At 63.6% G+C, this 55,891-nt stretch carries 59 protein-coding genes (1 of these 59 only partly in view); 24 read left to right on the forward strand and 35 right to left on the reverse strand.

What is annotated here, in order from left to right; translation table 11 throughout:
* A protein-coding gene (locus tag C7G61_RS27110) for an inner membrane-spanning protein YciB (protein ID WP_108519744.1) crosses the window boundary here: on the forward strand, positions 1-323 show its 3' portion. It extends 235 nt beyond the left edge of the window; the window shows 323 of its 558 coding nt (coding positions 236-558); its start codon lies off the left edge, out of view; it ends in the stop codon at positions 321-323.
* 130 nt (positions 324-453) lie between these two features.
* Positions 454-750: a hypothetical protein gene (locus C7G61_RS27115; protein ID WP_108519745.1), complete on the forward strand. Its 297-nt coding sequence runs from the start codon at positions 454-456 to the stop codon at positions 748-750.
* 78 nt (positions 751-828) lie between these two features.
* Here the strand turns inward: C7G61_RS27115 and C7G61_RS27120 are convergent, their stop codons facing one another.
* The 10 genes from C7G61_RS27120 to C7G61_RS46170 all read right to left on the reverse strand — a co-directional run bounded on the left by C7G61_RS27120 (position 829) and on the right by C7G61_RS46170 (position 10,798).
* A complete protein-coding gene (locus tag C7G61_RS27120) occupies positions 829-1,761 on the reverse strand; it encodes a sugar-binding protein (protein WP_108519746.1) in 933 nt (310 codons plus the stop codon).
* A gap of 25 nt (positions 1,762-1,786) precedes the next feature.
* On the reverse strand, positions 1,787-2,923 hold the full coding sequence (locus C7G61_RS27125; protein WP_244608484.1) for an ABC transporter permease: 1,137 nt from the start codon (positions 2,921-2,923) through the stop codon (positions 1,787-1,789).
* The gene (locus C7G61_RS27130) at positions 2,923-3,687 is read right to left on the reverse strand and encodes an ATP-binding cassette domain-containing protein (RefSeq protein ID WP_108519747.1); all 765 of its coding nucleotides are present in this window, start codon (positions 3,685-3,687) and stop codon (positions 2,923-2,925) included. Before C7G61_RS27130 ends, C7G61_RS27125 begins: the two co-directional genes overlap by 1 nt.
* A gap of 12 nt (positions 3,688-3,699) precedes the next feature.
* Entirely contained in the window at positions 3,700-5,022 is a 1,323-nt protein-coding gene (gene xylA / locus C7G61_RS27135) for a xylose isomerase (protein WP_108519748.1), read from the reverse strand.
* The gene (gene xylB / locus C7G61_RS27140; RefSeq protein WP_108519749.1) at positions 5,023-6,477 is read right to left on the reverse strand and encodes a xylulokinase; all 1,455 of its coding nucleotides are present in this window, start codon (positions 6,475-6,477) and stop codon (positions 5,023-5,025) included.
* Between the two features lie 99 nt (positions 6,478-6,576).
* Positions 6,577-7,620, reverse strand: a complete 1,044-nt coding sequence (locus C7G61_RS27145) for a LacI family DNA-binding transcriptional regulator (RefSeq protein ID WP_108519750.1) — start codon at positions 7,618-7,620, stop codon at positions 6,577-6,579.
* A gap of 77 nt (positions 7,621-7,697) precedes the next feature.
* Positions 7,698-8,372, reverse strand: a complete 675-nt coding sequence (locus C7G61_RS27150; protein ID WP_108519751.1) for a DUF429 domain-containing protein — start codon at positions 8,370-8,372, stop codon at positions 7,698-7,700.
* Positions 8,369-10,021, reverse strand: a complete 1,653-nt coding sequence (locus tag C7G61_RS27155) for a fumarate hydratase (RefSeq protein WP_108519752.1) — start codon at positions 10,019-10,021, stop codon at positions 8,369-8,371. The genes C7G61_RS27150 and C7G61_RS27155 overlap by 4 nt, the downstream gene beginning before the upstream one ends.
* Before the next feature lie 134 nt (positions 10,022-10,155).
* A complete protein-coding gene (locus C7G61_RS47525) occupies positions 10,156-10,443 on the reverse strand; it encodes a type II toxin-antitoxin system RelE/ParE family toxin (RefSeq protein ID WP_108519753.1) in 288 nt (95 codons plus the stop codon).
* Complete coding sequence (locus C7G61_RS46170) at positions 10,436-10,798, reverse strand: hypothetical protein (RefSeq protein WP_244608485.1); 363 nt, start codon at positions 10,796-10,798, stop codon at positions 10,436-10,438. The genes C7G61_RS47525 and C7G61_RS46170 overlap by 8 nt, the downstream gene beginning before the upstream one ends.
* 42 nt (positions 10,799-10,840) lie before the next feature.
* Between C7G61_RS46170 and C7G61_RS27170 the strand changes: the two genes are divergently transcribed.
* The 5 genes from C7G61_RS27170 (at position 10,841) to C7G61_RS27190 (ending at position 13,410) form a co-directional block, all read left to right on the forward strand.
* On the forward strand, positions 10,841-11,371 hold the full coding sequence (locus C7G61_RS27170; RefSeq protein WP_108519845.1) for a hypothetical protein: 531 nt from the start codon (positions 10,841-10,843) through the stop codon (positions 11,369-11,371).
* A gap of 77 nt (positions 11,372-11,448) precedes the next feature.
* Positions 11,449-11,925: a hypothetical protein gene (locus tag C7G61_RS27175; RefSeq protein WP_108519755.1), complete on the forward strand. Its 477-nt coding sequence runs from the start codon at positions 11,449-11,451 to the stop codon at positions 11,923-11,925.
* A gap of 153 nt (positions 11,926-12,078) precedes the next feature.
* The gene (locus C7G61_RS27180) at positions 12,079-12,264 is read left to right on the forward strand and encodes a hypothetical protein (RefSeq protein ID WP_108519756.1); all 186 of its coding nucleotides are present in this window, start codon (positions 12,079-12,081) and stop codon (positions 12,262-12,264) included.
* Between the two features lie 90 nt (positions 12,265-12,354).
* Positions 12,355-13,029, forward strand: a complete 675-nt coding sequence (locus C7G61_RS27185; protein ID WP_108519757.1) for a methyltransferase family protein — start codon at positions 12,355-12,357, stop codon at positions 13,027-13,029.
* Between the two features lie 21 nt (positions 13,030-13,050).
* Entirely contained in the window at positions 13,051-13,410 is a 360-nt protein-coding gene (locus tag C7G61_RS27190) for a GFA family protein (protein WP_108519758.1), read from the forward strand.
* Positions 13,411-13,462: 52 nt separating this feature from the next.
* On the opposite strand, the gene C7G61_RS27195 is transcribed toward C7G61_RS27190, so the two are convergent.
* Positions 13,463-14,170, reverse strand: coding sequence for a glutathione S-transferase (locus tag C7G61_RS27195; RefSeq protein ID WP_108519846.1), 708 nt, complete (start codon positions 14,168-14,170; stop codon positions 13,463-13,465).
* A 207-nt stretch (positions 14,171-14,377) separates the two neighbouring features.
* Here C7G61_RS27195 and C7G61_RS27200 point away from each other — a divergent pair, with 207 nt between their 5' ends.
* Positions 14,378-14,797, forward strand: coding sequence for a DUF3606 domain-containing protein (locus C7G61_RS27200; protein ID WP_108519759.1), 420 nt, complete (start codon positions 14,378-14,380; stop codon positions 14,795-14,797).
* A gap of 129 nt (positions 14,798-14,926) precedes the next feature.
* Here C7G61_RS27200 and C7G61_RS27205 read toward each other — a convergent pair whose 3' ends face one another.
* The 9 genes from C7G61_RS27205 to flgB all read right to left on the reverse strand — a co-directional run bounded on the left by C7G61_RS27205 (position 14,927) and on the right by flgB (position 23,259).
* Entirely contained in the window at positions 14,927-15,607 is a 681-nt protein-coding gene (locus tag C7G61_RS27205) for a lectin (protein ID WP_108519760.1), read from the reverse strand.
* Positions 15,608-15,751: 144 nt separating this feature from the next.
* The gene (locus C7G61_RS27210) at positions 15,752-16,765 is read right to left on the reverse strand and encodes a Tim44 domain-containing protein (protein WP_108519761.1); all 1,014 of its coding nucleotides are present in this window, start codon (positions 16,763-16,765) and stop codon (positions 15,752-15,754) included.
* A gap of 238 nt (positions 16,766-17,003) precedes the next feature.
* A complete protein-coding gene (gene cckA, locus C7G61_RS27215; protein ID WP_108519762.1) occupies positions 17,004-19,568 on the reverse strand; it encodes a cell cycle histidine kinase CckA in 2,565 nt (854 codons plus the stop codon).
* Positions 19,569-19,749: 181 nt separating this feature from the next.
* Positions 19,750-20,823: a flagellar biosynthesis protein FlhB gene (gene flhB / locus C7G61_RS27220; RefSeq protein WP_108519763.1), complete on the reverse strand. Its 1,074-nt coding sequence runs from the start codon at positions 20,821-20,823 to the stop codon at positions 19,750-19,752.
* A 72-nt stretch (positions 20,824-20,895) separates the two neighbouring features.
* Positions 20,896-21,666 carry a flagellar biosynthetic protein FliR gene (gene fliR / locus C7G61_RS27225; RefSeq protein ID WP_108519764.1) on the reverse strand — a complete coding sequence of 257 codons (771 nt, stop codon included), beginning with the start codon at positions 21,664-21,666 and terminating at the stop codon, positions 20,896-20,898.
* Between the two features lie 14 nt (positions 21,667-21,680).
* Positions 21,681-21,944, reverse strand: a complete 264-nt coding sequence (gene fliQ, locus C7G61_RS27230) for a flagellar biosynthesis protein FliQ (RefSeq protein ID WP_025588824.1) — start codon at positions 21,942-21,944, stop codon at positions 21,681-21,683.
* A gap of 124 nt (positions 21,945-22,068) precedes the next feature.
* Complete coding sequence (gene fliE / locus C7G61_RS27235; protein ID WP_108519765.1) at positions 22,069-22,380, reverse strand: flagellar hook-basal body complex protein FliE; 312 nt, start codon at positions 22,378-22,380, stop codon at positions 22,069-22,071.
* Between the two features lie 16 nt (positions 22,381-22,396).
* Positions 22,397-22,822: a flagellar basal body rod protein FlgC gene (gene flgC / locus C7G61_RS27240; protein WP_108519766.1), complete on the reverse strand. Its 426-nt coding sequence runs from the start codon at positions 22,820-22,822 to the stop codon at positions 22,397-22,399.
* A gap of 26 nt (positions 22,823-22,848) precedes the next feature.
* Positions 22,849-23,259, reverse strand: coding sequence for a flagellar basal body rod protein FlgB (gene flgB / locus C7G61_RS27245; RefSeq protein WP_108519767.1), 411 nt, complete (start codon positions 23,257-23,259; stop codon positions 22,849-22,851).
* 436 nt (positions 23,260-23,695) lie between these two features.
* Here flgB and C7G61_RS27250 point away from each other — a divergent pair, with 436 nt between their 5' ends.
* The 4 genes from C7G61_RS27250 (at position 23,696) to C7G61_RS27265 (ending at position 27,203) form a co-directional block, all read left to right on the forward strand.
* The gene (locus C7G61_RS27250; protein WP_108519768.1) at positions 23,696-24,778 is read left to right on the forward strand and encodes a flagellar biosynthetic protein FliO; all 1,083 of its coding nucleotides are present in this window, start codon (positions 23,696-23,698) and stop codon (positions 24,776-24,778) included.
* Positions 24,775-25,530: a flagellar type III secretion system pore protein FliP gene (gene fliP, locus C7G61_RS27255; RefSeq protein WP_108519769.1), complete on the forward strand. Its 756-nt coding sequence runs from the start codon at positions 24,775-24,777 to the stop codon at positions 25,528-25,530. Before C7G61_RS27250 ends, fliP begins: the two co-directional genes overlap by 4 nt.
* Positions 25,531-25,759: 229 nt before the next feature.
* Positions 25,760-26,743: a GGDEF domain-containing protein gene (locus C7G61_RS27260; RefSeq protein WP_108519847.1), complete on the forward strand. Its 984-nt coding sequence runs from the start codon at positions 25,760-25,762 to the stop codon at positions 26,741-26,743.
* A 136-nt stretch (positions 26,744-26,879) separates the two neighbouring features.
* Positions 26,880-27,203 (forward strand): copper-binding protein, encoded by a 324-nt coding sequence (locus C7G61_RS27265; protein ID WP_108519770.1) that lies wholly within the window; start codon positions 26,880-26,882, stop codon positions 27,201-27,203.
* A 256-nt stretch (positions 27,204-27,459) separates the two neighbouring features.
* Here the strand turns inward: C7G61_RS27265 and C7G61_RS27270 are convergent, their stop codons facing one another.
* Positions 27,460-27,681, reverse strand: coding sequence for a hypothetical protein (locus C7G61_RS27270; RefSeq protein WP_108519771.1), 222 nt, complete (start codon positions 27,679-27,681; stop codon positions 27,460-27,462).
* Positions 27,682-27,938: 257 nt separating this feature from the next.
* On the opposite strand from C7G61_RS27270, the gene C7G61_RS27275 reads away from it, so the two are divergent.
* On the forward strand, positions 27,939-28,148 hold the full coding sequence (locus C7G61_RS27275; RefSeq protein ID WP_108519772.1) for a hypothetical protein: 210 nt from the start codon (positions 27,939-27,941) through the stop codon (positions 28,146-28,148).
* A 115-nt stretch (positions 28,149-28,263) separates the two neighbouring features.
* Positions 28,264-29,658 (forward strand): FAD-binding oxidoreductase, encoded by a 1,395-nt coding sequence (locus C7G61_RS27280; protein WP_108519773.1) that lies wholly within the window; start codon positions 28,264-28,266, stop codon positions 29,656-29,658.
* A 46-nt stretch (positions 29,659-29,704) separates the two neighbouring features.
* Here the strand turns inward: C7G61_RS27280 and C7G61_RS27285 are convergent, their stop codons facing one another.
* From C7G61_RS27285 to C7G61_RS27295, 3 genes are all read right to left on the reverse strand, one after another.
* The gene (locus C7G61_RS27285) at positions 29,705-29,941 is read right to left on the reverse strand and encodes a hypothetical protein (protein WP_108519774.1); all 237 of its coding nucleotides are present in this window, start codon (positions 29,939-29,941) and stop codon (positions 29,705-29,707) included.
* A 153-nt stretch (positions 29,942-30,094) separates the two neighbouring features.
* Positions 30,095-30,478, reverse strand: coding sequence for a DUF1488 family protein (locus tag C7G61_RS27290; RefSeq protein WP_108519775.1), 384 nt, complete (start codon positions 30,476-30,478; stop codon positions 30,095-30,097).
* Positions 30,479-30,596: 118 nt separating this feature from the next.
* Positions 30,597-34,385, reverse strand: a complete 3,789-nt coding sequence (locus tag C7G61_RS27295) for a hypothetical protein (RefSeq protein ID WP_108519776.1) — start codon at positions 34,383-34,385, stop codon at positions 30,597-30,599.
* Between the two features lie 398 nt (positions 34,386-34,783).
* Between C7G61_RS27295 and C7G61_RS27300 the strand changes: the two genes are divergently transcribed.
* Positions 34,784-35,005: a hypothetical protein gene (locus C7G61_RS27300; RefSeq protein WP_108519777.1), complete on the forward strand. Its 222-nt coding sequence runs from the start codon at positions 34,784-34,786 to the stop codon at positions 35,003-35,005.
* A 5-nt stretch (positions 35,006-35,010) separates the two neighbouring features.
* Positions 35,011-35,454: a hypothetical protein gene (locus tag C7G61_RS27305; protein WP_244608487.1), complete on the forward strand. Its 444-nt coding sequence runs from the start codon at positions 35,011-35,013 to the stop codon at positions 35,452-35,454.
* A 49-nt stretch (positions 35,455-35,503) separates the two neighbouring features.
* Here C7G61_RS27305 and C7G61_RS27310 read toward each other — a convergent pair whose 3' ends face one another.
* Genes C7G61_RS27310 through fliL form a run of 4 tightly spaced genes read right to left on the reverse strand, consistent with a single transcriptional unit; the run spans position 35,504 to position 38,429 of the window.
* Positions 35,504-36,286, reverse strand: a complete 783-nt coding sequence (locus tag C7G61_RS27310; RefSeq protein ID WP_108519778.1) for a MotE family protein — start codon at positions 36,284-36,286, stop codon at positions 35,504-35,506.
* Positions 36,283-36,720 carry a DUF6468 domain-containing protein gene (locus C7G61_RS27315; protein ID WP_108519779.1) on the reverse strand — a complete coding sequence of 146 codons (438 nt, stop codon included), beginning with the start codon at positions 36,718-36,720 and terminating at the stop codon, positions 36,283-36,285. The genes C7G61_RS27310 and C7G61_RS27315 overlap by 4 nt, the downstream gene beginning before the upstream one ends.
* Positions 36,717-37,919, reverse strand: coding sequence for a flagellar motor switch protein FliM (gene fliM, locus C7G61_RS27320; protein ID WP_108519780.1), 1,203 nt, complete (start codon positions 37,917-37,919; stop codon positions 36,717-36,719). Before fliM ends, C7G61_RS27315 begins: the two co-directional genes overlap by 4 nt.
* A gap of 18 nt (positions 37,920-37,937) precedes the next feature.
* A complete protein-coding gene (gene fliL, locus C7G61_RS27325) occupies positions 37,938-38,429 on the reverse strand; it encodes a flagellar basal body-associated protein FliL (protein WP_108519781.1) in 492 nt (163 codons plus the stop codon).
* 386 nt (positions 38,430-38,815) lie between these two features.
* On the opposite strand from fliL, the gene flgF reads away from it, so the two are divergent.
* Genes flgF through flgH form a run of 4 tightly spaced genes read left to right on the forward strand, consistent with a single transcriptional unit; the run spans position 38,816 to position 42,240 of the window.
* Positions 38,816-39,580, forward strand: coding sequence for a flagellar basal-body rod protein FlgF (gene flgF / locus C7G61_RS27330; protein ID WP_108519782.1), 765 nt, complete (start codon positions 38,816-38,818; stop codon positions 39,578-39,580).
* Positions 39,581-39,597: 17 nt separating this feature from the next.
* Complete coding sequence (gene flgG / locus C7G61_RS27335; protein ID WP_108519783.1) at positions 39,598-40,386, forward strand: flagellar basal-body rod protein FlgG; 789 nt, start codon at positions 39,598-39,600, stop codon at positions 40,384-40,386.
* A 10-nt stretch (positions 40,387-40,396) separates the two neighbouring features.
* The gene (gene flgA, locus C7G61_RS27340) at positions 40,397-41,482 is read left to right on the forward strand and encodes a flagellar basal body P-ring formation chaperone FlgA (protein ID WP_108519784.1); all 1,086 of its coding nucleotides are present in this window, start codon (positions 40,397-40,399) and stop codon (positions 41,480-41,482) included.
* Positions 41,483-41,487: 5 nt separating this feature from the next.
* A complete protein-coding gene (flgH, locus tag C7G61_RS27345; protein WP_108519785.1) occupies positions 41,488-42,240 on the forward strand; it encodes a flagellar basal body L-ring protein FlgH in 753 nt (250 codons plus the stop codon).
* A gap of 253 nt (positions 42,241-42,493) precedes the next feature.
* Here the strand turns inward: flgH and alkB are convergent, their stop codons facing one another.
* The 4 genes from alkB to C7G61_RS27365 form a co-directional block, all read right to left on the reverse strand.
* The gene (gene alkB / locus C7G61_RS27350) at positions 42,494-43,147 is read right to left on the reverse strand and encodes a DNA oxidative demethylase AlkB (RefSeq protein ID WP_108519786.1); all 654 of its coding nucleotides are present in this window, start codon (positions 43,145-43,147) and stop codon (positions 42,494-42,496) included.
* A gap of 12 nt (positions 43,148-43,159) precedes the next feature.
* Complete coding sequence (locus tag C7G61_RS27355; protein WP_108519787.1) at positions 43,160-43,900, reverse strand: 2OG-Fe(II) oxygenase; 741 nt, start codon at positions 43,898-43,900, stop codon at positions 43,160-43,162.
* A 151-nt stretch (positions 43,901-44,051) separates the two neighbouring features.
* Entirely contained in the window at positions 44,052-44,738 is a 687-nt protein-coding gene (locus C7G61_RS27360; RefSeq protein ID WP_108519788.1) for a DUF2848 domain-containing protein, read from the reverse strand.
* Entirely contained in the window at positions 44,731-46,080 is a 1,350-nt protein-coding gene (locus C7G61_RS27365; protein ID WP_108519789.1) for an amidase, read from the reverse strand. Before C7G61_RS27365 ends, C7G61_RS27360 begins: the two co-directional genes overlap by 8 nt.
* A 200-nt stretch (positions 46,081-46,280) precedes the next feature.
* Between C7G61_RS27365 and C7G61_RS27370 the strand changes: the two genes are divergently transcribed.
* The 4 genes from C7G61_RS27370 (at position 46,281) to C7G61_RS27385 (ending at position 50,164) form a co-directional block, all read left to right on the forward strand.
* Complete coding sequence (locus C7G61_RS27370) at positions 46,281-46,694, forward strand: Zn-ribbon domain-containing OB-fold protein (protein WP_108519790.1); 414 nt, start codon at positions 46,281-46,283, stop codon at positions 46,692-46,694.
* A gap of 5 nt (positions 46,695-46,699) precedes the next feature.
* Entirely contained in the window at positions 46,700-47,839 is a 1,140-nt protein-coding gene (locus C7G61_RS27375) for a thiolase C-terminal domain-containing protein (RefSeq protein WP_108519791.1), read from the forward strand.
* Positions 47,840-47,948: 109 nt separating this feature from the next.
* Complete coding sequence (locus tag C7G61_RS27380) at positions 47,949-48,863, forward strand: SDR family oxidoreductase (protein WP_108519792.1); 915 nt, start codon at positions 47,949-47,951, stop codon at positions 48,861-48,863.
* 365 nt (positions 48,864-49,228) lie between these two features.
* Positions 49,229-50,164 (forward strand): SMP-30/gluconolactonase/LRE family protein, encoded by a 936-nt coding sequence (locus C7G61_RS27385; protein WP_202975801.1) that lies wholly within the window; start codon positions 49,229-49,231, stop codon positions 50,162-50,164.
* Between the two features lie 135 nt (positions 50,165-50,299).
* Here C7G61_RS27385 and ppc read toward each other — a convergent pair whose 3' ends face one another.
* The 3 genes from ppc to C7G61_RS27400 form a co-directional block, all read right to left on the reverse strand.
* A complete protein-coding gene (ppc, locus tag C7G61_RS27390) occupies positions 50,300-53,092 on the reverse strand; it encodes a phosphoenolpyruvate carboxylase (protein WP_108519793.1) in 2,793 nt (930 codons plus the stop codon).
* 225 nt (positions 53,093-53,317) lie between these two features.
* Positions 53,318-54,856, reverse strand: coding sequence for an acyl-CoA synthetase (locus C7G61_RS27395; RefSeq protein ID WP_190242005.1), 1,539 nt, complete (start codon positions 54,854-54,856; stop codon positions 53,318-53,320).
* Positions 54,857-55,008: 152 nt separating this feature from the next.
* The gene (locus C7G61_RS27400) at positions 55,009-55,824 is read right to left on the reverse strand and encodes a crotonase/enoyl-CoA hydratase family protein (protein ID WP_108519795.1); all 816 of its coding nucleotides are present in this window, start codon (positions 55,822-55,824) and stop codon (positions 55,009-55,011) included.
* Positions 55,825-55,891: the final 67 nt, after the last annotated feature.

Genomic DNA, 55,891 nt, shown 5'->3' on the forward strand with positions numbered 1-55,891 from the left:
TCGTGCTGGCGAAGCCCGCGATCGGGCATTTTGCGATCGGCGTCATCATGCTCAAGCGCGGCTGGATGCTGCGCTATATGCCGCCGATCGTGGCACAGACCATTCCCGAATATGTCACCTTCGCGGGCTATGCTTGGGCCGCACTGTGCTTCGTGCTCGCCGCCGGCACCATCGGCGTCGCCATGACCGGCGACATGAAGCTGTGGACGTTCTACGTGACCGTCGTACTGGTCGGCGCCAAGATTGCCGCCTTCGCAATTCAATACATCGCGTTTCGTGTCTTGGTCGGCAGCCGGCTTCGCGCTGCCGCCCAGCGCGCCTGAAGAAATACGCGTCAAAAGGACGCTTGAGACGGTTGGGCTTGTATGGCGAGATAGGCTATACCGCCGGTCGAGTTGGCGGGATCTTGCAAACCATTCCGGTTTGCCGGGAAGAAATGTCGGGGAGACAAAGATGGCCGTGGACGGAAACTGGAACATCACCATGAGCACGCCGATGGGCGAGCGCAATGCAACGCTGTCGCTGACGAGCGCGGGTGGTACGCTGACCGGCACCCAGGGCGCCGACGGCAATTCCGGCGAAATATTTGACGGCACCGTCAACGGCGACGACGTCGCCTGGAAGATCTCCATCACCAACCCGATGCCGCTGACGCTTGCCTTCACCGGCAAGGTTTCCGGAGACAGCATGTCCGGCGAAATGGGCATCGGCCCGATGGGCAGCTTCCCCTTCACGGGATCGCGGGCGTAAGAGCCTCCATCGATCGCGATCAGATCGGAACTGACGGTCCGGGGCCAGCCCCGGACCGTTTCCGCGTTCACGCTGGACCTATTTCAGCATCTGCGCGACGTTGTCCTTGGTGACGAGATCGAGGCCGGTATGGACGATCTCCGGCACCTTCCCGCCCTTCTTGATCGCGAGCAGGATATCCATCGACTTCTCGCCCATCTCGAACGGCCGCTGCCCCGTCAGCGCGTTGGCATAGCCGTCACGCAACAGCTCGAGCTGCATCTTCAGCGTATCTGCAACGACGAGGGTGAACTTGCCGGAATCGATGTCCTTCTTGTTCTTGCTGGCGAAGGCCTTGAAGCCTTCCGGCGCGAACATCGGCCAGCCGCCGACCGGCACGATCGCGGCTAGGTCGGGCGTTGCGGTCCGCAGGTCCGTCATCTGCTGAACGGCGAGCGCGGGATCGTCGTTGCAGAACGTCGGTGAGCCACCGACCTCGACCCATTTCGATCCCTTCAGCGCCTCACGGACGCCATCGACGCGCTCGGCGAGGTTCTTGGCGCCTGGCCCGCCCGAGACCATGGCGTATTTGCCGCCCTCGGGGCGGAGCTGCAGCAATTGCTTGCCAAGCGCGACACCGAACTCCTTGTTGTTGGTGCCGATATAGGCGATGCGCTTGGACCCCGGCGCATCCGCATCGAAGGTGATGACGGGAATGCCGGCAGCACTCGCCGCCTCGATCGACTTGGTCATGGCCGCGACGTCGGCGACCGAGATCGCGAGGCCATCGACCTTCTGCGTGACGAAGTCCTGGATGATCTGCGCCTGCGTTGCCGGCTCGTGCTCGACCGGCCCCCTGTAGATGCATTCGATGTTGCCGAGTTCCTTGGCGCGCTTCTGGCAGCCGTCGCGCGCGAAATCGAAGAACGGATTGTTCATCGCCTTGGGCACGATGACGAAGCGGTAGGTCTGGGCGAGCGCCGGCGTCACCATCATCGCGATCGCCATGCCGGCAAGCAGAACTTTCCTCATTGGTTCCCTCCACACGTTTGATTGCCTATCCTGAATTGCCTGATCCGGGAGCGGATAGACGAGGCCTTATTGTCTCCCGGCCAGTGTCCCTCACAGCATCCCGGTCGACCAGCACCGCCAGGATGATGATCACGCCCACCAATGTCTGCTGCCAGTAGGAGCTGATCTGTGCGAGCACGAGGCCATTGCGAATCACCTCGAGCAGCACGCAGCCGACGATGGCGCCGAGCGGCCCACCGATGCCGCCGGCAAGGTTGGCGCCGCCAATCACCGCGGCCGCGATCACGGTGAGCTCATAGGAGGTCGCCATGTTCGCCGGCGCCGAGCCGAGCCAGCCGCAGATGATGATCCCCTGCAGGCCGGCGGCGAGCGCGCAGATCACATAGACCTCGATCTTGACCCGCACTACCGAGATGCCGGTGAGTTCGGCCGCCTTCTCATTGCCGCCGAGCGCGAAGACGTGACGGCCGAACGTCGTATGGTGCAGCGCGACCGCCATGAGCAACGCGAGGATCACGAGATAGATGAAGGGCATGGGCACGCCGAGCACGTCCCCTGAGGTCAGCGCATAGAAATAGTCGGCATCCGGTCCGCCCGGAAAACTGCCGCGGCCGTTCGAGACGACATAGCCGAGGCCGCGCACGATCGAGAGCATGCCGAGCGTGGTCACGAACGGCGACAGCCCGAGTACGGCGATGCAGAAGCCGTTGACGAGGCCGACGATCAGCGCCACGCCGAGCCCCGCAAGCACCGAGACGACGAGGATGAGACCGGGCACGTTGGCGACCACGGTCTTGCCGTCGGCGGCGAAATGCACGAACAGCGACGCCCCCGGCATGCCCGGCGTCGACAGGCCAGTCATCACCATCGAGGTGATCATGGCCGAGAAGCACATCATCGAGCCGACCGAAAGATCGATGCCGCCGGTAATGATGACGAAGGTAACGCCGAGGGCGGCGATGGCGATGAACGAAAAGTTCTTCGCCACGTTCTGCATGTTGCCTTGGGTGAAGAAGAAGGGGCTCGCGAAATGCATCACGATCAGCAGCACGACCAGCGCGAGCGTGACATAGCCGGTTTGCGACGCGAACACGCCGCGCTGCCACCACCTGGACTGGCCGACATTGGTGAAGGAGATCGGGGATTCCATCGGCAGAGCCATCAGGCCGCCTCCTTCGCGCCGGTGATGAGGGCCGTCACCTCTTCGGGGCTGGTATCGGCGATCGACTTGTCCGCCCGCTTCTCGCCCCGCCGCATCACGACGACGCGGTCGCAGACCGCGAAGACGTCAGGCATCCGGTGCGAGATCAGCATGACGGCCACGCCCTGCTCCTTCAGGCGATGGATCAGGCTCAAGACCTGCTCGACCTGACGGACCGAGATCGCGGCGGTCGGCTCGTCCATCATCACGAGCTTGGCGTTGGACAGCCGCGTCCGCGCGATCGCGACCGCCTGGCGCTGGCCGCCCGACATCTGCTTGACGAGATCATGCGGCCGGGTCTCCGAACGCAGCTCGCCGAACAGTTCGAGCGCCCGCGCGGCCATCGCCCCGTGATCGAGGAAGGCGAACGGGCCGATCTTGCGCTTCAGCTCGCGGCCGAGGAAGACATTGGCCGCAGCCGTCAGATTGTCAGCGAGCGCAAGATCCTGGTACACGACCTCGATCCCAACGGCGCGGGCGTCAACCGGGCGATAGAAATGCACGACGTTGCCGTCGAAGCGCACCTCGCCATGACTCGGCGGAAAATTGCCGGCGATGATCTTGACCAGCGTCGACTTGCCGGCGCCGTTGTCGCCCATCAGGCCGACGACCTCGCCGGGATAGACCTTCATGTCGACGTCATGCAGCGCGCGGATCGCGCCGAACTCCTTGCCAATGCCGGTCAGCTCCAAAACCGGTTGCGCTGTTGCATGAGGACTTGCCATGAACGGCCTCGCTCAAACGTACCGGTTAACCAGAGATTCCAGATATTCCTGACGGCCCGAGCGCGGCTGCGGATCGAACCCGGACCCCATCGCGCGATCGGCGAGATCGGCCAGCGAATGCTGGCCCGCGAGGATCGCGCGCCCCTCGGCGCCGGCCCATCCTTTATAGCGCTCGGCGAGCGGCGCAGTGAGCACGCCCGCATCGAGCATGTCGGCCGCGGCCAGGAAGGCGCGTGCGCAGGCATCCATCGAGCCGACATGGGCATGAATCAGATCGTCGGGATCGATCGACTGGCGCCTGATCTTGGCATCGAAATTGAGCCCGCCTGACGTGAAGCCACCGCGGTTCAGTATCTCGTGGAACACCAGAACCAGCTCCGGCACGTTCATCGCGAACTGATCGGTGTCCCAGCCCAGCAAATCGTCGCCGCGATTGATGTCGAGCGAGCCGAACACTCCGAGCGCTTCCGCAAGGGCCACCTCGTGCTGGAACGAATGGCCGGCCAGGATGGCGTGGTTCTGCTCGATATTGAGCTTGACGTCTTTCAAGAGGTCATAGCGCTGCAGGAAGCCGTAGCAGGTCGCGACGTCGAAGTCGTATTGATGCTTGGTGGGCTCCTTCGGCTTCGGCTCGATCAGGATCGGGCCCTTGAAACCGATCTTGTGCTTGTGCTCGACGACAAGCGATACGAAGCGGCCGAGCTGGTCGAGCTCGCGACCGATGTCGGTGTTGAGCAGCGTCTCGTAGCCCTCGCGCCCGCCCCACAGCACATAGTTCTGGCCGCCGAGCCGATGCGTCACTTCGAGCGCGGCGCGCACCTGCCCCGCGGCATAGGTGAAAATCTCCGGATCCGGATTGGTCGCAGCACCCGCCATGTAGCGGCGATGCGAGAACAAGTTGGCCGTGCCCCAGAGCAGACGGACCTTGGCTGTCGCCATCCTCTGTTCGAAGACATCAGCGATGGCGTTCAGGTTGGCAACGGACTCGGCAAGCGTCCGCCCCTCGGGAGCTGCATCTGCGTCGTGAAAGGCGAAGAAGGGAATGTCGAGCAGGTGGAACAGTTCGAAGGCGACATCGGCCTTGGCGCGCGCCTGTGCCATTGCATCGGAGCCATGGTGCCAGGGTCGCAGAAAAGTCTCGCCGCCGAACGGATCGAGCCCGGGCCAGCAGAACGAATGCCAGTAACAGACCGCAAAGCGCAGATGATCTTCGAGCCGTCGCCCGCGCACGACGCGGTCCTTGTCGTACCAGCGGAAGGCGAGCGGAGTTGAGGCCTGCGCGCCGCCATAGGCGATCGGCGTGCGGATGGTGAAGAATTCGGATGCCGCGTTCACTTAAGTACACTCCTTCAGCGCAGGATAGAGCTTTCGCCATTGATGATAGGCGTCGTCATAGGCCGCGACCGCCGACGGGCGCGGCATGAACGTCGAAAGCCGCCGCGGACGCGTGCAGACATCCAGAGGCTCTTCGCCGGTCGCGGCGAGCCGGCCGAGCCGCGCCGCGCCGAGCGCAGCCCCTACCTCGCCCTCCTCGACGCGATGGACGGGAATGCCGAGCACGTCGGCGCAGATCTGCGCCCACAGCGCCGAGCGCGATCCGCCGCCAACGAAATCGACCTCTGTAATATTCGAACTGGCGCTTCCCAGCGCATTGAGATTATCGCGCGCCGCAAACGCCACGCCTTCGAGCACGGCCTGCACCATCTCGTTACGCCCGCTCGCGCTGCGAAGCCCGACGAACGTGCCGCTCGCCGCCGCATCATTGTGCGGCGTGCGCTCGCCATCAAGGTAAGGCAGGAATTTTACGGGGCTCGGCCGGTCTACGACGTCGCCCAACGGCGCGAGCAGCGCCGGTGCCGGCGTGGCCATCACATCCGACAACCAGGCCAGCGACGCCGCCGCCGCCAGCATCACGCCCATCTGGTGCCAGCGGCCGGGCAACGCATGGCAGAAGGCATGCACGGCTGACGCCGCTGCCGGCGCAAACCGGTCGGTGACGCGGAACAAAACGCCCGATGTTCCCAGCGACAGGAAGGCGTCGCCCGGCGCGATGGCGCCAAGCCCGATCGCGCTCGCGGCGCAATCACCGGCGCCACCGGCAACCACGACGCTTTGTGTCATGCCCCAGCGCTGCGCGAGTTCAGGTGAAAGCATCGCGCTTGCCTGGCTGCCCTCGACGAGGCGCGGCATGTGGCTGATGTCGAGACCGGTGGCCTGCAGCAGTTCTTCGGACCAACGGCGCCGGCCGACATCGAGCCATAGCGTTCCCGCCGCGTCCGACATGTCCTCGACGATCTCGCCGGTCAGGCGATAGCGGACATAGGCCTTGGGTAGCAGCACCTTGGCCAGTTTCCTGAACGTCTCGGGCTCGTGCCGCGCCACCCACAACAGCTTTGGCGCGGTGAAGCCGGGCATCGCGAGGTTGCCCGCGATTGCGTGCAATGCGGGACATTGTCGCTCCAGTTCGGCGCATTCGGCATGCGAACGGCCATCGTTCCAGAGGATGGCCGGACGCAAGGGACGGCCAGCGGCGTCGAGCAGTGTCGCGCCGTGCATCTGGCCGGACAGTCCGATGCCGCAGACAGCAGCCGCTTCGCGCGGATGCGCGGCCGCGAGATCATCGACGGCGCCGATCGCGCCATAGACCCAGGCATCGGGATCCTGCTCGGACCACAGCGGCGCGGGATGCGACAGCGCAAGCTCGCGCGCGGCAGTGGCGATAACGGCGCCAGCCTCGTTCACGAGTACCGCCTTCACACCGGACGTGCCGATGTCCATTCCGAGATACACGAACCATCCTCCCTTCCGGCTCTGCGCGGCGTGCGAACTGCGTCGCCTTTTCCGCACGAGAGCCGTCTTGCAACGTCGCCTGCCGTCCGGCCGTTCCGATTACGGCAGATTGTCCCGCATCACGATGTCGATCCGGATCTTCTCCTGTTCACTCAAGATCGGCTCGCCGCGCGCAAGCGCCAGCAGCACCCGCACGGCGGCGCGCGCTTCATGTCCCGGGTTCTGCGAGATCGCGGCATCCATCACGCCCTGCAGCAGCAGCTTGCGTGTCAGCACTGTGACGTCGTGGCCGACGAATACGACCTGCTTGTCGCGTCCGGACCCGATCAGCGCCTTGGCGACACCCGGCGTCCCGGCGCCGACATTGTAGAGGCCGACCATGTCCGGATGATCGCGCAGCAGGCGTGCGGTCAGCTCTTCCGAGCGCGCATCGTCGTCGCGGCCTTCGAGCACCGGCAGCACATCGAGGCCTGCGAATTCGGACGCCATCACCTGGTTGAAGCCGAAGATGCGTTCGGCGTGGTCGCGCAGGCCTTGCGAGCCCGCGATGATCGCGACCTTGCCCTGTCGCGCGCACACCAGGCGGCCAACCAGCGCGCCCGCGGTGCGGCCGGCCGCGATATTGTCGATGCCAACATAGTGGTGCCGCCGCGAGGACGGCACGTCCGATACCAACGTCACGATTTCGGTACCGCTATCGACGAGATCATTGATCGCTGCCCGCACGCTCGGATGATCGAGCGCGACTACCGCCACGCCATCGAAATCGCCGGCGAGCTGCTCAAGGCAGCCGGTCAGCACCATCGGATCGAACACGTCGGTTGCGATTATCTCGACCGAAAGACGGCGCGCCGAAAGCCAACCCGACATCTCGCCGAGATAGGCCTCGATCTGCTGCATGAAGAGGTTCGGGCCTGACGGCATCACGAAGGCAAAGCGCCGCGCACGGCCGCGGGCGAGTTCGGCCGCCGCGACATGCGGCTGGAAGGCGTTACGCTCGATCGCCTCCTTCACGCGCCGCACGGTGTCCGGCCGCACGCCGGGGCGGTTGTGCAGCACGCGGTCGACGGTGGCGAGGCTGACGCCGGCCTGGCGGGCGATGTCCCTCAGCGTCAGCGGCGCGCTCGCGACCTCTTCCTTCATGGCGGTAACCTAGCAGAGGGCTTTTGAGGTACGCAACTCATTTTGAGGCGTAATTTTTACTACCTGCGGAAATATCCCTAGAACCAGATCTGCATCGGTAGGCCGTGCACGTCCAATGGCGGCGTCCCCTCCGGAACGCAGCCCTGCGGCTCCCGTGCTGCAATCGCAACCGCGCAGGCGTCCAGCACATCGTCGCGCTTGGCGCCGGTGCCGATGCGTGCCTCGCTCAGCCACTCGTCGATCTCGCGAAAGCCAAAGCGCTTGAGCAGCCTGCGGCGGAGCGCATCGCCCTCCTCCGACTTCTTCGGCGGAAGCGGCTCGCAGCCGTTCATCCGCAGGAAGACAAGTTCAGGATGGACCTCGCGGATATCGCGTGCGGGATGCGCGCGAACGAAGGCGTCGACCTCCGAAATCTTCGGGCCGAGATGCCAGAGCTGCCGCGACACACGTTTCTGGCCGCGGCCTAGCGCGTCCTTGTTGGCCTCGTCCGGATCATCGAACTCCTGCCAAAGCCAGCGCCGCGCGCCCGTGAAGACGCGCGACGTATGCGGGCGGAGTCTTTCACGCGCGAGTCGGTCACAATCACGCTCGCCGTCATCGGTCATGCCGACCGGGATATCGATGCCGGCACGGTCGAACGGGCGCGCCAGCGCGTCCACAATATCAGCGTGGAAGGAGATTGTTTGCCGGTCGCCATCGAGGCATACGGCGACCCACCCCTTGCTGAACCCGTCGAGGCCCAGCGCCCTCACCCCAGATTCAATTCCTTGAAGAAGTCGTTGCCCTTGTCGTCGATGATGATGAAGGCCGGGAAATCCTCGACCTCGATGCGCCAGATCGCTTCCATGCCGAGTTCGGGATATTCGACGACCTCGACCTTCTTGATGCAGTGCTCGGCGAGGTTTGCCGCAGCACCTCCGATCGAGCCGAGATAGAAGCCGCCGTGCTTCTTGCAGGCCTCGCGCACCGCGACCGCGCGGTTGCCCTTGGCGACCATCACCATCGATCCGCCAGCCGCCTGGAACTGGTCGACGAAGGAATCCATCCGACCTGCGGTGGTCGGACCGAACGCGCCGGAGGCGTAGCCGTCGGGCGTCTTGGCGGGACCGGCGTAATACACCGGATGGTTCTTGAAGTAATCCGGCAGCGGCTCGCCCTTCTCCAGCCGCTCGCGCAGTTTGGCGTGCGCGGAATCGCGGGCCACGATCATAGTGCCAGTCATCGATACGCGCGTCTTGATCGGATATTGCGACAGCGTCGCCAGAATCTCCTTCATCGGTTTGTTGAGATCGATCTTGACGACCTCGCCGCCGAGCGACTGTTCGACGGCCGGCAGATATTGCGCCGGATTGTGCTCGAGCTCCTCAAGATAGACGCCGTCTTTTGTAATTTTGCCGAGCACCTGGCGATCCGCCGAGCAGGACACGCCGAGCCCGATCGGCAGCGACGCGCCATGGCGAGGCATCCGGATCACGCGCACGTCGTGGCAGAAATACTTGCCGCCGAACTGCGCGCCGACGCCGAGCGACTGCGTCATCTTCAGAATCTCTTGCTCCATCTCCAGATCGCGGAACGCGTTGCCATCTGCCGAGCCTTGGGTGGGCAGCGCGTCGAGATAACGCGCGGATGCAAGTTTTACGGTCTTCATGCAGAGCTCGGCGGAAGTGCCCCCGATCACGATCGCAAGGTGATACGGCGGGCACGCCGCGGTGCCGAGCGTGAGCACCTTCTCTTTCAGGAACGCCAGCAGGCGATCCTTGGTCAGAACGGATGGAGTCGCCTGGAACAGAAAACTCTTGTTGGCGGAGCCGCCGCCCTTGGCCATGAACATGAACTTGTAGGCGTCATCTCCCTCGGCGTAGATCTCGCACTGCGCCGGCATGTTGTTGGCGGTGTTCTTTTCCTCATACATCGACAAGGGCGCCACCTGCGAGTAGCGCAGGTTACGGCGCAAGTAAGCGTCGCGCGCGCCTTCCGAGAGCGCGGCCTCATCGTCGCCGTCGGTGATGACGTTGCAGCCCTTCTTGCCCATGATGATCGCGGTGCCGGTATCCTGGCACATCGGCAGCACGCCGCCGGCTGCGATGTTGGCGTTCTTCAGGAAATCGAACGCAACGAACTTGTCGTTGTCGCTGGCTTCCTTGTCTTCCAGGATCGAGCGCAACTGCTTCAGATGCCCGGGCCGCAGGTAATGATTGATATCGCCGAAGGCAGCTTCCGAGAGCGCCCGCAGCGCCTCGCGCGACACAACGAGCATGTCCTTGCCGAGCACCTTCTCGACCCGCACGCCCTCGGCCGTGACCTTCTTGTAGGGGGTGGTGTCCGGTCCCAGCGGAAACAGCGGCGTATGCTTGTAGGGCGGAACGGGCTTCTGGTCGGGAAAGGCAGTCGGGGCGTTCATGGCTGGCTCGTCTGTTCGAAAGGCCGGAGACGTCCCGGGGGGACTTCGGGCCGGCGATAGAGCCGTTCTAAGCACTTTTTGGATAAAGGGAAGGTTTTGCGGAGCTTCCAGACCAGCGGTTTCCGCATCGCCCATCAGGCCTGCCGATCCCGCGCGCCATGCACAATGGCAATCACCTCAATCGCGCCGGCGGCCTCATCCACCGAGTAGACTATAATATAGGGCGTTTCCAACAATTCGCGCGTTCCATCGACCAGACCCGGCCTCCCCATATGCGAAAGGCCGGCGACAGCGAGCCGATTGATGCGAAGCTGGATGCGCCGAACCAGTTCGGCGGCTGCGCTCGGGCTATCTTTGAAATCCAGTCGAATATCCCGTCGAGATCGCGGGCGGCTGACTCGTGAACGACAATCTTCATTCACCGAGACGCCGGCGAAGCCGCTCGTTGAACTCTTCCAACGTCAATTTCCGGGCGTTCGGATCGGCGCGCCGACGCCGGACTTCCTCGACCTGTTCATCGGTCAGCCGGTAGACGCTTTCGTTCTGCGATTCCATTAGCATCAAGACCTTGGCAGCGTCCTCTTGACGCTCGCTCGGCCAAGTCAACACGCGATCCAGGACAGCTTTCACCTGCTCTTTCGTCATGGCGCCACCATAGCACGGTTCAGGATAGCTGTAACCCCTCGCTGACAATCTTCGCGGAATGACTTCACTTCGTACAATTTTTGGATGCGGCCTCAGATCGCCATTGAACCGTTCCGGGCGCTCTTCAGACAAACCGGAGATTTCCAATGGTCCCTGAAACCGATTGCGATTGAAATGAGCTCCGCCACGACAGTGCCTGATGCAGCCCCTGTCCCGATCCGTGCCCCGCGGCTACTCGGGCTTTATCTGCTTCTGATCATCATTGCCGCCATCGAAGCCTTCGACGGGCTGTCGCATGCGCCGATCCTGTTCGACGACATGTCGAAAATTCCCGGCCCCGGTGTCGGCGGCGCGATCATCAAGGCGTATATCGCAAGCCACCCGTCGCTGGCGCTGGCGGCGCTGGCGTTCGCCACCGTCGGCCGGCTGCGTTATGCGATCATCACGCTTGGAGCGCTCGTGCTCATGGCGTGGCTGAACTTCATGCCCTCGGTGGCGCGGCACGGGTTCGATTTCCGTGGAGTCTCCGCCTTCGAGACGCCGGTCCGGATCATCGCGTTCCCGTTAATGGCCGGCTGCGCCATCGCACTTGCCGCACGCGGCCAGCGGCTCGGGCTTGCCACCGTGCTGGTCAGTATTCCCACGCTGTACAGCGTGTTCGCCGTGATCGCCTTTGGGATCGGCATCATCCTCTACGGTTTCTGACAAGCAAGTTGACTTCCGCGCGCGGCCCTTGCAGGAAATCCGCGCGCGGGGTTCAATGGCGCAAAGGGGCATTCACCATGGCTTTAGGACTACAATTTCACCGACCAACCTTGCTTGCCGCCACGCTGGCGCTGGTTGCTGTGGTCGGCGCATCGCCGGCGCAGGCCGACCGCTGCGACGATATCGCCAAGGAATTGAAGAACCAGATCGACGGCCTCAAGATCAGCGTCAATACCGGCAACATGATCTATCTGACGCATCCGGCGGCGAAGGAGCTGTCGCTCGGCTGCCGCGGCCGCAACTATTCCAACGAGCTCTACGCCAAGGCGGACCGCAAGCCGAAGCCGCAATTCTTCGAACTGATCGCCTCGGCCGGCGCCATCATTTTCACGATTCCGAAGCCCGACGTTGCGACCGGCTCCTCGCGCTGCATCAAGCGCATGGGCATCCTGCGCGGCGACAAGGTCTCCATGCGCTTCCGCCGGCTCAACATGGAATGCACGCGCACCAAGACCGAGGCTTCGATCGTGGTGACCCGCGGCAAGGACGAGTAGCCGCTCCCGATCCGTCGCATTCTAACGATTTCGCGAGTCGCCCGTTCACCATCGGCCGGGATTGACGGCGTCGGCGCGAAATTGCCGCGCGGAATTCACCAATCGTTCGCTTCAAGCCGGCCAGTGTCGGAGGCAACCAAAAGGACGCCTCCGATGAATGTCTCTGCTGTCCCCGCAACGGTGGTGGTCAAACCGCCTGAAGTCCCCGTGTTCAAGGCTCCCGACAAGACCCCCGACGTGCAGAACGGCGCTGCCGCCGACGGCACCCGCACGCCGAAGCCGACGCAGATCGCTCCCCTGCCGCCAGGTCAGGGAACGCGGGTCGACCAGTTGGCGTAACGGTTCGCGTTCCGGCCAGGACGAAACCAACGCCGCAAGTTTGCCGGAAAATCGCGCGATCATGCTGTCACGGGCGAATGGAACCCGAACGTGATCGCAAAGCTTCTGTTGCAAAACACCATCGTCGTCATTGCCATGGGCGCGCTATTGTTCGCCGCGGCGGGTTCGCTGGACTGGCCGGCGGCGTGGGTAATGCTGATCGTCAGCGCGATCCTTGGTCCCGCCTGCGGATTGTGGCTAGCCAGGACCGATCCGGCGCTGCTCGCCGAGCGCATGCGGCCGACATTTCAGGCCAACCAGCCTGCCGCCGACAAGATATTCATGCTGATCTTCTTCCTGGCGCTGTTGCTATGGCTTGTTGCGATCGGCCTCGACCGGCGCGCGAACGCCTCCGACGTTCCGCTGCTGCTGCAGGCGCTCGGGCTTGCGATGTATCTGCTCTCGATCGCCTTCATCATGTGGGTGTTCCGCGAGAATTCGTTCGCCGCACCGGTCGTCAAGGTGCAGGCCGCGCGCCACCAACGCGTGATCTCGAGCGGGCCCTACGCCTTCGTCCGTCATCCCATGTATAGCGGCGTCATGCTGTACTTCCTTGGAATACCGCTGCTGCTGGGATCATGGTGGGGCGTGGCGATTGCGCCAGTGTTCGCCGTCCTGTTCGCCATTCGCGCCCGCATCGAGGAGCGCGCGCTGGTCGAGGGATTGCCTGATTATGCTGACTACGCCGCACGCGTGCGCTATCGTCTGGTGCCCGGACTTTGGTGAAAAAGGGGATGGCGAAGCGGAATGCCCGATAGCAAAACCTATACCGGCGGCTGCCATTGCGGCCAGGTACGTTTCGAATGCACCACGGATCTCGCGATGGTCACTGCCTGCAACTGTTCGATCTGCACCAAGAAGGGGCTGCATTTCACCTTCCTCGACCCGAAGAGTTTTCAGCTCCGCGCCGGCGAGGAGAATTTGAAGGAATATCTCTTCAACACGCACGCGATCCACCACCAGCTCTGCGTCGATTGCGGCGTCGACGTCTTCGCGCGCGGCAAGAAGCCCGATGGCAGCGATGTGGTGGCGCTGAATGTGAGCTGCATCGACGGCATCGAACTGTCGAAGCTGAATATGACGCCGGTGGATGGACGGAGCATGTGACGGCAACGCCGTCATTCCGGGGGCGCGCAAAGCGCGAACCCGGAATGACGAACTACCCATCCAGCACCTTGTACCTCCGAAAGATCCCGTCCTCGTTGAACGCAATCCTCCGGTCGCTCGCCAGATAGGTCTTGATGTTCGGGCGCGCAGCGACGCGGTCGTGCAGTTCGACCAGGCCGGGAATTTCCTTCTCGAACTTCTTCATTCGTTTCGGAAAGGCGTAGCGAAGACCTTCCACGATCTGGAACAGCGAGAGGTCGACGTAAGTCAGGCGGCGGCCGGTGATGTAGGTGCCGCCATTGGCCGCCAGCAGGTCCTCGAAGTAACCCAGATATTTCGGCACGCGCGCCTTCCAGAACTCGTCGGTGCGTTTCTTCGCCGGCGCTTTCTGCTCTTCGTAGTAAAGCGAGGGGCCGAGCGGGTGGTGGGTGTCGTGAACTTCCAGCACCAGATCGGCGATCGTGAGCTGCAACTGATGCACCCAGAGTTTGCCGGCCTCCGACTTCGGCGCCAAGCCGTGCCGTGATCCCAGATAGAGCAGGATATTGGCGGTCTGCCCGATCACGAGCTTGCCGTCTTTGAGGAACGGGGGTGCGAAGGGCGGCGCTCCCTTCCGCGCTTCCATCATTCGCATCATGGCGGCCATGCCGTTGCCGCGGCGCGCGACGTCGGCGTAGCGGGCGCCCGCCTCTTCCAGCGCGAGGCGGACGTATTCGCCACGGCCCTGAATGCTCGGCCAGTAATAGAGCTCATAACGCATCGATGATACCTCCGCTGCCGGTTTGACCGACATAACAAATCATCTTGCGGTTCGTTCGTCACGCCAAACGCGGCGTCCGCGCGACCGTCGCGGCATGAACGCGGCGCCCAGATCTCCACAGCTCCGAATCTGTCCGAATGCGAGCGGGCGTGATAGGTTGCCTCGCGTTTGAAGCGTCGATTTTCTCAACACGACAGGAGAATGCGGATGGCGGACAACACGAAGAAGCGCGGCGGGGCCGATCGCGGGCTGATCGCGTTGAGCGAGCCTTACGAGGTCGCTTACTGGTCGAAGAAATTCAAGATCACGCCGGCCAGGCTGAAAGCTGCCGTCAAGAAAGTGGGGCACTCCGCCAAGGACGTGGATGCCTATATCAAGCTGCAGAAGCACAAGGCCTCCGACCGGGCACGGATCGCGGTGAGCCAGCCCTACGAAGTCAGCTACTGGTCGAAGAAGTTCAAGGTCACCCCCGCCAGATTGAAGGCCGCCGTCGCCGCCGTCGGGCATTCGTCGAAGGCAGTCGGCGCCCATCTCGCCAAGCGCAAGGCTGCGAAGAAGGCGAAGAAGAGCGCCAGAAAAACTCCCGGTAAAACGACAAAGAAGCGCGCAAAGAAAAAGGCCGCCTAGCGGCGGCCTTTAACGCAAGGCGCGGCTTGCAGGGATTCGTAGCCCGGGTGGAGCGCAGCGCAACCCGGGATTCTCCTTGCGGGAGTGACCCCGGGTTGCGCTGCGCTCCACCCGGGCTACGGCGTGAGCTCAGTTCGCCGCGAAGCAATAGAACAGTCCGTCACCGCCGGTGCTCTTGAGGTCGGCCTGCGAGCAACCACCATCCGGACCGCGCGAGGGGTGCGAGGAGTTCCAGGACTTCGAGGCGTCGTCGTCGCGCATGCCCATGCGGTCGGAATGGCCGACCATCGCCGCGCCTTGCGTCGAGCTCGTCCAGTTCTTGCAGGTGCGATCCTCGCCAGCCGCAAACGCCGACCCGTCCGCCTGCGATCCCGTCAGCACGTCGTGACGATTGGGCGTATCGCCGCGGCCGTTGATGACCTCGCCCTTCTCACTGAGCGCGCTCTGCTTGGTGAGGCCGTTGGCGCCGTGCAACTCGGCGACGTCCTTGGCGACCATCGCGCCCTTGGCATTCTTCCACGGCCCCTTGCCGATGCGCTCACGCGCATTGACGGCAGGCTGACCGTCGGCGGCTTGCGTCGAGAGATAGGCGCGCCAGGTCTTGCCGCCCGCTCCAGCCGCCTGCGCCAATGTCTGGCAGTGATTGTCGGCGCCGGCGAGCCCGCCGAGATTGCCGCCGTTACCGATGCCGTTGCTGGTCAGGAAGAAACTGGTATCGGCCGATTGCGCCTGCGCGGGCGCGCTGGCGAGGGCCGATAGGGCGGCAAGTGCAAAGCATGCCGTCGAGATGATTCTGGCGAAGCTCTTCATCTGGTTTCTCCCTGTTATTTTTGGTTCGTTGCCATCAACACATCACGGCGACCGTTATTCCGGAGCGAAATGAAGCGGGAATTCCGGCAAAGAAAAAGGCGCCGCGGAACGAACCGCAGCGCCTTCCTCGTTACATTGTGGCGATCAGCTGGTCTGCTGGATCGCCGAGAGTTCCCAATCGGCGCCGCGTCGACGGGCGAAGGTCCACACTTCGGTGGCTTCGATCGGCGTTTCGCTGCCCGAGACCAGGCGGCCGGTGGTGCGCTCCAGGGTCTTGTCGACCAGCGAGAACCGCATCGCCACGCTGGCGAAATCGGTTTCGCCTTCGCGCCAGGCTTCGGCGAGGTCGCCCTGCAGCAGCTTGACGTCGGTCACCTTGTTGACGTCGTTGCGGGCCTTGTTCTCCTCGAGATCCTTGGAGAAGTAGGACACCATCTCGGGCGTCGCCAGCGTATGCAGTTTGGCGACATCCTCGTTCGACCACGCGGCCTGGACCTCGCCGAGCAGACGCTCGAACGCTTCATAGTCGGCCGGCTGGATTTCCAGCTGCGGCTGGCTCGATCCCAACCCAAAGCCGCCGAGGCCAGAGCGGAAGCTGCTCTGGGCGCCGGGGCCTTCAGCGGCAGGAGCAGGTCCCGTCGCGTAGGCGGAGGCCGGCGTATGGCGGCGCTGCCACCACGACATCGCCAGCCGCACCACGATAACGATCAGGGCGATCTGCAGCAGCAGGCCGATGATCGAGGACAGGCCGCCGAGGCCGGAGAACAGGCCGCCGCCGGTCAGCATGCCGAACAGGCCTGCGCCAAGGAAGCCCATGGCGAGACCGCCAAGCATGCCCCCCATCATTCCGGGCCGGTTGAAGAAGCCGCCCTTGGCGGCCGCGCCGGCAGCCGCCGGTGCGCCCACGCCAGGAGTACCCGGCTGGGTGAAGGTACGGTTCATGGGCTGCGCCGTGCCCGGCGCGGTGGTGGTGCTCGGGGGCGCCGAATAGGTCTTCGATCCCCGCGAACCGGAGCTGCCGCCACCGCCAACGCGGGCGTCAGCCGCCGAAATCGAGATCGCCAACGGAACCGCCACCGACATCACGATCGCGATGGTCCGTATAATTCCGCGCGCAGTCAGCGTGAAATTCATGTCTTTTTCCTCATTCCCCGACATTGGAGAAGTGCCCCTAAGATGGGCAGGACCACCCAAAAGTGAAGCCGCCATAGGGACGCATGGCTGCGGCCCTCGGTCGCGGGGATGTGACGATTTAGCTGTGAACCAGCATTAATCAATGGTTTAGGGCCGGCAATGTCAGCTCGCGCAGGATGCGCAGCCGAGAGAACTCGCCGTCGAATGGCGGTTCCTCCGGCGTGCTGAAGCATTTCATACGGGCGGATTTGACAGGCGGATCTCAAGAAGCCGTCATCGTCTCCTTCACCTTCTCGACCAGAGCGCTCAGCGCGAACGGCTTCGGCAGGAAGGCGAATTGCTCGTTTTCCGGCAGGCTCTTGTCGAAAGCTTCTTCAGCATAACCTGAGACGAAGATGATCTTGAGGCTAGGATTGCGCTTGCGCATCTCGCGCAACAGCGTCGGGCCGTCCATTTCCGGCATCACGACGTCGGAGACGACAAGATCGACCGCGCCGTCCTTTTCGTCCAGCGCTTCCATCGCCTCGATGCCGTTGGCGGCTTCGATTACGCTGTAGCCGCGCGAACGAAGGCCGCGCGCATTCAGGGAGCGCAGGCCATCCTCGTCTTCCACCAGCAGGATGGTGCCCTGCCCGGTCAGGTCGGGCCGCGGCTTCGGCGGCTCGGTTCCGGCTTCCTTTGCCGTCCCGTTCGTGGCCTGCGCTTCGGGCTGGGTCTCCAGTTCGGCACGATGGCGCGGCAGGAAGATGCGGAACGTGGTGCCCTCGCCCGGCGTGGAATCGACGTAAACAAAGCCGCCGGTCTGCTTGACGATGCCGTACACCGTCGAGAGACCAAGCCCGGTGCCCTTGCCGACCTCCTTGGTCGAGAAGAACGGTTCGAAAATCTTGTCGACGATGTCGGCCGGAATTCCGGTGCCGGTATCGGAAATTTCGATCCGCACGTAGTCGGCGGCCGGCATGCCCTTGTGGGTGAGCTGGGCTGCTTCATCCACCGTCACATTGGCGGTCCGCACCGTCAGCTTGCCGCCATCGGGCATGGCATCACGCGCATTGACCGCGAGATTGACGACCACCTGCTCGAACTGCGAGACGTCGACCTTGACCGGCCAGAGGTCGCGGCCATGCACGAGGTCGAGCTTGACCTTCTCCCCGATCAGCCGCCGCAGCAGCATGGTGAGGTCGGACAAGGCGTCGCCGAGGTCGAGCACCTGCGGCCGCAGCGTCTGGCGGCGCGAGAATGCGAGCAGTTGCCGCACCAGCGTCGCGGCGCGGGTCGCGTTCTGCTTGATCTGCATGATGTCCTGGAACGACGGATCGGTCGGCTTGTGCGCGTTCAGCAGGAAGTCGTTGGCCATCATGATGGCAGACAGCACGTTGTTGAAGTCGTGCGCGATGCCGCCGGCGAGCTGGCCGACCATGTCCATCTTCTGCGACTGATTGATCTGGTTTTCCAGCGTGCGCCGCTCGGTAGTCTCCAGCAGATAGACGATGGCGGCTTCGGTGTCGCGCTCGTCCTCCTCGACCGCGGTGACGAAGAACTGCCCCCAGCGCTCCTTGGCGCCGTCGAGCATGGCCTCGACGGGGGCAATGTCGCCCTGCCCTTCCGCCGCCTGGTTGATCGCCGCAATCAGAAGGCCGCGGTCGCGCGCGTTCACGGTGCGGAAGATCGACTTGTTCGCTGCGCCGTCTGGGCTGAGGTTCTGCGCCAGCTTGGCGAAGCGGGCGTTGGCACGGACGACAGCGCCGCCGCGGTCCACCGTCGCAATCGCCATCGGCGTATGGTCGAAGAACCGCATGAAGCGGACTTCGGCGGCGCGTTCGGGGTCGGAATGCTCGTCGCGCGTGCGGCTGATCACGAGCGTGCGCGAGGAACCCGGCGAGCCGTCGGCGCCGAAAGCCAGCTTGTGGTAGAGCCGCACCGGCATGGTCCTGCCGCCGCGCATGCGCAGGTCGATGTCGAACACCTCGGTCTTGACCTCGCCGGGCACCGCCACGATCGAAGTCAATAGCGCAGCGCCATCGCCGGAGACGATATCGGTGAGCTTCAGCCCACCCGACCCGATCTCGGCGAGATCGTAATCGAGCCAGTTCGCCAGCGTGGCGTTGACATAGATGACGTCAGCGGCCGGACTGACCGAGAAGAATCCGCATGGCGCGTGGTCGAGATATTCGATCGCGTGCTGCAGCTCCCGGAACACATCTTCCTGGCGCTCGCGGTCCCGCGTGATGTCGGCGATCGACCACACCGCGTATTTTGCTTCGCGCTTGCTCTGACCGAGCGGACGAACCCGCATCCGCAGCCAGCGTCCCTGCGCACCGTCAGAGCCGGCGATGCGGACCTCCTCCTGCTGCCGCTTGCCTTCGCGGGCGGCCTTGAGCAGGCGGAACACGGCTTCGGAGACGTCCGGGTTGCCGATGAAGACGCGTTCGATGGGGCGCACGTCCTGCGGGCTCGCGGCGCCCGTCAGCGCCAGATAGGCGGCGTTCGAATAGACGACATGGCCCTTCGGGTCAGTCACAGCCAAACCGTCATGGGCGTGATCGGCGATGCGGCCCATCACGGGGTCGTCGGCAGCGCGGTCGGTGAAGCGGATGATCCCGGCGGCAAAGGCGAACAGATTGAACAGGCCGACCATGGCGAGCAGCGCCAGCACGCCGAGGATATAGGGCTGGGCCTGGGCGCGACCGATGGTCATGAGCGCCACCGCCACCGCCACGATGCCGGCAGCCACCAGCAGCACCAGCACGATGCTACCGCCCCGCCGCGCCGGTTCGTGGGCCGCAAGGGGCCCGGTCGACGGATGGCTGTCAGTTTCGACGGTCATAGGAAGCGGCGTTGCCCTTCGGCAAGGAGTCACGCGCCGGTCAGGATGGCCGGCCGCAGGTAACCCCGCGTTCGGCTGGCGCACCTCTCCTGAGTGCCTGAATCGGCCCCGCAAGCGCAAGCCCATCAGGCAGCTATTTGGCAGATTGAAGGCATTTCAAGGCGTTTTCCAGCGGTTCCTCTCACATTCTCCGGGCGGCAAGCCCGTTCTTCAGGCCCATGACGTAGCCGATGATCTCGGCGACCGCCTGATAGTGCTCGACCGGAATCTCCTCGTCGATATCGACGGTGGCATAAAGCGCCCGCGCCAGCGGCACATTCTCCACGATCGGAATGTCGTGTTTCTTCGCGACCTCCCTGATCTTGAGCGCGATGTTGTCGGCGCCCTTGGCGACGCAGACCGGCGCCGACATGCCGCGATCGTAGGACAGCGCCACCGAATAGTGGGTCGGGTTGGTGATGATCACGCTGGCCTTGGGAACGGCGGCCATCATGCGCTTCTTCATCTGCTGCACCCGCAACTGCCGGATCCGGCCCTTGATGTGGGGGTCGCCTTCGGACTGCTTGTATTCGTCCTTGATCTCCTGCAGCGACATCTTCTGCCGGTCGTACCACTGCCGGTACTGGAAGAAGTAGTCGGCGATCGCGACCGCCGCCAGCATCGCCACCACCGCGCCCATCAATTGCAATGTCAGATTGGTAGTGACGCCGAGGATCGCCGAAGGATCGAACCGCAGGAACGACTCCAGACGATGGCGCTCGGGCCACAGCACCGCCATCATGACGGCGCCGAGCGCGATCAGCTTGAACAGACCCTTGGCGAAATTCGCCACCGCCTGCTTGCCGAAGATGCGTTTCAGTCCGGCACCGGGAGATACCTTGCTGAATTTCGGTGTCAGCGATTCCGACGACCATACCAGCCGGTGCTGGATCATGTTGCCGGCGATCGCGGCGAGCATGAGCATCAACAGCGGCACGCCGATGGCGCCGAGCACGGCATAGGCCAGCGTGTTGCCGAGCGCGAGCAATGCCGCGCCGTCGGCACGAAGCTGACCCGCGTTGGCGATCAGGCTGCGCAGCGGCGTCAGAATGCCGCCGCCGATCGATCCCGAAAAGGTCGACAATATCAGCGTGGCGCCCGCGATGATGAACCAGGTGTTGACCTCCTGGCTCTTGACGACGTCCCCCTTGGCAAGCGCATCATCGAGACGTTTTTGCGTAGGGTCTTCTGTCTTGTCGTCGGTATCGTCGGCCATCGCGGCGTCCTAGCATTTTGTTGAGCATGACCTTCGCGCAAACGCGGAACGCGTTTGCGCGGGGATCATGCTCTATTTCAGCGGCGTCAGCTCGTGCATCACGCCGATGAAGTAGTTGAGATAGGTCGCCATCATTCCGGTGAGGACGAGGGCGAGGATCAGGAAGCCAATCATGATCGACAGCGGCACGCCGACGAAATAGACCTGCATCGCCGGCATCAGCCGCGCCAGCACGCCAAGGCCGATATTGAAGACGAGGCCGAACACCAGAAATGGCGCCGAAAGCTGCATGCCGATCTTGAAGGCCGTGGCAAACGCACGCGTGGCGAGCGCCGCGACGTCGCCGCTCGGCAGCAATTCGCCCGGCGAGAAAATCCGGTAGCTCTCGTTCAGCGCCGCGATCACGAGATGGTGGCTGTCGGTGGCAAACAGCAGCGTCACGCCTAGGAGGGTCAGGAAGTTGCCGATCAGCAGGCCCTGTTGCCCTTGGGTCGGATCGACGGAGGTGACAAAGCCTAAACCGAGTTGCTGGGCGATCACCGAACCCGCGACCGAGAGCGCCGACAGCGTGACGCGCGCGGTGGCGCCGAGCACGATGCCGATGACGATCTCGTGCACCATCAGCACGCCCAGCGAGTTCATCGAGGTCAGGTCGACCTGGTAGGCGGCGCGGTGCAGCGGCAGGATGATCAGCGTCAGCAGAAGCGCTATCCCAAGCTTGATGCGCACCGGGATGTTGCTCTCGCCAAATCCCGGCATCAGCATCACCATGGCGCCCACGCGGGCGAACACCAGCATGAAGGTGGCGGCAAGGGCCGGCAGCAGGGATATGTCGACGCGCATTCATTCACAATGCATCAACCGCCTATGATTCGCGACGATATCCGCATCATGTGACTGTGCAGCGAATCCGCCATGAACGGCAACGCCAGCAATAATGTCACGAAGATCGCGAGAATCTTCGGCACGAAGATCAGCGTCTGCTCCTGGATCTGGGTCAGCGCCTGGAATAGCGAGACCACGACGCCGACCACGAGCCCGATCACCATCAAGGGCGACGACACCACCACGATGGTCCAGATCGCATCGCGCGCCACGTCGAGGGTTTCAGCACCGGTCATTGTTGTTTCTCGCTTGTTTTTCACTTGCACCGTCATTCCGGGATGGTCCGAAGGACCAGACCCGGAATCTCGAGATCCCGGGTTCGATGCTGGCGCATCGCCCCGGGATGACGTCCAAGGGACGTCAGATCGGCATCTTCATGATGTCTTCGTAGGACTGGATCACCCGGTCGCGCACCGACACCAGCGTCGAGACCGCGACGTCGGTCTCCGCGACCGCCGTCACCACGTCCATGACGTTGGCCTTGCCCGAACTCATCGCCATGGTCTGGGCGTCGGATTTCTTGCCGGCATCCAGCACGCTGCCCACCGCGTCCTTGAGCAGCGCGCTGAAGGACGGGCCGCCGGCGGTTTGGCCACCCTTCTCGGCGCCGCCGGATTCCATGATGCGCGAAAGTGCGGCGTAGGCATTTGCTGCAACGGTGGGTGAAGCCATTTTCTATGGTTCCTGTTCAGGCCTTGAGGATGTCGAGCGTGCGTTGGATCATGCGGCGCGTGGCGCTGATGATGTTGAGGTTGGCTTCATAGGACCGCTGCGCCTCGCGCATGTCGGTCATTTCGACCAGCGGATTGACGTTCGGATATTTGACGTTGCCGGCCGCGTCCGCCGCCGGATTGCTCGGCTCATGCTTGACGCGAAACGCCGACTGGTCGGTCCGGACCTTGCCGAGCGTCACGACCCTGGCATCCAGCGTGCGGTCGAGCGCCGACGAAAATGTCGGCACCTTGCGGCGGTACGGATTGCCGCCGGCAGTCGGCGCGGTGGACTCGGCGTTGGCGATGTTTTCCGAGATCACCCGCAACCGCCCCGCCTGCGCGCGCAACCCGGAGGTCGCGATGCTCATCGAGCGGGCGAAATCGCTTCCATCATCTGCCATGATCCGGTTCTCCTAATCGCGGCGCATCAGCGTTTTCCGATGGCGGTTTTGAGCAGGCCGAGGCTGCGGGTGTAGAGCGAAGTGGCGGCCGCATAGTCCATCTGGTTGGCCGAGACCTTCAGCATCTGGTCTTCGAGATTGACCGAATTGCCGGCAGGCTTGGTCAGGAAGCCGCTCCTGCCGCCATCGCCCCTGAAACTCTGCCCGCCGCCGGAGACGCTGATATGGGTGGCGCTGGTGCGCATCATGCCAAGCGAGCCCATCCCGCCGCCGACATTCGCGCCCTTGTTGTCGAACTTCGGCTCCACCAGGTCGCTCGGCCGGAAATTCGGGGTGTTGGCGTTGGACACGTTTTCGGCGAGCACGCGCTGGCGTTCCTGGTGCCACTGCATCTTGGTGCGCAGCGCCGACAGGATCGGAAGATCGTTGATGGCCATCGAGCCGGTTCCCCATTAACCTCTGGCAGACGCCGCGAGGTAGGCAGAATTTGCCCGGTGTATGGTTAACGGCTGGTTAAAATTACGCTCGAGCGCCGTCGACATCCACCAATACCCGCTGACAGCACCAAAACGAGCGCATTTTCGCCACGAAAACTGCGTTAACCAGCACCAGCCGACCCGACTTGGGGCGCTCAGAAGTCGTTTTGGCTCAAGCGATTCTTGGTCTATTAATTAACCGGACGGCGGCGTTCGCCGCGGGGAATTAAGGAATAAGGCTGATCTCGGGCGTGATTCGCCGTCTCGCGGATCGCTTCGGAGCATGGTCAGGATGCCGGGAACCGTGTTCCCGGAGAACATGCTCGGACAGCAAGACCTAAGACCGCACTCGACGAAGCCAGCATCAAGAGAACGGCCCGTGGCCGGGGACTAAAGAATGCAATCACCTCTGACATTCCTCTTCGCATTCATCGCCGTTCTGGCGCTGATCGGCTTGGCCGCGTGGCTGGTCCGCCGTTTCGCCAATAACCGCATCGGCGCCAACACCCAGCGTGGACGGATGCCGCGGCTCGCCGTGATCGACGCCGCCGCCGTGGACGGCCGCCGGCGCCTGGTGCTGGTACGGCGCGACAATGTCGAGCATCTCCTGATGATCGGCGGCCCGAGCGACATCGTGGTCGAACCCAATATCGTGCGTGCGATGCCAAACCGCGATCAAATGGCGCCACGCCCGGCGGTCGGCGAGCAGCCGCCGCGCATCGCGCCGCTGCCCGATGCCGCCTGGAACGACGAGGCGGCAAGAGAGGCGGCAAGATCCGACTCGCGATCGACCGAGGCCTTCGATCATCCCGAACCGCAAATGCCGGAGCCGCCGCCGCGCCCCGCACGGCCCTCTTTCGCCGACGAAATCCGCCGCCCCGCGGCGCCGCCGATGCCGGAACGTCGCGGTGATCCGTTGACGGGCTTTGCGCCGGAATCGATCAGCGGCCGCCCGGAATCGGGCCCGCCGCGCCTCGGCCGCAACGAGCCGCTGATGCCACGGCCGCAGCGCGAGTTGCCCAAGGCACCGCCCATCCGTGAGGCACCGCCAGTCCGTGAGGCGCCGCCAGTCCGCGAGGCACAGCAAATCCGCGAGGCATCGCCAAGCCGCGAGACACCGTCAGGCCGCGAGACACCGTCCATCCGAGAGGCGCTGGCTGCCCGTGACGCTCCGGCGGTTCGTGAGACGCCGGTCCGGGCGCCTGAACGCGCCGCGGGGCCGCCGCCTCCGCCTCCATCCCCTCCGGCCCCCGCGCCGTCGAGCGCCGACCAGAATCTGGCCGAAATGGCGCAGCGGCTGGAAGCCGCCCTGCGCCGGCCGGCCGAACCGGTGGCGCCGCCGGTAGCGCCGGAAACGCCGCCCGCCCGGACCTCCCGCAACGAGCCTCCCGCGCCCACCCCCGCTCCGCAGAAGAGCGGCTTCGAAAATCTCGAAGACGAGATGGCGTCCTTGCTGGGTCGTCCGAAGAACCCTTCGTGAGGCCGGCGACTTCTCCGCGTAGAGTTTTATTTTTCTTAATCCTGACCGCCACCGGATCGCTTGCCGATCCGGCGCTGGCGCAGGACATCAGCATCAATCTCGGCCAGGGCGGCGGCGGGGTCACCGAGCGCGCGATCCAGTTGATCGCGCTGTTGACGGTGCTGTCGATCGCGCCATCGATCCTGATCATGATGACGTCGTTCACGCGGATCGTCGTCGTGCTGTCGCTGCTGCGCACCGCATTGGGTACCGCGACCGCCCCGCCCAACTCGGTGATCATTGCGCTCGCGATGTTCCTGACCGCGTTCGTGATGGGCCCCGTCTTGCAGAAGTCCTATGACGACGGCATCAAGCCCCTGGTCGCCAACCAGATCGGGGTCGAGGAAGCGCTGCAAAAGGCTTCGGTGCCGCTGCGCGGCTTCATGCAGAAGAACGTTCGCGAAAAGGATCTGAAGCTGTTCGTCGATCTCTCCGGTGAGCCGCCACCGGCGACGCCGGAGGATCTGTCGCTGCGAATTCTGGTCCCGGCCTTCATGATCTCGGAGTTGAAGCGCGCCTTCGAGATCGGTTTCCTGCTGTTCCTCCCCTTCCTGATCATCGATCTTGTCGTCGCATCGGTGCTGATGTCGATGGGTATGATGATGCTGCCCCCCGTCGTGGTGTCGCTCCCGTTCAAGTTGATCTTTTTCGTGCTGGTCGACGGCTGGTCGCTGGTGGCGGGGAGCCTGGTGCAGAGCTACGGCGGCAACTAGCGGCCGATTCCCAAGAGTTCCACAACCCAATAGGTCAATATTGATTACGTATTTGCTGCGGAGTTTCCTGGCGAATTTAAGGTCAGATTAGTTCCTTCGTGCACAATGGAGGGCTTAGGGCACCGAATTTCGTACAAACGCATCACCGGATCAAACGATGGTAGGCCAGTCGATCGGCGAGATGGACGTCGAATACGCCACGACGATTGCCGACCGGGCTATGCGGTTGATGGCGCAGCAGTCAGTTCCTGCCACCCCGACCAATTTTGCGGTCTGGTTCGAATATTCCCTGGGCAATTCGCTGGCGCTGCGAAAGACCATCGACATCCTGATTGCCGGCAAGCGCAAATTCGACCCGGCGGTCAACCACGAACTCTACATTACCTACGTGACGCCGCAGTCCAGCCCCGACCCGCTCGGTGACCTTCCCGAGCAGTTGAGCGGCCTGATCGCCACCGCCCAGCAATTCCTGAACACCGCCGTCACCGACAACCAGACCCACATCAAGGCGCTCGGCGAGGTGTCGTCCGAAGCCGCTGGCGCCGCAGATCCCCGGACGATCATTGCGAAACTGGTTGATGAATTGTCAAAGGCGACGTCGCGGGCCGCGACGCTGGAAGCAAATTTCGCCGCCACCTCGGAGGAACTGGACAGCATCCGCGATTCGCTGAAGGCGGCCGAGCAACGCTCCAACACCGATGCGCTGACCGGCCTCGCCAACCGGCACTCGATGGATGAGTTCCTCCGCCTCGCCCAGATCGCAGCGATGGAAAAGGACGAGGCGCTCAGCGTCTTCCTGATCGACATCGATCATTTTAAGAAATTCAACGACGATTATGGCCATCAGGTCGGCGATCAGGTGCTGCGGCTGGTGGCCAAGGTCCTGCAGGAAGGCGTTCGCGAAGTCGATCTCGCAGCCCGTTACGGCGGAGAGGAATTGATCGCGGTGCTTCCGGGAGCCGATCTCGAGGCCTGTACGTCGGTCGCCGAGCGTATTCGCCGCCGCATCGCCGAAGCGCGTCTGACGCGCCGTGCGACGGGCAAGGAAATCGGCAGCATCACGGTTTCGATCGGCGTGGCGCAATTCCGCCTCGCCGAATCCGCGGACGCCATGATCGAGCGCTGCGACCGCGGGCTTTATCAAGCCAAGCGGCTCGGCCGTAACCGCACGGTGACGGAAACCGAACTCGAGCCCGAGGCCGGCGCGGCCTAGCGGGATCGCTCCAGCGTCAACGCACCTCCAGCTCTGCCTTGTTTGAAGCGTGAAGAAATTGCCGCACCGCGCTCCGGTGCGGAACTAATGCCGCAATTCCGGCTTATCGTGGACGCCCTACAGCCGGGAGTATTTCATGAAAATCGCAGGGATGATTATGGCTGCTACTGCGGCCCTCAGCATCGTCGGTACGTCGGCGCTTGCCCAGCAAACGCGTACGGGAATGGTGACCAGAATAGACCGGATCAGCGGCACCATCTCGATCAAGGATATGCCTGATGGCACCACCGGTGCGAACGCCGGCGCCGCGACCGAAGAATTCAAGGTCCAGGACGGCGCGCGGCTGAACGTCCTGCACGCCGGCGACAGGGTCACGTTTGCCGTGAGCGACACGGCGGGGACCAAGACCGTTACGAAGATCGACAAGACGGACGCGGTCACGAAGATCGACAAGAAGTGAGACGTTGCCGAAGCGAGATCCAGTCTCGTGATGTCTCGCTTCGCCCGAAAGAGCGAGGCCCGGAGCTCCCCGAGCAAGATGACGTTTCTTCGAAACGTTGCTCGGGGAGTCCGGGCATCGTGTCCTGAACTGCCCCTCCCGGATGGAGCCGCTCGGTACGGAATGCAATGTAGGCAATCCGGCCAGCGTGCCTTGATCTGCCGCAAACGCTCGCCCGACTTCATTCCCGGAGAACCCGGCACGGGCTTCTTACGGACTAGCGTGGCGGCGCACGCTCGAGCGAAGCGCGAATTTCGGCGACTGTCTCGTCGCAATATTCGTTCAGTTTCTGGAATTGTTGCTGCAGCGCCCGAAGTTTTCCGGCGCGTTTGGCCGGCCCTTCCCGATCGATATTGAATCTGTCGGCGGGCGATGGACGGGACGCCGCGGCCGCCAGCGCCGCTTGCATCGATGTGTCGTGACCGTTGCTGGAAGACATCTCTGCACGCCTCACAAATTGGAATCCGGCCGGAAAAGGTCCGGTAGAATTTCCGTGTGATCGCGCGCTGGCGTTGCGAGTTTGCACCCGACAGTGTGTTGTTTGGATGCCCGGCCGGGGTCGATTTGGTGGCAAAAGATGGATGGTGGTGGCAACCCTCGTATTCTTACGGACCTGTTTTTCCACGAATAAGATACAATCGGCAGCCAATTTCGCCGATGCTTTCCATTGTTTTTTGTTGCTCAGCGATAGTTGATATGTCCGTACCGCATTCAGAAACCGCCCTGCCGCCGCGCTGCGAAATTTGCGGGATCGGCACGGTCAGGATCGGGAAGCTGCCCCGAATCGGATTGCGCCCGCTCGTCTACGTCTACAAGTGTGACGCCTGCAACCAGATCACGTCGGTCGAGCCGGAGCGGCAGGAAGAAGCGATCCGTCGCCGCCCGGTGCGACGGCCGCGGCGCTAGCCAGTCAAGATAGACCGCACTTAAAAACGCGGATCCCCACGCCGGGCCGGGTTTCTTCCTGGCCATGCCGCATGTAAAGCTTCGGCCAAACTTCTCGTAAAGAAGAGGCAGGGGCATGTCCGAGGACTTCATCGACGAACTGCGCAACGTGCTCGACAAGGGCACGGTGCTGGCAGGCGGCGACATCGACGCGCGCTATCATCACGATCTCGCCGGCAATCCGGCGCCGAAACCGCGCGCGGTCGTCCGCCCGAGAACGACGGAGGATGTCTCCGTGTTGCTGCGGCTCTGTCATCGCGAAGGCGTGCCTGTGACGACGCAAGGCGGCATGACCGGGCTGGTGCGCGGCGCGCTGCCGAACGCGAACGAAATCGTGCTGTCGATGGAGCGCATGAACACCGTTGAAGAGGTCGATGCCTCCGCTGGTGTCGCCATCGCGCAAGCCGGCACGCCGCTGCAAAAGCTCCAGGAGCGGGTCGAGCAGGACGGCCTGATGTTTCCGCTCGACCTCGGCTCGCGCGGCAGCTGCACCATCGGCGGCAACATCTCGACCAATGCCGGCGGCAACCGCGTCATCCGTTACGGCATGACGCGTGACCTGATCCTCGGCCTCGAAGTCGTCACCGCCGACGGGACCGTGCTCAAGGGCCTGCGCAAATACATCAAGAACAATACCGGCATCGACTTGAAGCAGCTTTTCATTGGCAGCGAAGGCATCCTCGGCGTGGTGACGCGCGCCGCGCTGCGCGTCTTTCCCGCGCCGGCGGAGCGGCAGGTGGCGCTGTGCGCCCTGCCCTCGTTCGGACAGGTCACGGCATTCCTGAGGATGGCGCGGGAAAGTCTTGGCGGCGAACTGACCGCCTTCGAGGTGATGTGGAATTCCTACTACCGCCTTGTCGTCGAGCGCGTGAAGGGCGTGGCCGGCCCGCTGCCGACCCATCACCCGTTCTACGTCCTGCTGGAGGCTTCCGGCAGCGACCCCGGGCGTATCCATACCGATCTCGAGAAACTGCTCGAAACCACGATGGACGACAACCTGATCCTCGACGCCACGCTCTCGACCTCGAATGCATCGGCCGCCGCGATCTGGCGCATCCGCGATTCCAGCGTCGAGCTTGGCCGCACTTTCCCTTACGCCGCGCGTATGGGCTTCGACGTCAGTCTCGCCATCGACAGGATGGAGGAATATGCGGATACGCTTGATGCACGAGTCAAGGCGATCGATCCACAAGCCTTCACCATCGTGATGGGACACGTCGGCGACGGCAATTTGCATCCCAGCGTGTATCACGAACATACGCCCGAGAAGCACGATGAATTCGAAAAGCTCGTCTACGACATTACCGGCGAATTCGGCGGCTCGATCTCGGCCGAACACGGCATCGGCATCCTGAAGCGGCCCTATCTGAAAATGAGCCGCACCGAAGAGGAAATCGAAACCATGCGCACGCTCAAGCGCGCCCTCGACCCCAAGAACATTTTGAACCCGGGGCGAATTTTTACGGTGTGAAGACGTTTTTGGCGGTCAAGCCGGGCCGGACGCTGGCAACTGCCCGTCACTCCTTAAAATTGTACTGCTTGCAGAGGTGGTCGCCGATCTGGACCAGCATGGCGACGCATTCGGGATAACCCGGCTTGGCGATCGTGGCGTCGTCGGCCTCGGCGCGGAATTCCCAGCTATCGCCGTCGGGGATCACCGAGATCGCAATACCCTCGGGACATTCGAGATGGGCCTTCAACTCGGCTCGCGCCATCGCAATGAGTTCGGCTTCGGTTTTGGCGGGCTTGCTCATCGTGATGGCGTCCTCCGGCAGGTTGTTTGCCTGCAGGTTGCCGCTTTGACGCGGATCTGTCGAGGGGTGACGGAACGACGCGCCATCTCGTCGCGCTCACCCTGCCCGCCATCGCGATTGCAGCCGCTGTCAGCGCGACCGCAGCGCGGTGCGTTATTGCGCCGCGCTTGCCGGCCTCGTTTCGGCGATGACCCGCAGCGAAGCGGTTTTGTTCGTGTCCAGCTCCGAGCCGGTCTCGATCGGGTCGGCCGGCGACGACGGTAACTTCTGAATGTGCTTGGTGAATATCCTGATGACCCGGCCTTTGATCACAGGCACCCTGTCGAACATATCGGATGCGATGCCCTCGACGGCATCCCGCAGCGCCAAAAACTGCGCCTGCCTGGCGATGCTCTCCGTGCCCTTCACACCGCCGAGTTCGTCCAATGCGGCATCACTGATCTGACACTCGACCGTATCGGCTTCGTTCCGCATGGTGAACCTGAACGCCAGGCGTTCATTGTCGTGTCCAATAATTCGGTCCCGGGTCAGCGGCATCGGACGGCCAGTTTTGGACGGCTAGTGAGAGACGATAACAGGCAGCACCAGGGCGGCGCTGACGTCCTGCCTAATGCGTCAACTCGTCAAAAATTGGCCGAACCTGCGGCCAAATCCGCTACTTCGCCGGCCTCTTCAGATCAATCCGCCTGATGCCTGATATCGCGGGCAAGGAGCCGGTGTGGACCGGCTCGGCCCCGGACATTTCCGGCGACAGCGGCGCGCGGGCGGTGGCATCCGGGAAGCGGATCTTCATTTCGCGGATGAAGCCGTCGAGCGTGTCGACACTGGCGGCCATCTTGGCGATCAGGGCGAATTCGGCGCTGTTGGAGGCGGCCGGCTTGCTCGCGGTATCGAATGCAGACCGGTCGGCCTCGCCGGTCATCAGGGGCGCGTATTTCTCGCGGAAACGCGCCAGGCCGATCGCGTCCCCGGCTAGCGCATAGCCGACCACGGCGCGGATCACGTCGCTCTTCTCGGCGGCGTTGAGCGGCCTGAAGTCGCGCCAGCGGTCGGCGTAATACAGTTCGATCTGTTCGGAAGCCTCTCGCCACTGCCGCGACGCCCAATAAATGTCGGAGCGCAGCCGGATCGCTTCGCGGCCGGCGATGTTGGAGATGATATCGAGCGCCAGATCATGCCGACCGATGTCGCTCTGGGCCCGCGACTCCAGTAGCAGCCGCTGCTGCCGCAGTTCGCCGGAGAGATCGGCGATCCGGGTCAGGCGCAGCGCCGCGATCGCCCTATCCGGCTTGCGGTTGGTCAGGTAGACCATGGCAAGGCGTGCCGCCACCTGCGCGCGCGCGGCTCCCTCCAGCCGCTTGTCGACCTGATACTGCAGCAGTTCGGCCGCCTGGTCGAGCAGGTCGACCGTAGCCAGCCGGTCCGCGAGGCGCCGGATCATCTCGTCGCCGCGCCGGCCGATCGGCGTCAATTCGCGAAACTCATAGAACATGGCGAGTGCGTCGACCGGCTTCATGTCGTCGCCCTTCGAGCCGACATAGATCTCCGCGAACAAGGCGGACGCCGCATCCTGGCCCTGCCGCGACAGTTCGGAATTGGGCTGCAGCTTCGTCGCGGTCTTGGCGGCTCCGAGCGAGTCGGCATAGCGGCCGGTTTCGGCGTAGATCTGGGCCATCTTGTTCAACGCCCTCAACTCGATCGCGTCGCCGCGCCAGGTGACCGACAACGTCTCCAGCTCGCGCAGCAACTCGGCCTGGCCGAGTTCGCCGCGTTTGTGCCGCAGCAAGGCCTCCAGCAGCCTCGCCTCCGCCGACGCTTGCCGGTCGCGGGACTGCGCCGCGTACCTGTAGGCGTCGAGCGCGTCCTTGTCGTGCCCCAGCGCCTCGGCGAGCCGCCCGCGCAGCACCGCGATCGCGGGCTTCATCTCGTTGGGAATACCGATCACCTCGAGTTCGCTGCGCCGCCGCGAGGCCCCGGCATAGTCCTTCACCTCGAGCGAGGCCCGCATCGCGTCCACGGCGACGATGCGCTGCAGTTCCGGCGGCAGCGCGGCGATCGCGAACTCGGCGTTCTTGAACTTTTCGCGCGCGTCCGCCCATTTTTCCTGACGGGCGAATGCGAACCCTTTCCACAATTGGGAATCGTAGCCGTTGCCGATCGCAGGACTTGCAAGATCCTTCAGCGCCCGCTCGGGATGGCCGATCAGGACGCTGGCGACCGCATGCACCATCAGCACAGCGGCATCTTCGTTCCCCTGGTTGGTCTCGGAGAGGATGAGGTTGGTCACCCCCCTCGCCTCCTGATACATCCCGCGCGACATGTAGAAATTGGCAAGCTCGAGGCGGGCTTGCGCTTTTAGCTCAGGCCTCGCGGCGGCGGCAGCCTTGATCAACGCATCCAGTTTGGGGAGAAATTTCTCTTCCCGGTTCTTGCGCCATTCGTTGGCGTCGAACAGCGGCCGCACCGCCGCGGTGGCGCGTTCGGCGGCGACGTCGGCGGACGACAGCGTCAACCCGCCGGGCCGTCCAAGCATCACCTTGTCGGCGCCGACCTCGGCGTTGATGTCGTCGGAGTTCGGATGCACGACCACGCCGTGCACGGATTCCAGCAGCGATAGTTCGACGAAATCCTGCCGCTTGATGAGGCCGCGGGTCGGCGGCGGCGCGGTGACGACCAGCAGTGTATCGCCGGCGTCGGGATCGACCAGCCGGTGCATCGCACCGGGATTGGCCAGCGGCACGGTGACATTGGCGAGCGCGGGATCAGTAATGTTCCGCAGCACCATCAGCGGCAGCGGCGACGCCTGGCCGCGGTCGGCAAAGGTCAGCGTCCACTCGGCGCCGTTGGCGCGGCCTTCGCTTTCGAGCGAAGGGATCTGCGGCCGGTTAAGGCGGATGCGGATGGCCTGGCCCTTTTCCAGCGGCAGCCGGCTGACATCGCCGATGATGGCGCCGCCCTTGGCGCGGATCGGTTCGATATCGATCGGTTTGGCATGGTCGAACACCAGCCACAGCGTATCGGCACGGCGGAACAGCGCGGCCGGGGTCGGCGTGGCAAAGGAGAACGTCACGCGCAGGCCGTCGCTGTCGCGCCTCGCCTCGACGGTGGCGGCCTTGTCCTTGACGCCGCTTTCCAGCGGCGGGCTGGATGCCGCCGGCGCTGGCTGCTTCGGCAACTCCGCGGGAGGTGGAGCCTGGCTGGGCGCCACGGCCTTCGGCGCTTCCGCAGCAGCGGCCTGGACCTGTTCGGCAGGCTGCGCCGCTTTCGCGGCTTCCGCTGGCGGCGATGTTTTTTCCGCAGCCGCCATCTTCTCGGCCGCTGGAGCCGCGTTGTCATTGGCCGGCGTCACTTTTTCGACGGCAGGCGTTTTGACCTCGGCCACGGCCGGCGCTTCGGTCGCCTGCCCCGGCTTGATCTCGATCCTGGCCTGCTCGGCAATCATCTCCGAGGTGACGGGCGGAATTTCCGCCGGCTGCTGCAGTGGCGGCGATTCCTTCAGGGCCTTGTCGCGCGAAACCCGCGAGGCAGGGCCCGGTTTGGCCGGTACGGCCGGCTTGGCCTCGGCATGCGGCGCGGCCAAAGCGGGCTTTTCCGCCTGCTGGAAGGCGACATCGATCACATAGTTCTTTTCCTCACGGAAGGAATGCACGTCGACCTCGCCGATCAGAACGATGTCGACCGCGGAAGAGTCGACGTCGGCCCGCTGGTTGATCGAGGCAATGTTCGGTGGCGCCGCCACCTTCGCATCCGCCAGGTCGAAATTGAGCACGCTGTTGAACTGCAGCGTTAGCTTCTGATCGTTCAGCACCGACGACACGTTGACGCCATCGGGCATCTCGAACACGAAGCGGACGAAGGTCGGCTGCACCGAGGCCCGGACACGCACCGGCGGCCTCTTCTTTGCGGCATTGACCGCCATCTGCGCGCGAAGCGCGCGCTCGGCGGCCCGCGCCCGGGCCGCCAGTTCGCGAATGACTTCAGCAGGAAGCGGGGGCGGCGGACCGGTCCAGCTATCGGGCAGGAAGTCGACGAATATCCGCTCCCCCGCCGTCATGGTGTTGACGGTTGCCCGCCGTGCCAGCGATAGCCGGATCGCCGTACCGTCGGGATCGCGTCGTGCCGAGCCGACATAATCGGGAACGGCGTCCGACAATTTGTCGACGGGAATATCCACCGGGCGCTTGAAGTGGATGATGATGATCGAACCCGCGGTCGAAACCTCGGATTCGACGTCCTCGGCCAGTTTCAATACCAGCCGGGCGAAGCCGCCGCCGGACGTGAACGTCGCCTCCCCCCGGACCGGATCGTCGGCCCGGCAAGGCTGCGAAACAGCGATGCCGGCGAGCAGCAGGACAAAGGCAAGCGGCCGGCCGAGGCACAGCCGGGCCGCCCGCGCCAAAGCGCGGCCCTGCGACCCAGTTCCAGCGGCAGCCCTTTGCCCCATCCAGGAAATCTCGCGGCCTCAATGAGTTCTGCGGCGAAGCGCGCTCGCCTGCGGATTTGAATCTTGGATTGGCCGACTTAAGGTTTTGTTAACGTCAACTCATTGATTTCGTTGGAGGGGCGGCTTGACGCCCGGACGAAGCATTACACGTCGCAGGATGGGTCGGAATCCGGTCCCTTTTCGTGATCATCCGGCACGCCGCAGGCTCGCACGCTGCGGCTATTACCACAGCGCCGCCCCGCGCCTTGATCTGCATCAATAATCTCACGACGGTTGGAACCAACATCAGCCATCCCGTCTTAGGGAAACAATGGACCCGGGACGCGGGCCGGCAATCGACAAACCAGCTCCCGGGCCTGCCAAACCTGCCTCAAGGCAGCCAATTCGGAGTGCGTGAAATGGCAACCCAGATCGTGATGGATCGTACCGGTGACACCCGCCATACATTCAACATCCATGATCGCGCGGAGGTCGAAAAGGCCGAGCGGCGTTTCAGGGAATTGACCGGCGCAGGCTTTACGGCAGCGGTACGATCGGGGCCCGGCGAGCAACGGGTGATTCGCTCCTTCGATCCGACGGCGGAGGAAACGCTGTTTTATCCACGTCTCGTCGGTGGCTGACGGCCGTGACCCAGCAAATCGTCCTGGCGATGTGCTCGTTCGCCCTGGCTTTGTTTGGCACGCTGCTGCTTTCGGCACTTTCGCTGGTCGTGGCGCGATCGGGCACCTGCAGCAGATCGTTCCGCTACGAAACCGAAGCGCGAGCGCTAACCCTGTTGAAGGGCTGGCTCTCGCCGAAGCAGCGCGCCTGCTACGAGCGGTTCCGGTATTTCGACGTCACCGGCAGCGATACCGGGACGCGCTATCGGATCCATCATGGCACGCAGACCAACATCGAGGAACTCAGCAGCACGGGCCACCACGTCTGCAAATGGTGCTTCGTTCCGGATGGCGACCTCGTCGCGGGCGATGTCATGCTGGCGCAGAAGATCGCCCTTGAAACCAACGAGCGCGGCGCGCTTGGCGTAGCCCACCGCTCGTTCGTTTCGTCGGGGTCGCGCAGGTTCTGAAGCGGGTGGCGCCAACGCCCCCTTTACCGGGGGCGCCGGCACCCCCGCATCAATTGGGCTTTTGCTGCAGGACCTTGCCTTCGATCTTCGGCAGCTCGGCCGTGGACGTGGATTTATCGGTGCCGGCGCGGCGGGCCAGTTCGACCGTCAGCCGCTCGGCCGCTTCCGGCTGCATCAAGCCCAGAATGTCCGACATCTTGCGCGGCGCGATCTGGGAGGCGATGTCGTAGAGCACCGACATTTCCAGCCGGTCGAACACCTTGGCGGCGTCCTTTGGCTTCATACCCTCGTACATCGTGATGATGCCCTTGAAGCGAGCGGCGTCCTGCTCGGCCTTTTGGCCGGTCGCGGTCGATATCTTTGCTTCGGTGGCCTTCATTTCCTCGACGCGGCCCTCGATACGCTTCTCGGCGGATTTCAAAAGGCTTTCGCGAATTTCAACTTCACGCGCGCGCTGCTCCAGTTCCTGGCGCCGCGCCTGCAGCCGCTCCAGGATGGCGCGCTCCGACGGCGACACCGATTGCGGGTTCTGGTCGGGAAACACCACGACGCCGTCGGGCTTCGGCGCGTCGGTGGCGGGAGCGGCCGGCTTCGGCGCCTCTTCCTTTTTCTCTTCCTTCTTGACCGAACCGGTGATGTCGGCGGTATCGGCTTTGGCGCTGGTCGGATAACCCAGATTGTCCTGCGCCCACGAACGCTTGGCCGGCTGGCTGACCTGATAATCGAACACGTATCCGCCATCGATCACGAGGCCCGCGATCTTCAGCACGGCAAGGCCGAAGATCGCGACCAGCACGACCGGAATGACACGGATGTCGCGAAACGACTTCATGCGGCGAGGCCACTGGCCCTTCTGCGTTCGGAGAATGCTTCAGCCGCCGCGGCAACCGCCTTGGCAGTAGAGACCTTGGGCGCTGCGGGCTCAGCCTCCTGCGAAGGCCGCGCCGCGATCGCGATCTTGGACAGCCGGCGAATGACGCCGTCGCCTTCGGCGAGCATGTTCTTCAGGTGCCCCGCCATCTGCGTCGCCGCCGCAAGCTGGCTGCCGAGATTCTCGTTGACGTCGCGCACGGTGTGCTTGAGGCCGCCAATCGCCCGCTCGGCGATTTCTGTTGCGGTGATCAGTTCGGCGATCGTGGCCTTCAGCGAATGCTCGTCCGCCTTCAGCCGCTTCAGCCGCTTGTTGAGCAGCATGCAGTAGCCGATCGTGAGCATCAGCAGCACCGCGACCAGACTCTCGATTACAATGCCAAGGGAATGACTCATTGTGCCTCCATCAACTTGGTTTGCTCGTCGGCCTTCTCGAACATCGCGAAGGTGGTATTGGGCTTGCGCAACTGCTTGGTGACGCGAATGGCGACGCGGTCACCGACCCGGCCCATGCGCCCTTCGGTCAAAAGAACATTGCCGCAGCGGACCTGCACCAGCGCTTCAGGGCGCATTTCCAGCGGCAGGGTATCGCCGACCTTCAGCTTCATCAGCTGCTTGAGCGGAATGTCGGCTTCATAGAGCACCGCATCGACCGATATCTCGGCCTGCGCCACTTCGGTCGCGAAATGGCCTTCCCAGATCGGATCGCGGCCGAACTTTTCGCCCATGAACATCTGGAGCAGAACCGGGCGGATCGGCTCGATGGTCGCGTAAGGCAGCAGCAACTCGATATTGCCGCCGCGGTCTTCCATGTCGATGCGCAGCCGCACCAGGATCGCGGCGTTGGCGGGCCTTGAGATCGCGGCGAAGCGCGGATTGGTTTCCAGCCGGTCGATCGAGAACGTCACCGGCGACAGCGGCCGGAACGCCTGCTCGGCGTCGGCCAGCACCACCTCGACCAGCCGCTTGACCAGGTTGGTTTCGATCGTGGTGTAGGGCCGGCCCTCGATCCGCAGCGAGGTCTGGCCGCGGCGGCCGCCGAGCAGCACGTCGATGATCGAATAGATCAGGCTGGAATCGACCGTCGCAAGGCCGAAATTTTCCCACTCCTCGGCCTTGAACACGCTGAGCACGGCCGGCAAGGGAATTGAATTCATGTAGTCGCCGAAGCGAACCGAGGTGATGCGGTCGAGCGAGACTTCGACGTTATCAGAGGTGAAGTTGCGCAAGCTCGTGGTCATCAGCCGCACCAGGCGGTCGAACACGATTTCGAGCATCGGCAGACGCTCGTAGGACACCATCGCGGAATCGATGATGGCGCGAATGCCGGAATGGTCGTCGAGATTGACGTCACCGACGGTGAAGCCGAGCAGATTGTCGATTTCTTCCTGCGACAGAACCCGTTCGCCGGAGTTCTTGTTGCCGAACTCGCGGCCGCCATCCTCGACCATGGCCGCCCATTGCAGCGCCATGCTCTCGGAGAGTTCATTGGCGGCAGCTTCTTCCGCGGCCGCCGCGGGATCCTCGGAATCGAGCGACGCCTCCCACTGGGCGGCAATCGCGTCCTGGTCCATCTGGTCTTGGTTGCCGGCCATGATGCTAGATCCGTTCCATCACTGCACGACGATTTCCTTGAACAACACGGCGCTCACCTGCTGCGGCGCCACCGCGTTGTTGACCCGCTTGGTCAGTTCTTCCTTGAGGCGAAACAGCCCGGCCGAACCGTTGATGTCGGAGGGACGCAGTTCGCGCAGGTAGGTCTGGAACAGGTCGGTGACGCGCGGCAGGTTCGGCTTGATCGCCTCGACCTGCTTCTCGTCCTTGATTTCGAGCACGACCTTGACGCGGAGATATTGCACCCGCTCGCCGGGGGCCCCGACCAGGTTGACCATCATATCGGGCACTTCGACAAAGGACGGCGGCTTCGGCGGCGGCGCTTCGGCGTGCTTTTCCTCGCCATGGCCGCGCATCAGGAAGAACCAGCCGGCGCCGGCGCCGAGGATTGCGACGAAACCCGCCACCGCAATGATCAGCTTGAGCTTGCCCTTTTTCGACGATGCGGCTTCTGCGCCGTCTGCGCCTTCCACCTGCTCGTTGTCAGCCATTGCCCCGCCCGCTTCGAATCCGAAAAACGAACGCGGTTGCCACCAGCCTGGGTAACGATGCCCCCACAACGCGAAACAAAAGCCGCCAGCGCACACGCGCTCTACATGTGCAACGCTAGGGTAAGAATGGTTAACGGAACCTTTCCATTAGCGCCCAACTAGGAAAAATCTGCCGGGCAAACATGGTCAACAAGACCTTTCTGCCGCCCGCCCCGCGCCCCGAAAGAAGCCTAACCCCTTAAAAATCCAGCATTTCCGTAACTGGCACGGCTTTCGCTGAGTAACTGGCGTGACCTGCCGGCTTGGGAGAGCCCAAAGGTTTACGACGGATCCGGACCACGGGCTTGGGAGAGCCTGCCTCGGATCGATCAAGGGGAGAACCACCGATGGAGAATATGCTTCTCGTCGGACTTTCGCGGCAGATGACGCTGGAACGGCAGTTGGATGTCGTCGCCAACAACGTCGCCAACATCAACACGACCGGCTTCAAGGCCGACCGGTCGCTGTTCGAGGAATATCTGCGCTCGCCGGCGCATGAAGACAATTTCGTGCACGCCGACCGCCGCGTCTCTTTCGTGCACGACCGCGCCACCTTCCACGATTTTGCGCCCGGCCCCTCCGAGCAGACCAAGAACCCGCTCGACGTCGCGATCGACGGCAACGCCTTCCTGGTGGTGCAGACGGCCGCCGGCGAGCGCTACACCCGCGACGGCGGCCTGCAGATCAACAATCAGGGCCAGCTCGTGACCGCGAGCGGCGATCCGGTGCTGGGCACCTCCGGCCCGATCGTGTTCCAGCCCACCGACAAGGCGATCAACATCGCAGCCGACGGCAATATCACGGTCCTCGAGGGCACCGGCAGCACCGACGCGGTCCGCGGCAAGCTGCGGCTGGTCAATTTTGCCGACGCGCAGAAGCTCGTGAAGGAAGGCGGCAACCTCTACTCCGCGGGCCAGGGCGTCGCCGCCCAGCCCGACACCACCTCGCGGGTCCGCCAGGGTTTTATCGAGAAGTCGAACGTCAATTCCGTCCACGAAATGAGCCGCATGATCGAGATCACGCGCACCTACACGCAGATCTCGGCGATGCTGCAACAGCAGCACGACCTGCACCGAACCGCAGTCGAGAAACTCGCCGACGTTCCGGCATAACCGTAAGGCATTGATCGATGCGCGCTTTATACTCAGCAGCGACCGGCATGGCGGCACAGGAACTCAACGTTCAGGTGATCTCCAACAACATCGCGAATATGCGCACCACCGGCTACAAGAAGCAGCGCGCCGCGTTTCAGGACCTGATCTATGACCACGTGCGCCGCGTCGGCGCGCAAGCCTCCGACCAGGGCACCATCCTGCCCGTCGGCGTCGACATCGGCGGCGGCGTCAAGACCGTCGGCACGCCGCGCCTGATGAGCCAGGGCACGCTGTCGCCGACCGGCAACGACCTCGACATCGCGATCCGCGGCGAAGGCTTCTTCAAGATCCAGGTGCCCGACGGCACCTATGCCTATACCCGCGACGGGTCGTTCATGATGGACGCGCAGGGTCGCGTCGTCACCGCACAGGGCAATCCGGTGCAGCCGACGATCACGATCCCGCAGAATTCCTCGCAGATCACCATCAACGCGCAGGGCCAGGTCACCGTGATCGTGCCCGGCTCGACCACACCGACGCAGGTCGGCCAGATCGGCCTGACCCGCTTCATCAACAAGGCCGGCCTCAACCCGATCGGCGACAATCTGTTCACGGACACGCCCGCCTCCGGCGCGCCGCAGGACGGCGTCGCCAACACCGACGGTTTTGGTGACATGCAGCAGAGCAATCTCGAACAGGCCAATGTCGAGGTGGTGACCGAAATCTCCGACCTGATCGCCGCCCAGCGCGCCTATGAGATGAACGCCAAGGTGGTCAGCGCGGCCGACCAGATGATGCAATCGACCGCCAACATGTTCCGCTAAAGGACTGGTCATGATCGCCCGCGCCCTCCTCCTGGCCACAGCCCTGATCGCCGCATCGAGCGCGGCCGCGGTCGCGCAGACCCAGGAAAGCTTCACGAACCGCAATGTGATCGCCGCACCCGTGCTGCGCGCCAACGTGCAGGTGTCGGGCGATCTGGTGCGGATCGGCGACGTCATCGACAATGCCGGCAGCGCAGCGCAGATCGCGATCTACCGCGCGCCGGATCTGGGCACCACGGGCTCGCTGCCGGTCGCGCAGGTGCTCAACACCCTTCGCGCCCATCATGTGATCGGCGTCGATACCCGCGACCTCAGGGAAATTTCGGTGACGCGTCTGGCTCGTACGCTCGAGGGCAAGGATATCGAGCTGCAGGTCGCCCGCGCGCTGGAACGCCGCAACGGTCTCGGCGACGCCGCCAATCTGTCGCTGACCTTCGACCGCGACCCCAGCGACGTCAGGCTGGACGCCGGCTTCACCGGCGCCATGCAGGCAGCCATCGTGCGCTACGACAACCGCAACGGCCGCTTCGACGTCACCTTTGAAATCGGCAACGACAACGGCGCCGCCGCGGCCAAGCTGCGTTTCACCGGCACGGCGATCGAGACCGTCGAAGCCACGGTGCTGGCACGCAATGTCGAGCGCAATGAGATCCTGAAATCATCCGACGTGGTGGTCGAGCGTCGCCCGAAAGCGGAAGTCGGCGCTGATGCCGCCGCGCGCGACCGCGCGGTGGGCATGCAGGCCCGCCGCCAGCTCCGCGCCGGCCAGGCAATCCGCGCCGCCGATCTCGCCAAGCCCGACCTGGTACAGCGCGACCAGAACGTCACGTTGATCTACGATGCGCCCGGAATCTATCTCACCATGCGCGGCAAGGCGCTGGACAACGGCACTGAAGGCGACGTCGTCAACGTCATGAACCTGCAGTCGAAGCGTACGCTGTCCGGCACCGTGACGGGCCGCGGCCAGGTTTCGATAACGCCGCCGGCGCCTCGCCCGGCGCAGACCAGCGATGTCACCTCCTCGCTCGGCACAACACAACCCGCGCCCGTTGCGGTCGCCACCGTCAGTTCGCCAGTCGCTCCAAAAACCGAGTAATGTAAATGTCAGTCACCCGTCTCAACCGCATCGTTCTCACTGGCGCCATGCTGTCGCTGGCCGCCTTGGCCAGCGGTTGCTCCTCGATCGACCGTCTGTCGCAGATCGGCGAAAAGCCGAAGCTGACGGAGATCGAAAACCCGACCACGCAGCCCGGCTACAAGCCGGTGCAGATGCCGATGCCGAAGCCGGAGCAGGCTTCCTATAATGCCAACTCGCTGTGGCGGAACGGCTCGCGCGCCTTCTTCAAGGATCAGCGCGCCGCGCGCATCGGCGATATCCTGACGGTCACCGTCAATATCACCGACAAGGCCAACATCGCCAACGAGACCCAGCGCAGTCGCACCAGCAAGGAAGACTCAGGGGTCACCGATTTCATCGGATCCCAGACGATCACCCAAGCAAACAAGATCCTGCCCGGCCGCATCCTGACCACGGACTCGACATCGTCGAGCGACGGCAAGGGTTCGGTCAATCGCCAGGAAGCTCTGCAGACCAACGTCGCGGCCGTGGTGACGCAGGTGCTGCCGAACGGCAATCTCGTGGTCGAGGGCAAGCAGGAAATCCGCGTCAACTTCGAAATTCGCGAACTGATCGTCGCCGGCATCGTCCGCCCAGAAGACATCCAGAGCGACAACACGATCGAATCAAGCAAGATCGCGCAGGCCCGCATCGCCTATGGCGGCCGCGGCCAGATCACCGACGTGCAGCAACCCCGCTACGGCCAGCAGGTGATGGACGTGCTGCTGCCGTTCTAGTTTTTCTTAGAGCTCCCACACTCCATCGCGAACCTAGGCGCGATGAAGTGTATCAACGCGGCCTCCGCCAGCTCCCCTGGCGGAGGCCGTCGTCGTTCGACGGCGCGAAGCGGCAGCGAGACGGATGAGGGGTCTGTCTCCGCAGAAAGAACCCCTCATCCGGCGCCGTAGCCGATGCGAAGCATCGGCGTTCTACGAGACGGCGGCCAAAGGCCGCCTATGCCACCTTCTCCCACAAGGGGAGAAGGGAAGATCATCGCGCCTTGCGGAAAGTCAGGTTGATGCGCTGACGGCCCATCAGCGCGTGCTCGCCATCGGCAAGCGGGGCAACCCCATGAAAGAACAACCGCGACGGCCCGCCCCAGACCACGACGTCGCCATGCTCCAGCCTGTAGCGGCGTGGCTTGTCGGCGCGCTTCGGGCCGCCGAACAGGAAGATCGCGGGCAAGCCCAGCGACACCGACACGATCGGCGCGGCAAAATCCTGCTCGTCCTTGTCCTGGTGCAGCGACATCCGCGCGCCGGGCTCATAGCGGTTGATCAGGCAGGCATCCGGCACAAAGCCGTCGAAACCGCCAGCGATCGCCGCCTGCACCGCCAACTGATACAACACCGCGGGCATCGCCGGCCACGGCCGGCCGGAATTGGGATCGATGCCGTCATAACGATAACCGCTGCCGTCGGTGACCCAGCCGACGCTGCCGCAATTGGTCATCGCGACCGACATCTGGTGACCGCCTGATGTAAACATGCGCCGGAACGGCGCTTGCCCCACGATCTCGCGCAGCGCCGGAATCATTTCGCTTTCAAATGACTTGGCGAATCCGCGCAGCAACAGCGCGCCCTCCGCCATCGCTTCACGCGACGGGCGCGCATCCGGAACGGCATCGAACAAATCTGCAGTCAACTCAGTCCGCACTCATTTGGCATCGTGAAAGATCACGCCGACGGTGTGGCGGTGGCCGGAGCGGATCCGGCTGACGCCATGGCGCAGATTAACGCGGTAGAACCCGCGCGTCCCCTGCACCGGCCGGTGATGCACAGCAAACGCCACCGCAGCGCCCTGCCTGAGCGGAACCACCTCGGGCCGCGACTGCATCCGCGGCCGCTGCTCGGTCAGCACGAACTCGCCACCTTCAAAATCGCGCCCCGGTTCCGACAGCAGGATCGCGACCTGCAGCGGAAACACGTGCTCGCCATAGAGGTCCTGGTGCAGGCAATTGTAATCGTCGACACCATATTGCAGTAGCAGCGGCGTCGGCCGGGTCTGCCCGGCGTCATGGCAACGTTTCAGGAACGCTTCGTGGCGATCGGGATAGCGGATGTCGATCCCCATCGTCTCGTTCCAGCGATTGGCTACGGGATGGAGCCGCGCATAGAGCGTGGACCGCAATTCCGCAATCAGGTCGGGCAGCGGATAGGCGAAATACTTGTATTCCCCACGGCCGAAGCCGTGGCGTCCCATCACGATCTTGCTGCGGAAGTTTGCGTCATCCGGATAGAGTGCGGCCAGGGCGCCGCATTCTTCCGGCGTCAGCAATCCCTTCAGTACCGCGCAGCCCTGTGCGTCGAGATCGGCGGTCGCCTGCACCCAGTCGATGGCATCGACGCGGGCGGCGATGGTTGGCGGATGGTCGATATTTCTTGCGGTTGCTCTCATGGCGGTAAATCTCGCACTCAGGCCACGGCGAAACCACCCGATTTCCGACGAATTCCATCCCCGTCATTGCGAGCGCAGCGAAGCAATCCATGCCCTCAGCTCGGGATAGATGGATTGCTTCGCTCGCAATGACGGTGGCTGGAGCGCAGCGTCAGCCCAGCACCGGCATCGTGATCACATCATACCCGTGACTGATCTTCCGCTTCAGCACGGGATCCTCCAGTTCGAACTCGAAGCGATCAGCCGGGCGGATGCCGCCCTTGGCGGCGAAGGTGCCGCCGAACATGGCGCAGCCGTCGGGCAGGCCCTTGCCGCCGAAGCCACGGTCGATCAGATCTTTCACCGGCAGCATGGCGTCCAGCGTGCCCTCCTGATACAGCACCCGCGCGCCATCGATGACGGCCCAGGAGCGCAGGATCATCTGGTCCCAGTGGTCGATGACCTCCTCCAGCTCCCACAGCACGCAGGCCATCGGCTTGTCACACATCTGCTTGGAGACCGTGACGCTGTAGGCTTCCACCTTGCGGTCGGTATGGTCGGAGCCGCAGCCGACGAAGATGCGGCCCTGCCAGCCGATCAGCACGAACTCGACCTCGCCGCTGGAATCGCCACCTGAGACTTCGATGCGGTCGGCTTGCGTGATCCGCCGCGCCGAGCAGCGGTAGTAGATCGGCGTCGTGGCGGGCCGCGCGATTCCGATCGCTTCGAGTTCGGCGATGTGCTTGTCGCGCGCCACCGGATCGCGGCCGGTCCAGCCGGCGATCACGGCCTGGTCGATCGCAAGCGTCAGCGGCGTCAACATACCCTTGTCGTCGACGTTGAAGGTTAGATCAAACACGGATGATGTTCTCCATTCCGGCGGCCAATTCGAAGATGCGGCGATCCGATCCGCTCGCCCCTGCGAGCATCAGCCCGACCGGAGCCTCGCCTTCGCGATGCGCCGGCAGCGAGATCGCGCAGCCGTCGAGCATGTTGATCAGCGTGCAATTGCGCAACGCGCGCAAATTCTGCGTGGCGAAGGCCTGGTCGTCGGCGAGATCGGCAATGACAGGCGGCGTATTCGCTGTGGTCGGCAGCACCAGCGCGTCATAGGGCGCGATGCGCTGCTCCGTTCGCGCAATGAACGAACGGCGCGCCTTGAGGATGTCGATATAGTCCGCCGCGCTGATGCCTTCGCCGCGCAGGATGCGGACGCGGACGCGAGGGTCGTAGACCTCGTCTTTGCTGGTGAGCAGATAGCGGTGCCAAGCGTAGCTCTCAGCGGCGGCAAACCCTCCCTTGCTGTTCATGACGCCGACATCGTGGAATTCGGGCACCTCGATCCGTTCGATCAACGCGCCCTGGCGCGAAAGCGTCTCAAGCGCACGCTCGAAGGTCTTTGCGACATCTTCGTCGAGGTCGTCCAGCGCGATCGTGGTCGGCACCACCAGCCGCATGCCCTTGACCGGGCGCGGCTGCAATGGTTGCACGGCTTCATCCGCGAGCACGGCATCAAGCACCGCGCAGCAATCGACGCTGCGCGCCAGCGGCCCAAAGCTGTCGAGCGAGAACGACAGCGGCACGCCGCCGTCGAGCGGCACGCGGGCCTGCGTCGGCTTGTAGCCAACGATGCCATTATAGGCCGCCGGTATCCGGCACGAGCCGCCGGTATCGGTGCCGAGCGCGCCGTAAGCCATACGATCGGCGATCGAGACCGCGGCGCCCGAGGACGAGCCGCCGGGCACGTGGCCGACGCTGCGATTCCACACGCTCTTCGGCGTGCCGTAATGCGGATTGATGCCGATGCCGGAATAGGCGAATTCGGTCATGTTGGTGCGGCCGATCACGATGAAGCCAGCCCGGCGCAGCCGCGCCACCACAGGCGCATCGGCTTCCGCCGGCGCAGAATCCTCCAGCGCGCGGGAGCCGGCGCGGGTCACCTGCCCCTTGATGTCGTAGAGATCCTTGATCGACACGGGAATGCCGGCATAGGGCGACGGCGCGGCGTTGGCTTTGCGCAGATGATCCATCGCGTCAGCGGCAGCAATTGCCGCATCTTTGTCGACATGGATAAAGGCTCGTGCGCCCTCGCCGACGGGATCGGAAATCCTTGCGAGACATTCCTCGACCAGTTTGCGCGCGGTGGTGCGCCCAGTGTCGAGATCGGCGGCGAGGCTCGCGAGTGTCGGATGGTTCGGCATGGTGTTCTTGATTACTTCCTGTGCGATTTACCGTCGCGCGGACTATCTCCGATGACGGGCTGGCATACAAGCGCTCTCACGCGCTGGGAATGCGGCCATGCGACAGCACCGCTGCTGGGACCGTTGACGGAGATCGGTCAATGTCGCATCAAGACCGCAACAAGCGGGTCGACGCCCGTATTCCAAGGAGATTAGCCGAAATGGCGGAGCCAGCGCGCGCAAAACCAAAACCCACGCCTGAAACGCAACATTTCTGGGATGGAACGCAGGCCGGCGAATTGCGCCTGCAGCGCTGCGATGCCTGCGCCAATGTCTACTTCCCGCCGCGCCCGTTCTGCCCCTCCTGCGCCTCGCGCAAGGTTAGCGTGTTCAAGGCGAGCGGCAAGGGCACGCTTTACAGCTACGTCATCAACCACCGTCCGGCGGCGCCCGGCTTCACCCCGCCTTACGCGATCGCGGTCGTCGAACTCGACGAAGGCCCGCGCATGATGAGCAACATCATCGATTGCCCGCAGACGCCGGAGGCCCTCGAGCTCGACATGAAGCTCGAAGTCGCGTTCGAGAAGCTCGACGACAAGATCACCCTTCCTTTGTTCCGTCCGGCGAAGGGCTAAACACCATGCGCAAAAATGCAGTCGCCGTCGTCGGCGCAGCCGAGACCACCGAGCTCGGCGTCATCCCGAACATGTCGCAGATCCAGTTGCATGCGGATGCGGCGCTCAACGCCATCGCCGATGCCGGACTGAAACTGTCAGATATCGACGGCATCGCCACCGCGGTGGAAACCCCGCAGCAGATCGCCCACTATCTCGGCATCACGCCGACCTGGGTTGACGGCACGTCCGCTGGCGGCTGTTCGTTCATGCTGCATGTCCGCCACGCCGCGGCGGCGATCGAGGCCGGCCTCTGCAAGACCGTTTTGATTACCCATGCCGAAAGCGGCAAGTCGATGATCGGCAAACTGCCGCGCTCGACGCCGCCCGACAGCCTCAACGGCCAGTTCGAATCGCCGTTCGGCGTCTACGGCCCGCCCAGCATGTTCCCGATCCCCGTGCTGCGCTACATGAAGACCTACGGCATCACCCATGAGCAGATCGCCATGGTAGCGGTGGCGCAGCGGGAATGGGCCGGGAAGAATCCGCGCGCCACCATGAAGGCGCCGATCACGGTCGAGGACGTGCTGAATTCGAAGATGATCGCTTATCCATTTCGCATCCTGCAATGCTGCCTCGTCACCGACGGCGGCGGCGCGCTGATCCTCACTTCCGCCGATCGCGCCAAAGACTTTCCGAACAAGCCGGTCTACATTCTCGGCACCGGCGAGAGCGTGGAAACGCCGATGGTCAGCCAGATGGAGACGTTCAACTCCTCGCGCGCGTTCAAGGTGGCGGGTCCCACGGCGTTCAAGGAAGCCGGCATCACCCACAAGGACGTCGACCATCTGATGATCTACGACGCCTTTGCGCATCTGCCGCTCTATGGCCTCGGCGATCTCGGCTTCATGCCGCATGAGGAGACCGGCAAGTTCATCGCCGACGGCAACACCCGCCCCGGCGGCAGGCTGCCGCTCAACACCAATGGCGGCGGATTGAGCTATATGCATTCCGGCATGTACGGCATGTACGCGCTGCAGGAGAGCGTGCGGCAAATGCGTGGCATCGCGCCTGCGCAGGTCAAGGATGCGAAAATCTCGGTCTGCCACGGCGTGGGCGGCATGTTTGCGGCGTCGGGCACGATCATCTTTACGAACGAGAAGTAATCACGGCGGTCATTCCGGGGCGATGCGCAGCATCGAACCCGGAATCTCGAGATTCCGGGTTCCCGCTTCGCGGGCCCCGGAATGACCGACAGCAACAGGAGAATCCCCAATGACAAAATCACTGCAAGACAAGGTCATCATCGTCACCGGCGCAGGCCGCGGCATCGGACGCGAGATCGCGCTGCTCTGCGCGGCCGAAGGCGCCAAGGTCGTGGTCAACGATCCCGGCGTTGCCGCCGACGGCGCCGGATCGAGCGCGGCACCCGCCGAGGAGGTGGTCGAGGAGATCAAGAAGCGCGGCGGGACTGCGGTGGCCAACTTCGAGTCGGTGGCGGAGGCGATCCCCGCCAGCAAGATCGTGAAGACGGCGACCGATCATTTCGGTCGGCTCGACGGCGTGGTCAACAACGCCGGCATTCTGCGCGACATGATCTTCCACAAAATGAGCGTGGAGGCGTTCGAGGCCGTCATCAAGGTGCACCTGATGGGCTCGTTCTACGTCTCTCACGCCGCGGCGCGGCTGTACCGCGAACAGGAGAGCGGCTCCTTCGTGCACTTCACCTCGACCTCGGGCCTGATCGGCAATTTCGGCCAGGCCAATTACGCCGCCGCCAAGCTCGGCATCGTCGGGCTGTCGAAGTCGATCGCGCTCGACATGGGCCGCTTCAACGTGCGCTCGAACTGCGTATCGCCGTTCGCCTGGACCCGCATGATCGGCACCATCCCGACCGAGACCGAGGCCGAGAAGGCGCGCGTGGCGAAAATCCAGCAGATGGGGCCGGAGAAGATCGCGCCGATCTGCGCCTATCTGCTCAGCGACGCCGCCAAGGACGTGACCGGACAGATTTTTGGGGTACGCATGAACGAGATCTTCCTGTTCAGCCAGAATCGTCCGCTGCGCTCGGTGCAGCGGAGCGAAGGCTGGACGCCACAGACCATCGCCGAGCACGGCATGCCGGCGCTTGCGGGATCGTTCTACAAGCTCGACCGCTCCGCGGACATTTTCCCCTGGGATCCGATCTGACGGCTTTATGAAAACGGTCGTCCCGGCTGGTTGCTGGGACGACTATCTTCGATTGCTCAGCGCACCCCGCCCGCTTTATGCCGAATTGCGGGCCGATGTTTTCCTCCCAACAAAAAGCACGGGAGGAAATCATGACAACCTCGCTGACCTTTCCCGATCCCCAACGTGATAAAGGCGGCGGTTTCGACCGCCGCAAGATACTGACAGGCGCCGCGGCGCTTGCCGCCTCCGCCGTCACGATGAAGACGGCTTCTGCCGCCTCCGTCGCGCCGCTCGGCCAGACCGGCGCGCCAACAACGGCATCGCCGCCCCTGCCGCTCGGCCCGCTTCCCGGTGCCCGCTATCCGGACTCTCGCCTGGAGTCGATGAAGAAGCCGAAGGTTTCGTTCGGGCCGACCGGCTTTCCGGCCTTCGCCGGCACCATGGCGGTCGAGCGCGTCGCAACCGGATTCCGCTGGGCCGAAGGCCCGGTCTACTTTCCGGCTGGGCGATATGTTCTGTTTAGCGACATCCCCAATAACCGCATCATGCGCTTCACGGAGGACGACGGTCACCTCAGCGTCTACCGCCAACCGTCGATGAACTCGAACGGCAACACCATCGACCGCGAAGGACGCCTGATCACCTGCGAACACAGCGGTCGACGGGTGACCCGGACCGAACTCGACGGCTCGATCACGATCATCGCCGACAAGTACAATGGCAAGAAGCTGAACTCGCCAAACGACGCGGTCGTTGCGGCCGACGGTTCGATCTGGTTCTGCGACCCGGCCTACGGGATCGGCGGCTATTACGAGGGCATCAAGGCCGACCCCGAGCAGGACAAGAAAAACGTCTACCGGGTGGATCCGAAATCCGGCGACATCAAGATGGTGGTCGATGACTTCGTGCAGCCGAACGGCCTTTGCTTCTCGCCCGACGAGAAGAAGCTCTATATCTGCGACACCGGTTTCACCGACGGGCCGGACAACCCGTCGCATATCCGCGTGTTCGACGTAGATCTCGGGGCCGGAAAGCTTTCGAACAGCAAGGTCTTTGCGGACATGCCCAAGCCCAGCATTACCGACGGGCTGCGCTGCGACACCGCCGGGCGCCTTTGGTGCTCCGTGGGTTGGGGCGATCCGAATGAGGACGGCGTGCGCTGCTACACGCCTGACGGCGATCTGCTTGGCAAGATCCACATCCCGGAGACCGTCGCCAATTTGTGCTTCGGCGGCCAGCAGCGAAATAGACTTTATATCTGCGGCTCGTCATCGCTGTATGCGGTCTATACCAGTGCGCAGGGTGCGATGAAGCCGTGAGCCGCAACGGCTGTCATTCCGGGGCGACGCGAAGCGTCGAACTATGATGCGCAATTGCGCATCCGAGAATCTCGAGGTTCCGGGGTCGCGCTCACGCGCGCCCCGGAACGACGGTACTCAACAATCAAAGTCCCCTCACCCGCTATTCCGCAACCCTGCGGAAATGCCGTTGATCGTCAGCTGAATCCCGCGCAGAACCTGCTCGTCCGGGTTCTGCGCGCGATGCTCCTTCAACAGCTCGACCTGCACATGGTTGAGCGGATCGAGATAGGGGAAGCGGTTGCGGATCGATCGTTCCAGCAGCGGGTTGCCTTGCAATAGTCGCTCATGGCCCATGATGTCGAGCAGCGTCTCGATCGAGGAATGCCATTCGCGCCGGATGCGCCCAAAAATGCTTTCACGCAATTTCACGTCAGGCACCAGTTCGGCATAGCGCGAGGCGATCGCGATCGAGCTTTTGGCCAGCACCATGTCCATGTTCGATAGCAGCGTGCGGAAGAACGGCCATTCGCGGTAGAGCTCCTGCAGGAACGGCATGCCCTGCTCCGGATGTTCCGCGATCCAGGTCTCGACCGCCGAGCCGAAGCCGTACCAGCCTGGCAGCATCAGCCGGCATTGCGCCCAGCTGAACACCCAGGGAATGGCGCGAAGGTCCTCGATCTCGCGGGTCTTCTTGCGCGACGCCGGACGGCTGCCGATGTTGAGCGTCGAGATTTCGGTGATGACGGTGGAGCCCCAGAAATAATCGGCGAAGCCCTCGGTCTCGTAGACCAGTCCGCGATACGCCTTGAAGGCCAGCGCGGAAAGTTGCTCCATTGCGATCAGATATTCCTTGCGCGGCGCGCTCTGCCGCGGATGAAGCAGGCTCGCCTCCAGCGTGGCGGCAGCGAGGATTTCCAGATTGCTGCGGCCGACTTCCGGGTTGGAATATTTGCTCGAGATGATCTCGCCCTGCTCGGTGATGCGGATCTGGCCATTCACCGCGCCGCCGGGCTGCGCAATGATGGCGTCATAGCTCGGACCACCGCCGCGGCCGACCGAACCGCCGCGGCCATGGAATAGCCGCAACCGCACATGGTGGCGTTCGAACACCTCGACCAGTTCGATTTCGGCCTTGTAGAGCTCCCAGCCCGAGGTGACGAAGCCGCCATCCTTGTTGCTGTCGGAATAGCCCAGCATGACTTCCTGGACGCCGCCGCGGCTGTCCACCAGCCGGCGGTAATCATGCAGCGACAGCATCCGGTCCATGATGCCGGAGGACGCCTGCAAATCCTCGATGGTCTCGAACAGCGGCACGATGTTGATGGCGCTGCGGCCGGAGGGATTGATGAGACCGACCTCCTTCAGGAGCACCGCCACCTCCAGCATATCGGACATGCCCTTGCACATGGAGATGATGCATTGGTGGATCACATCGGTGCCAAACCTGGCATGCGCTTCGGCAGCCGCGCGGAACACCGCGAGTTCGCCCAGCGTCTCCTCGCTGTACTTGACGAACGCCGAACTGAGCGGCCTTGTGCTGCGCAGTTCATTCAGCAGCAGATTGACGCGGGCTTCTTCGTTGAGGTCCAGATAGGACATCCCGTGGATCGCCGCGTCGAACAGTTCCGCGACCGTGCGTTCATGCACCGCCGAATTCTGCCGGATGTCGAGCCGGGCGAGATGGAAGCCGAAACAATCCACGGCTCGGCGCAATGACCGCAGCCGGCCGCGCGCGATCACGCCGGAATTGTTCGCGATCAGAGAACGATCGAGCACGTCGAGATCGGCTTTGAACTCCTTCACGCTGGCATAAGGCGCGGCCTCGCCGACTGGTCGACGGGTGGTTTCAACCTCCAGCCGCACCGCGGTCGCCGTTAGCCTTGCATAAATGCCGGACACCGCCAGCCGATAGGGTTCGCCGCTCCGGTGCGGCGAGGTGTCCGGCGAGCGTCCGGCCAGCGCGCGCAATTCGTCGGAGACATCGGCAAGATGCGCCGCCAGCGACAATTCCGAGCCGAGGACGTGCAACTCTTCCAGATAGAAGTTCATCACGCGGCTCGACTGCAGCCGCAGCGTGCCGCGCATGACGTCGGCAGTGACAAACGGATTACCGTCGCGATCACCGCCGATCCAGCTTCCCATGGTCAGGAACGAGGCCAGTTCGCCCGGCGTGCCGCCTTCCTCCTGATTCAGCCGATCCTCCAGCGCGCAATGCAGCCGGGGCACCTCATGCAGAAACGTGTAGTCGTAGAATGAGAGACCGTTGGCGACCTCGTCCAGCACGGTCAGCTTGGTCCGCCGCAGGAGATTGGTCTGCCACAGCGTCAGCACCGCACGGCGCAACTGCTCGGCGCTGGCCTCGATTTCTTCCGGCGTCATCTGGACGCGTTCGCGGCGGTCGAGCAGAGACGCGATCTCCATCTCGCGGTCGATCGTGCTCTTGCGTCGGACTTCAGTCGGGTGCGCGGTCAGTACCGGGCTGACCTGAGCATCCCTGAAGAAGCGCCGCAACTCCGCTGCGCTGAAGCCGGCCGTCTTGGCATGTAACAACGTCTGCGTCAGCAGGCTCGGGCGCGGCCCGCCGGGGCCGCGGCCGCGCATCTGGCGGATGTTGTTCTGATCTTCGGCGATGTTGGCGAGGTGCGAGAAATAGCTGAAGGCGCGGACGATCTGCACGGTATCGGCGGTCGACATGCCGTCGAGGATGGTCTCGAGTTCCCGCCGCGCCAGCTTGTCCTCGTCGCGATGGAACCGGATCGAGGTCTGCCGGATGCGTTCAACCAGGTCGAACACGTCGGCGCCCTCCTGGTCGCGCACGGTATCGCCGAGAATACGGCCCAACAGGCGGATATCGGTCCGCAGCCGTGCGTCTTCCTCCAGCGCCAGCGCGTCATCGCTGCGATTCGACTGGGCCTCGGTCTCGGAAGGCACGGTCTGGGAGGACACTATCTGGGAAGACATGGCTGGCTACCTCAGAAATTGCCCGGCAATTCCGAGTGTGCAAGTTTTTTGCCGCAGTGCAAGATAAAGATGGAGACACCACGGCTGTCGTCCCCGCGAACGCGGGGACCCATACTCCGTGTCGTCTCTTTAGGGCACGCTGGGAGAGACCTTTTTGCAAGCCCCGCAGCCGGTGGCTATGGGTCCCCGCGTTCGCGGGGACGACAGAAATCAAATCCTCCGCCCTGCCCGCTCCCAATAGGGATCGCGCAGGCGGCGCTTGAAGATCTTGCCGGAATCTTCCCGCGGCAGGTTGGACTGGATCTCGATGTGTTTTGGCACCTTGTAGTCGGCCAGCGAAATCTTGAGCTGCCCGCGGACGGAGGCGATGTCGAGCGTCACCCCCGGCTGCGGCTCCACCACGGCCATCAGCGCCTCGCCGAATTCCGCGTCGGGAATGCCGAACACCGCGCAATCATGCACGCCCGGTATCGCATGCAGCGCGGCCTCGATCTCGGCCGGATAGATGTTGACGCCGCCCGAAATTACCATGTCGCGCTTGCGGTCGCAGATGAAGACATAGCCGTCGGCGTCGATGTAGCCGACATCGCCCGAGGTGATGAAGCCGTCGCGATCGATCTCGGCGCGCTTTTCCGGCTTGTTGTGATAGGTGAAGTCCGGGTTGCCCGCGATGCGCGAATAGATTTCGCCGATCTCGCCCTGTGGCAACTCCCTCCCGTCGTCGCCGATGAAGCGTAATTCCGCGCCGGGCGAAATCTTGCCGACGGTGCCGGGCTTCCTCAGCGCGTCCTCCGAAGTGGCAAAGGTGACGGCGCCCGACTCGGTCGAGCCGTAGAATTCGTAGATGATCGGCCCCCACCATTCGATCATCGCGCGCTTGACGTCGGCCGGACAGGGCGCGGCGGCATGAATGATGTGGCGCAGCGACGACATGTCGTATTTCCTGCGGACCTCCTCCGGCAGCTTCATCAGGCGGATGAACATGGTCGGCACCATGAAGATGGTGTCGATCTTCTCGGTCTCGACCACCCGCAAAAATTCTTCCGCATCGAAGCGCGGCATGATCGCCAGTGCGCCGCCGAGTCGGCCGGCGCGCAGGCCGAACGAGTTCGGCGCGGAATGATACAACGGCCCCGGAAGCAGCGCGCGGGCCCCCGGCTTGAGGCCGTAGATCATCCCGCGCATGGCTTCAGCTTTGGCAGTCTGCTCCGGTGTCGGCGCGAAGCGGCGCACGCCCTTGGGATGGCCTGTGGTGCCCGAGGTGTAGATCATGTTCTGGGGTTGCGGCACCGCCGGCCCGTCATAGCGCGGGTGCTGCCTCAGCCAGGATTCGAAATCGATCGCGAAATCGGGCGTGGTGAGGTGATCGGGATTGATCTTGTAGTTGGCGATAATTTCCGGCGGCGTCGGCACGCTGAGCGCGGTGACGCCTTGTGGTATCGCCTCGCGCAGCTGGTGCAGCATGTCGGCATGTGCGATCAGCACCGAAGTGCCGGAATCCTTCAGCACATAATTGATCTCTTCCGGCTTGAAGTGCCAATTGACAGGCACGCCATAGGCGCCGAGCCGCATCGCCGCATAGGCCGCCTCGATGAAGGCGATGTCGTTGCGCATCAGCATGGCGACGCTGTCGCCCTGTTTGACGCCGAGTTTTTGCAATCCGCCGGCGATGCGGTCGGTGCGATCGGCGACCTCATCGTGGCTGCGCTTGCGCGGGCCGCTGATGATGCCGTGGAAGGGGGATGACATTGTCTCTTTCCGATCTGTTGCCGGGTTTGAAAGCCGTGCAGTCATTCCGGGGCGATGCGCAGCATCGAACCCGGAATCTCGAGATTCCCCGGTGTGCAATTGCACACCTGAGGTCTGGTCCTTCGGACCATCCCGGAATGACGGCAAGAAACTTACCCCGCGTCCGCGAACCGCGGCGCGCGTTTTTCCATATTGGCGCGCACCGCCTCGGTCTGGTTGGGGCTGCCGAGCAGCTTCTGCTGTTCGACGGATTCAGCCATTAGCGCCGGAGCCGGGTCGACGGACAGTTTGTTCAGCATGCGCTTGGCGGCGCGGATCGCATCGGGACTCTTGCCGGCGATTTCGCGCGCGACCTCGAAGGCCACAGCAAGCGGATCGTCGCAGATCCGCGTCGCGAGGCCGTAACTCATGGCTTCCTGGGCGGAGAAGATGCGCCCGGTATAGGTCAGATCGCGCAGGATGTCGTCACGGACCAGGCTCGCGAGGATCGGCGTGCCGGCCATGTCGGGCACCAGCCCCCATTTGATTTCCATGATCGACATCCGCGCGTCCGGCGTGAGGAAGCGCATGTCGGCACCGAGCGCGAGCTGGAAACCGCCGCCGAACGCCACACCCTGGATCGCGGCAATCACAGGTACCGGAAGCTGACGCCAGCCCCACACCGCAGCTTGCGGAAAGTTCGCCACTCCATGCGTGCGTGCAGTGAGGTCACGTTTCTCGCCACCGGCGATCCCATTACCGCCGTTCTCCTTCATCGCGGCGAAACGTCCCATATCGAGACCGGCGCAGAACGCCCGCCCCTCCCCGGACAATACTACCACCCTAACCGCCTTTTCATGGGCAAGCCGTTCGGTCGCAGCCACCAGCGCCTCGAACATCGCGGCGTCGAGCGCGTTCATCTTGTCGGCCCGCACCAGCCGGACGTCAGCGATGCCGTCCGAAATCGAGATCGAAACGCGTTGCTCCATGATAATTCTCCTCCACACTTCCTTCTTGGCGCTTTACAGAACGGCTGTTGCCGGTTTTAGTCAATCG

This window comes from Bradyrhizobium algeriense, assembly GCF_003062295.1.
Taxonomy (GTDB): Bacteria; Pseudomonadota; Alphaproteobacteria; order Rhizobiales; family Xanthobacteraceae; genus Bradyrhizobium; species Bradyrhizobium algeriense.

Excerpts from the sequence above, each read along its gene's own strand:
- C7G61_RS27115 (WP_108519745.1), top strand. The coding sequence starts at position 454 with ATGGCCGTGGACGGAAACTGGAACATCACCATGAGCACGCCGATGGGC.
- C7G61_RS27120 (WP_108519746.1), bottom strand. The coding sequence starts at position 1,761 with ATGAGGAAAGTTCTGCTTGCCGGCATGGCGATCGCGATGATGGTGACG.
- C7G61_RS27125 (WP_244608484.1), bottom strand. The coding sequence starts at position 2,923 with ATGGCTCTGCCGATGGAATCCCCGATCTCCTTCACCAATGTCGGCCAG.
- C7G61_RS27130 (WP_108519747.1), bottom strand. The coding sequence starts at position 3,687 with ATGGCAAGTCCTCATGCAACAGCGCAACCGGTTTTGGAGCTGACCGGC.
- C7G61_RS27145 (WP_108519750.1), bottom strand. The coding sequence starts at position 7,620 with ATGAAGGAAGAGGTCGCGAGCGCGCCGCTGACGCTGAGGGACATCGCC.
- C7G61_RS27155 (WP_108519752.1), bottom strand. The coding sequence starts at position 10,021 with ATGAACGCCCCGACTGCCTTTCCCGACCAGAAGCCCGTTCCGCCCTAC.
- C7G61_RS27170 (WP_108519845.1), top strand. The coding sequence starts at position 10,841 with ATGAGCTCCGCCACGACAGTGCCTGATGCAGCCCCTGTCCCGATCCGT.
- C7G61_RS27175 (WP_108519755.1), top strand. The coding sequence starts at position 11,449 with ATGGCTTTAGGACTACAATTTCACCGACCAACCTTGCTTGCCGCCACG.
- C7G61_RS27180 (WP_108519756.1), top strand. The coding sequence starts at position 12,079 with ATGAATGTCTCTGCTGTCCCCGCAACGGTGGTGGTCAAACCGCCTGAA.
- C7G61_RS27190 (WP_108519758.1), top strand. The coding sequence starts at position 13,051 with ATGCCCGATAGCAAAACCTATACCGGCGGCTGCCATTGCGGCCAGGTA.
- C7G61_RS27195 (WP_108519846.1), bottom strand. The coding sequence starts at position 14,170 with ATGCGTTATGAGCTCTATTACTGGCCGAGCATTCAGGGCCGTGGCGAA.
- C7G61_RS27200 (WP_108519759.1), top strand. The coding sequence starts at position 14,378 with ATGGCGGACAACACGAAGAAGCGCGGCGGGGCCGATCGCGGGCTGATC.
- C7G61_RS27205 (WP_108519760.1), bottom strand. The coding sequence starts at position 15,607 with ATGAAGAGCTTCGCCAGAATCATCTCGACGGCATGCTTTGCACTTGCC.
- C7G61_RS27210 (WP_108519761.1), bottom strand. The coding sequence starts at position 16,765 with ATGTCGGGGAATGAGGAAAAAGACATGAATTTCACGCTGACTGCGCGC.
- cckA (WP_108519762.1), bottom strand. The coding sequence starts at position 19,568 with ATGACCGTCGAAACTGACAGCCATCCGTCGACCGGGCCCCTTGCGGCC.
- flhB (WP_108519763.1), bottom strand. The coding sequence starts at position 20,823 with ATGGCCGACGATACCGACGACAAGACAGAAGACCCTACGCAAAAACGT.
- fliR (WP_108519764.1), bottom strand. The coding sequence starts at position 21,666 with ATGCGCGTCGACATATCCCTGCTGCCGGCCCTTGCCGCCACCTTCATG.
- fliQ (WP_025588824.1), bottom strand. The coding sequence starts at position 21,944 with ATGACCGGTGCTGAAACCCTCGACGTGGCGCGCGATGCGATCTGGACC.
- fliE (WP_108519765.1), bottom strand. The coding sequence starts at position 22,380 with ATGGCTTCACCCACCGTTGCAGCAAATGCCTACGCCGCACTTTCGCGC.
- flgC (WP_108519766.1), bottom strand. The coding sequence starts at position 22,822 with ATGGCAGATGATGGAAGCGATTTCGCCCGCTCGATGAGCATCGCGACC.
- flgB (WP_108519767.1), bottom strand. The coding sequence starts at position 23,259 with ATGGCCATCAACGATCTTCCGATCCTGTCGGCGCTGCGCACCAAGATG.
- C7G61_RS27250 (WP_108519768.1), top strand. The coding sequence starts at position 23,696 with ATGCAATCACCTCTGACATTCCTCTTCGCATTCATCGCCGTTCTGGCG.
- C7G61_RS27260 (WP_108519847.1), top strand. The coding sequence starts at position 25,760 with ATGGCGCAGCAGTCAGTTCCTGCCACCCCGACCAATTTTGCGGTCTGG.
- C7G61_RS27265 (WP_108519770.1), top strand. The coding sequence starts at position 26,880 with ATGAAAATCGCAGGGATGATTATGGCTGCTACTGCGGCCCTCAGCATC.
- C7G61_RS27270 (WP_108519771.1), bottom strand. The coding sequence starts at position 27,681 with ATGTCTTCCAGCAACGGTCACGACACATCGATGCAAGCGGCGCTGGCG.
- C7G61_RS27275 (WP_108519772.1), top strand. The coding sequence starts at position 27,939 with ATGTCCGTACCGCATTCAGAAACCGCCCTGCCGCCGCGCTGCGAAATT.
- C7G61_RS27280 (WP_108519773.1), top strand. The coding sequence starts at position 28,264 with ATGTCCGAGGACTTCATCGACGAACTGCGCAACGTGCTCGACAAGGGC.
- C7G61_RS27285 (WP_108519774.1), bottom strand. The coding sequence starts at position 29,941 with ATGAGCAAGCCCGCCAAAACCGAAGCCGAACTCATTGCGATGGCGCGA.
- C7G61_RS27290 (WP_108519775.1), bottom strand. The coding sequence starts at position 30,478 with ATGCCGCTGACCCGGGACCGAATTATTGGACACGACAATGAACGCCTG.
- C7G61_RS27295 (WP_108519776.1), bottom strand. The coding sequence starts at position 34,385 with ATGGGGCAAAGGGCTGCCGCTGGAACTGGGTCGCAGGGCCGCGCTTTG.
- C7G61_RS27300 (WP_108519777.1), top strand. The coding sequence starts at position 34,784 with ATGGCAACCCAGATCGTGATGGATCGTACCGGTGACACCCGCCATACA.
- C7G61_RS27310 (WP_108519778.1), bottom strand. The coding sequence starts at position 36,286 with ATGAAGTCGTTTCGCGACATCCGTGTCATTCCGGTCGTGCTGGTCGCG.
- C7G61_RS27315 (WP_108519779.1), bottom strand. The coding sequence starts at position 36,720 with ATGAGTCATTCCCTTGGCATTGTAATCGAGAGTCTGGTCGCGGTGCTG.
- fliM (WP_108519780.1), bottom strand. The coding sequence starts at position 37,919 with ATGGCCGGCAACCAAGACCAGATGGACCAGGACGCGATTGCCGCCCAG.
- fliL (WP_108519781.1), bottom strand. The coding sequence starts at position 38,429 with ATGGCTGACAACGAGCAGGTGGAAGGCGCAGACGGCGCAGAAGCCGCA.
- flgF (WP_108519782.1), top strand. The coding sequence starts at position 38,816 with ATGGAGAATATGCTTCTCGTCGGACTTTCGCGGCAGATGACGCTGGAA.
- flgG (WP_108519783.1), top strand. The coding sequence starts at position 39,598 with ATGCGCGCTTTATACTCAGCAGCGACCGGCATGGCGGCACAGGAACTC.
- flgA (WP_108519784.1), top strand. The coding sequence starts at position 40,397 with ATGATCGCCCGCGCCCTCCTCCTGGCCACAGCCCTGATCGCCGCATCG.
- flgH (WP_108519785.1), top strand. The coding sequence starts at position 41,488 with ATGTCAGTCACCCGTCTCAACCGCATCGTTCTCACTGGCGCCATGCTG.
- C7G61_RS27355 (WP_108519787.1), bottom strand. The coding sequence starts at position 43,900 with ATGAGAGCAACCGCAAGAAATATCGACCATCCGCCAACCATCGCCGCC.
- C7G61_RS27365 (WP_108519789.1), bottom strand. The coding sequence starts at position 46,080 with ATGCCGAACCATCCGACACTCGCGAGCCTCGCCGCCGATCTCGACACT.
- C7G61_RS27370 (WP_108519790.1), top strand. The coding sequence starts at position 46,281 with ATGGCGGAGCCAGCGCGCGCAAAACCAAAACCCACGCCTGAAACGCAA.
- C7G61_RS27375 (WP_108519791.1), top strand. The coding sequence starts at position 46,700 with ATGCGCAAAAATGCAGTCGCCGTCGTCGGCGCAGCCGAGACCACCGAG.
- C7G61_RS27380 (WP_108519792.1), top strand. The coding sequence starts at position 47,949 with ATGACAAAATCACTGCAAGACAAGGTCATCATCGTCACCGGCGCAGGC.
- C7G61_RS27385 (WP_202975801.1), top strand. The coding sequence starts at position 49,229 with ATGAAGAAGCCGAAGGTTTCGTTCGGGCCGACCGGCTTTCCGGCCTTC.
- C7G61_RS27395 (WP_190242005.1), bottom strand. The coding sequence starts at position 54,856 with ATGTCATCCCCCTTCCACGGCATCATCAGCGGCCCGCGCAAGCGCAGC.
- C7G61_RS27400 (WP_108519795.1), bottom strand. The coding sequence starts at position 55,824 with ATGGAGCAACGCGTTTCGATCTCGATTTCGGACGGCATCGCTGACGTC.